This window comes from Parabacteroides sp. CAG:2, from assembly GCF_000436315.1.
Lineage (GTDB): Bacteria > Bacteroidota > Bacteroidia > Bacteroidales > Tannerellaceae > Parabacteroides > Parabacteroides distasonis.
This window is the reverse complement of record NZ_FR885302.1, coordinates 5,314-48,127: the sequence shown is the minus strand read 5'-3', so window position 1 is coordinate 48,127 and position 42,814 is coordinate 5,314. Positions and strand designations below refer to the sequence as shown.

Genomic DNA, 42,814 nt, shown 5'->3' with positions numbered 1-42,814 from the left:
GGCTGCTGAACCCCACCCTCTGTACCCGGGATGAGGCTTGCCCCTACTTCCGAGACTCCGCTCCCGTCACCTACGCGCGGGGCTTCACCGGGATGCAGAGCCGGATGTTCCCGGCGCAATACCAGCAATTCATGTCGATACTCATGTCCCATTTCGGACGTAACCCCTACTTTGAGCGGCGAAGGGGCGAATTTCCACTCTCACCTAAAGAGCAAAGGATCGTGCTAAACGCCTTGCGAAGGGTCGGAGTGACGGAAGAGCTAAGGTTCGATCATTATGAGGAGAGTGTCAATTGGTATGATTGAGGCAGTACTCCTTATAAAGTACCGCAATACTCAGCCGGACAGTACCGCAGTACTTCGTAAGGAGTACCGCAGTACTTTGCGCACAGTACTACAGTACTTCCTACGGAGTACTGGCAGATGCCTCAGCCATCTATCCAAGTCGCTATTACCGAGGCCGGGACGAGTGCCATGGCGCCTCCTCGCATCCCTCTTGGGGATCGGCGTGGCGGTGTGGTGTGTCATGTATGGCATCGTGCCCCGGCAATTATTTCCCGCCCCCTGCTCTACCTTATTATATTCGGCCGAGGGCGAGCTTTTAGGCGCACGTATCGCACCGGACGGGCAATGGCGTTTCCCGGCGGCGGATAGCTTGCCTGATAAATTCGTGGATTGCTTGCTCACGTATGAGGATAAACGGTTCTTTTACCATCCCGGTATAGACCCCGCCGCCATCTTCCGGGCGATCCGCTTGAACGGGAAAGCGGGGCGTGTGGTGAGCGGAGGAAGTACCTTGACCATGCAATTGGCACGCATAGCGAGAGGGAACCAAGACCGGACCTTCTACGAGAAAACGATCGAGATGTGCTGGGCGCTCTTTCTAGAAACCACCTATAGCAAACAAGAGATACTGAACCTCTATGCCTCGCACGCTCCCTTCGGGGGAAACGTGATCGGGCTGGAGACCGCCGCATGGCGTTATTTCGGGCGAAGCGCCTCCGAGCTATCGTGGGCCGAGAGCGCTACGCTGGCCGTCCTTCCCAACTCCCCCGCCTTGATCCACCCCGGGAGAAACCGGAAACAACTGAAGGAGAAGCGGGATCGCTTATTGGCTTCCCTTCAAAAGAAAGGTGTATTGGAAGAGACCGAATACGAGCTGGCCTGCATGGAGCCACTTCCCGAAGCCCCTCTCCCTTTACCTAATGATGCCCCTCACCTGTTAGAAAGACTAGCCGCGGAACAACCGGGACAACGCATCCAAACCTCCGTCCGCCAAGCCCTGCAACGACAGACACAGGCCCTCGTAAACCGTTATGCCCGTGAATACAGTTCCAACCATATCTATAATCTGGCGGCGATCGTAGCGGACGTGGAGACCGGGGAGGTATTGGCCTACGCCGGAAACGCTACCTATCCGGCCGACGAGCGGCGGGGGAACCAAGTGGACATCATTACCTCGCCCCGCAGCACGGGAAGCATCCTCAAGCCCTTCCTGTATGCCGGTATGCTGCACGACGGGCTGTTGCTCCCCTCCATGCTGGTATCGGACGTGCCCTTGAATATAAATGGCTTCTCCCCCCATAATTACAACAAGACATTCTACGGGGCGGTACCGGCCCATGTAGCCATAGAGCGCTCCTTGAACGTGCCCTTGGTACGTATGCTCTCCCAGTATAATACCGGACGCTTTATGTCTTTGCTGAAATCGTGGGGAATGACTACCTTACGTTTCTCCGAGGAACATTACGGGGCTTCCTTGATCTTGGGAGGGGCCGAGGGAACCTTATGGGATCTTTCCGGCATGTATGCCTCCATGTCTCGTGTGCTTAAACATTACCGTACTTACAACGGACGCTATAATCCGGCGGACATCCATCCGCTGACTCCCTTTCCGGCGGAGAGGAAGGAACCCATCCGTTCCCTTACCGATAGCCGGCTCACCGATAAGGCGCTCCTTTCCTCCGCAGCCCTGTGGTACACGTTCGAGGCGATGTCCGCCCTGAACCGTCCCGAGGAAGAGGCCGACTGGCAACAATTCGAGTCGATGAAACGGATTGCGTGGAAGACCGGGACGAGTTACGGGGGACGAGACGCTTGGGCGATCGGCACGACTCCCCGCTACGTCGTCGGCGTATGGGCCGGTAACGCTTCCGGCGAGGGCCGTCCAGGACTTACGGGTGTCGGCAACGCCGCCCCGGTCCTTTTCGATCTCTTTTCCCTATTGCCCGGTGGAGAATGGTTCGACCTGCCCTACGATGAGACGCTTCCCATGGCGATCTGCCGGAACAGCGGACATAAAGCCTCGCCCTACTGCGAGCAAACGGACACCTTATACATGCCGCTGTCCGGCAATAACACGGGGGTCTGCCCCTACCATAAGCTCGTACATCTATCGGCGGACGGACGGTACAGGGTCAATAGTTCCTGCGAGTCTGTCGACCGGATGATCAGCCGCCCGTGGTTCGTGCTTCCTCCCGCGCAGGAGTATTACTACCGCAACTATCACATCGATTATGTCCCGCTCCCTCCCGTAAAACCCGGCTGCGGACAAGACCTGAACCGCCAGATCGAACTGATCTATCCCGAGCATAACGCCATTCTCTACCTTCCGAAAGGCTTCTCCGGGAAGTCCGAGAAATTTATCTTCAAGGCCGCCCACGCCCGCCGTGACGCTACGATTTACTGGCATCTGGACGAAAGCTATCTGGGAGAGACCACCGATAATCACCAGATCAGTTGCTCCGTGAGCCAAGGAAAACATCTCCTTACCCTCATCGACAACGAGGGGAACCAGAAGAGAATACAATTCGAGGTCAAGTAAAGCATCCGTTAAGCCTTGACCCAAACAGCCAATTTGCCTCCCTTGACAAGGAAACGGCCTTTCCCTTCCTCATCAATCGTCACGGTATCTTTTACCGAGCCTGTGATCTCATGCCATACCTCGCCTTTCCGGTTCTCCCCCACAGACATTGTTTTCTCTCCATCTTCCCCGTTCGAGATAACCAACGCCAAGCCCGAATCAGCATGTCCCGAATCTCCCAAGCGTACGAAGCCGATCGTGTTCGGATGATCAAAATAATCCACCTCTTCCCCGTACGCATATTCTTTCCGGGCACGCAATAGCATATCCAATACCTTACGATGGGGAGATTTCTTTCCTTTTACGCCATAATAATCCCCATAAAAGATACACGGATACCCCTTCTTCATCAACAGGATCAAACCGTAGGCGGAAGGTTTGAACCAATCCTTCACCTGCGACTCCAAAGAACTGTTTTTCTGGGAATCATGGTTATCCACGAAGGTGACGGCTTGATCCGGGCATATCTCGACCAAGGTCCCTTTTAATAGATCGCGTAAATCATAGTCACGACCTTTCTCGGAAGCCTCATTCAAGTTATAATGTAAGGCTACGTCAAACAAATCCACGTTATATTCTACTTGCGACAGGTAAGCCTCCAACGATTCGGTATCGTTTTTCCAATATTCCCCGACAGCGTAGAAACCCTCTCCCCGATCCGCTCTCACCGCCTCCAGAAAATGCTTGATAAACTGGTCGTTCATATGCTTGATCGCATCAAGGCGCATACCGTCCAAGTTTAGTTCGTTCGATACCCAGATCCCCCAGTCCTGCATCTCACGCACGACTTCGGGGTTATCGAAATCCAGATCGGCGAACATGAGATAGTCATAATTTCCATTCTCATCATCGACTCCCTCACTCCAATGTTTTCCCTCTCCCAGAATCTGGAATATACCTTCCTTCTTGCGGGACACATCATAGTCCGTCCCGGAGAAATGAAACCAATGCCATTTAAAATTAGAATACATATTGCCACGCCCCGGGAAGTCGAAGCCAGTCCATCCCTCTATCTCATAGGGTTCGCTGGTAGCGTTTTCCCGTTGCCCAGGATCTACCTCTTGCGCCATAAACCACTCGGTATAATCGGCTCCCGCCTTATGGTTCATCACGGCATCCAGATATACGCCAATCTGGTTCCGGTGAAGTTCCTCGATCATTTCTTGAAGTTCCTGCTTAGTTCCATACTTGGTACGTATGGTCCCTTTTTGGTCAAACTCCCCCAAATCATATAGATCATAGGTTCCATACCCCTCGTCCGCTTGCTCATGGCCTTTGTAAGCGGGTGGAATCCATACGGCGCTGATCCCGATCTCATGTAAATGCGAAGCATCATCCTTCAGCCGTTTCCACAGCATTCCATCGTTCGGCAGATTCCATTCGAAATACTGCATCATTACTCCATTTTCCATATGTTTCTTCTATTTGTTGATAAAACAACACTTCTCAAGCGTCATAAGTTGCTGAAACTAACCACCACCTCCTTTTGTTATAGTAAAAAACTAAAGAATAATAAGATGGATTCAAAGCATGTTACAGAGAGTACGTCCGGTCAAGAGGACATTCAAAAGACTTGGTGGAAAGAAGCGATTATATATCAAATCTATCCCCGTAGCTTTCAAGACAGCGATGGCGACGGAATCGGTGACTTAAACGGTATTACCTCCCGCTTGGATTATATACAAAGCTTGGGTGTGGATATCATCTGGTTAAACCCGATCTTTCTCTCTCCCAACGATGATAATGGCTACGACATCAGCGACTATCGGGAAATCATGCGGGAATTCGGTACGATGGAAGATTTCGACCGCCTCCTGAAAGAGATTCATAAACGGGAGATGCGACTGGTACTGGACTTGGTAGTAAACCATACCAGCGACGAGCATCCTTGGTTCGAGGAAGCCCGTAAATCCAGACATAATCCCTATTATAATTATTACCATTGGTGGCCGGCCGAGAAAGGTGAGCCTCCCTTGCGCCTCAGCTATTTCGACGAGGAAGGCAACGCTTGGATGTATAACAAGTCAACCGACTCGTATTACCTGCATTATTTCTCCCGGAAACAACCCGACTTAAATTGGGAGAACCCGGAGGTACGCCAAGAGATTTTCGATATGATGCGCTTCTGGTTCGATAAAGGGATAGACGGTTTTCGCATGGATTCCATCTCTCTTATCGCCAAAGATCCCTCATTCCCTCTCATAGATTCCAAGAAATATCCGGATATATTTTCTTTCTATGCCAAAGAGCCTCGCCTGCACCTCTATCTTCACGAGATGAATCGGCAGGTATTAAGCATATACGATTGTATGAGTGTTGGAGAAGGTTCGGCCGTGATGGTAGATGATGTCGCTAAATTTGTCGATCCGGCCCGGGAAGAGTTGAATATGCTTTATCATTTCGACGCCGCCCGTATCCGGAATACAACCCTACCGGACAATCCGGAATCCGGTATAGACTATAGCTTGATCGCCCTAAAGAAGATGTTTACGGAATGGGATAAGGCGGTAGATAAGGGTTGGCCCTCGATCTACTTGGGTAATCATGACCAGCCCCGTATGGTCAGTCGCTTTGGTAGCGATAAGGATGAGTTCAGGGCCTTGTCCGCTAAGATGCTTATTACTTTTCTGCTTACGATGAGAGGAACGCCTTATTGGTTCGCCGGGGACGAGATAGGTATGCGTAACATTCGGTTCGACCGTATCGAGGATTATAACGATATCGATACGATCAACCGCTATAAGAAAGCGAAAGCAGAGGGTAAAGATCCGCAGGCGGTATTGGACGAACAGAAAGAGACCGGACGAGACAACGCCCGCACTCCTTTCCAATGGGATCGCTCGCCGGAAGCGGGATTTACGGCAGGAACCCCTTGGTTAAAGGTAAATCCGGATTATACTTGGATAAACGTAGCGGACGAAGAAAAAGATCCGACCTCCATACTTAATTATTTTAAGAAAGTAGTCAGTTTCCGTAAGGAGAATCCGAGTTTGATTTATGGCAGTTATCATTTGCTGGATGCGGAGAATCCCCAATGCTATATCTTCTTACGCAAGACTGGGGCCGACACTTATCTGATTATGCTCAATTTCTCCCCCAAGGCGGCAATCTCCACTCCGGGGATAGATATGAGTAACGCACACGTCCTATTGGACAATTACGGGGACCGAAGTCATATGGCGCCTCAAAAAGATATCACGCTCCGTCCTTTCGAAGCGATTGTCTTTCAATTGAACCATCCCGTCTATGAATCCTTCATCGATTCGCTAGATCTTTTGGAATGATTCGTTAAAAAGAGATACAAAGCGCAACCAAAAACTTTTCGGATGTGTTTAAATACAAAACATCAGAACTTTTAAATAAAATATAAAACTATTCGTTATGGGATTTATTTGGTCTATTATCATCGGTATCGTTGCCGGCTATCTGGCTGGTAAGATTATGCGTGGAGGAGGTTTCGGGGTCATTGTTAATTTGATCCTAGGTATTATTGGAGGTGTATTGGGTGGCTGGGTATTCAGCTTACTAGGCATATCGGCCGGTGGTATCTTAGGAAGCTTGATAACCTCTACGGTCGGAGCTATTTTGTTATTATGGATCGGCTCGCTATTCAACAAATCCAAAGAGGTTTAAGAAGGCGTGCTCAATTATCAAATCATATATTACATGGCAACAAGATCTCACGAAACTTTAGTTACGGCATAATATAATGTAAAAGGCAGTCCTTGCCGGACTGCCTTTTTATTTAGATCGTTTCCACTTTTTCTTTAGGTAAAACCCATTTCAATACCAGATAACCGCAAAGACCGGATATAAACGATCCCGTGAATACACCCAGCTTCGCCTGATTCAAGAGATCTGCACCCGCCGCCGTACTGCCGTCAAAGGAAAGATTCGCTATAAACAAAGCGACCGTGAAACCGATTCCTCCCAACATGGATACTCCAAATAAATTACGCTTGCTCATGCCTGTAGGCATGGAGGCAAATGGCGTACACGCGAACAAGTAAGAGAAAGAGAATATACCTAATGTCTTTCCTACAAATAGGCCCACGAACACTGCCAACGGTACATTAACTAATGTCTGGGGTTGGATATCCCCGAATGTCACACCGGCATTCACGAAAGCGAATAAAGGAAGTATCACATAGTTTACCAAAGGATGCAACTTATCAGCGATGGTCTGCAACGGACTGATCGTTTTATCCGCCAACGTATGGATGTTATTCAATACCTGAATTTGTGTAGGCGTAAGCACTTCCGCTTTACGGGACTGACGAACCTCGGTATAGTCCAGCATATTCAAATACCCGGTCATATCACACGTGAAATCATCTAGCTTAACAACCGGACGGGCTGGAACCGTAAAGGCGATCAACACGCCGGCGATTGTCGGATGGATTCCTGACTCCAGAAATAGCAGCCAAACGATAAAGCCACCAATATAGAAAAACAATCGGTTGTGTACCCGGAACTTTCCTCCCACATACAACAAAGCGAGGACTATCAGGGATATCAACAAAGGCTCGAAAGCGATATGCCCGCTATAAAACAGGGCGATAATTATGATACCTCCAATATCATCCACCACAGCCAAGGCGGTCAAGAAGATACGCATGCTCAACGGCACCCGCTTCCCCAACAAGCCCAATACGGCCAAGGCGAAAGCGATATCCGTAGCCATCGGAATAGCCGCCCCGTTTACCTCGGGAGGCGTATTACATACTAACATATAAAATAAGACCGGCACGATCATTCCACCACAGGCGGCGATAATAGGCAATAGCGCCTTCCGCACGGAACTCAACTCACCGATCAATACCTCTTGCTTGATCTCCAGACCGATCACGAAAAAGAAAACCGCCATAAGGGCGTCGTTCACGAAAGCCAGCATAGACATGGTCTCGCCATGATGCGCGAAGAAGTTAAACTGCCCGGCTTGCAGATCGATTGGAAAAGCTAATAACTGGTGATACCTATCTGCCCAAGGCGAATTGGCCAAGACCATAGCAACGATGGTAGCGGCAAACAATAAAAGACTAGCGTTCGGCTTCTGTATAGCGAAGCGACGCAACGGTTTAAGGATAACATTAATCGTACGGTCCATAAATAATAAGTTAGATGAAGGTCTTCAACAATTGATCGTACTATGACTATTCCCTTTCCCTCCCAAGAGGGAAACGGGATATCATCTTGAAATACCTTCAAGTGTTTTTTCTATTAATTGACAGCTTTGGCTTTTCCTGCTTGCTCCAGGTTATAAGCGCTGCGTGTGAGTTTCTCTACCCAGATGACAAAGATACCAGTTAAAATTAAATTAAACACAATAGTTAACACAGAAATTATCAACATAGGGCCACCTAATCCATATCCCAAGGCTATGAAAATAACGCCGGCTCCTACCTCTCCACGGGTAAACATACCGATAGACAGCGCCAAACGCTCCCGTTTCATCCGGTCACGGTAGAAAAACAAAGGAAATAGTTTACCTATATTGGATAAGAATGAGACGATTACGACGTGTAAAGCGATCATCGACCATGACATCATCGGCTGGGAACCTGTCACCGTAGTTACTTCCGCCACTTGCTGAGCGAAATCCACACCCATAAACACCGGCATGCTCACTCCGACAAGGAACATAAAGAGATAAGAGATAAAATCGGACACTTGGTGCTCGATCTTGGTATCAATATGCTTATGCCGCATGATCATACCTACGACAAACGCAGGTAAAAGTACCTCGATATGGATGCTAGCCTCCTCCCCGTACATATGTTTCGATACCAGATAAATCACTTGCGTGATACCAAACGTCACGACGGCATAGAACAAGATGGCTTTCCAGTCTTGACGTACATTATAATATCCCATTTTCTTCCAGCCCAGGATCAAGAGCAATACCACAACCAGAATAATGACCCCCAATTGCCAGCGCAAGCCGATCATCATGATTTGCAACGGGATCATCAACAGGATCGTATCCAAGTCGTCGAAGATCGCCAATACCTGTACTTTCTTATATACCCAAGAGGCTTTTAGCCCGGCGGCGGCCAACATCGTAAACAAGATACCCGCCGAGGTAGGCGCGGCGAACCGGCTTAGCAACAGGTTCTCCTTCCAAGCGTCCCAACTTCCCCATAAATCGCCCGGAAGCAAGACAAACATATAATATAAAGCCACGAATATCCACGGAAACGCAGCCGTAGCCATCGCTATGAAATAATCTTCGGTATAAGACTTCCACCGGGTCTTATCAATCTCGAACTCACGCCCCACATTAATCATGATAAACGCAAGGCAAATAAACAAAAATGTATTAGAGATCGTCTTTACCAGCGAATACTGTTCCCCCACCATAGCGGGAAGCATTTGCGACACGACCAAACCCAACACTAGAAAAAGAGAGAATAAAAGAACTTTTTTCATTCAGATAAAACTATATTAATATTTACACAATAAAATGCAGGGGCAGGGTTCCTCATGAGCCTTGTCTCTACAAAAAACAATTGAAAATTGAATTAGTTGATCGCTTGCTACTCTTTTAGATAAGCGGTCTCAACCTTTAACAAGCGATTCTTGAGGCGTTCAGCCTCTCCTTTACGGATACGAAGCGTCATCTCGCAATCCATCTCGAACTTCTGTGAGATGATAGCGGGGTTATCCTCTTTTACGATACGCATGATCCCGTTCAGGTATGGGTATTCGAAAACGACCGTGATGTCCTCGTCTACCGTACGTTCCTCGATCTCGGCGGCGGCGATAGCCTCGGCGGCGGCCGTGCGATAAGCGACGATCAGCCCGCTGGTTCCTAACTCGATTCCACCAAAGTAACGTACTACGACAATCAATAAATCGGTCAGCTCATTCGAGTTGATCTGTCCGAGGATCGGTTTCCCGGCCGTGGAAGAAGGCTCCCCGTCATCGTTGGCCCGGAACGTCTGCCGCTCTGGACCTAACATATACGCCCAGCATACATGGCGGGCATCATAATATTGTTTACGGTATTTCTCCAGTTGCTCCTTCACCTCTTCTACCGTACGCACGGGGATAGCATACGAGATAAAGCGGCTGCGCTTCTCGGTATAATATCCCTCGGCTACTTGCTTGATGGTCTTGTAACTGTCGTCTGCCATAAATCAATCCGGTATTTTAGTGTTAGACACTTCCTCCCGGTACGCCCGGAAATCTTTCATGATCTCTTCGATCTCCTCGATGAAATAAGGATCTTTCACCTTATTCCTCACCTCCTCATAATAGGTCTCTATGGCAGCCAACGCACATACGTCCTGCCCTCTCAGCACGAAGTAAGGTTCCTCCTTCTCCACGCACTGCTTGATCATTTGTATAGGATTCTTCATTTTTTCTTATTTGCTATATCTAACTCTTCTTTCAAGAACGGAGCCGTAAACCCGACACCACTCTTCGCTAAAGCCTCCGGAGTCCCTGTGAAAAGGACGTTACCTCCACGGCGACCGCCCTCGGGGCCCATATCGATCAAGTAATCGGCGCTTTTGATAACATCGAGGTTATGTTCGATAACGATGATCGTGTTGCCTTTATCCACCAACTTGTTCAATACCCCCAGCAAGACCCGGATATCCTCGAAGTGCAGACCGGTGGTAGGTTCATCCAATACATAAAGCGTCTTTCCCGTATCCCGCTTCGCCAGCTCGGTAGCCAGCTTGACACGTTGGCTCTCGCCACCGGATAAGGTAGTAGAGGGTTGCCCCAACTTGATATATCCCAGACCTACATCCTGCAGGACCTTGATCTTGGATAAGATAGTCGGGATATTCTCGAAGAACTCCACTGCCATATTAATCGTCATATCCAAGATATCCGCAATTGATTTCCCACGAAAACGAACCTCTAGGGTTTCCCGGTTATATCGCTTGCCGTGACAATCCTCGCAAGGCACCAGCACGTCCGGAAGGAAATTCATCTCGATCGTCTTATAGCCATTTCCCTTACAGGTCTCGCACCGTCCGCCCGATACGTTAAAAGAGAAACGTCCCGGTTTATACCCTCTCACCTTCGATTCCGGAAGTTCCACGAACAGATTCCGGATATCCGAGAATACCCCCGTATAGGTAGCTGGGTTGCTCCGGGGGGAACGACCGATCGGAGATTGATCCACATTCACGATCTTATCGACATGCTCGATTCCCTCGATGGCGTCGTATGCCAAGGGGTCTTCCAGCGAGCGATAGAAATGCTGGCTCAAGATCGGTTGCAGCGTGCGGTTTATCAAGGTAGACTTTCCGCTACCCGACACACCCGTGACGCAAATAAGAGTACCCAAGGGGAAAGACACGTCCACATGCTTCAGGTTATTGCCGCTGGCTCCCTTGATCGTAATAAACTGCCCATTGCCTTTCCGACGCTCGGCAGGAACGGCTATCTCCGTGTTTCCATTCAGATAGGAAGAGGTCAAGGTATCTACACGCAGCATCTCCTTGGGCGTTCCCTCAAAAACGACCTCACCCCCCAGACGGCCCGCTTTAGGCCCCATATCCACCACGTAATCGGCACTCAGCATCATATCCTTATCATGCTCCACGACGATCACGGAGTTTCCCGTATCACGCAATTGCTTCAAGGAGTTAATCAGACGGACGTTGTCCCGCTGGTGCAAACCGATACTCGGCTCATCCAATATATAAAGTACATTCACCAATTGGCTTCCGATCTGGGTAGCCAAACGGATACGCTGGCTCTCGCCACCGGACAAGGTAGCGGAACCCCGGTTCATGGAAAGATAATCCAATCCCACATCCAGCAAGAAGCGCAGGCGGGAGCGTATCTCCTTCAATATCTCCGTAGCGATCCGAAGCTGTTTCGGGTCCAGCTTCTCCTCGATACCCTCCAGCCACTCGTATAATTCCGAGATATCCATGGCCGACAACTCGGCGATATTCTTTCCCGCTATCCGGTAGCTCAACGCCTCCTTATTCAATCGCCAGCCGTTACATTCCGGACAAGTGGCCATCTTGATGAATTGTCCCGCCCATTTCTGCGCCGAGGCGGATGCCTCGCTCTCCTGTTGCATCAAGATATACTTGGCGACTCCCTCATACGACAAAAAATAGTTAGACGATCCTAACGAGTCATTCTTGATCTGCAACCGCTCGTCCGTACCGTTCATGATCTCGTCCATCGCCTCCTCGGGAATATCCCGTATAGGCGTCTTGATCGTCACGCCATGCTTTTGGCAAAGCGCCTCAATCTGCCAGAATATCAACGAATTCTTATATTTACCCAAAGCGACGATGCCACCGCTATATATACTTAAGGATGGATCGGGAACGATCTTGTCCATATCCAACAAATTGACCTGTCCTAAGCCTTTACATTTCGGACACGCTCCTTGAGGGGAGTTGAACGAGAAATTATGCGGAGCCGGCTCACTGTAAGACAATCCGGTCACCGGGTCCATCAAACGACGACTATAATGGCGAACCTCGTTAGTCTCGGCATCCAGTATCAGCACAAGGCCATCGCCTTGCTTCATGGCGATCTTCAAGCTCTCTTTCAAACGACGCTCGTCTGCCTCGGAGACAATCATCTTATCGATCACCACCTCGATGCTGTGCATCTTATAACGATCCAGCTTCATCCCATGGAAGATCTCTTTCAACTCGCCATCGACACGGACGTTCAGATATCCTTTTTTACGTATCTGCTCGAAAAGTTCCTTATAGTGCCCCTTACGATTACGGACCAACGGAGCCAAGAGATACGTTTTTTTCCCGTTGTACTCATCCAAGATCAGCCGTAAGACTTGATCCTCGGTATATTTCACCATCTTCTCCCCGCTCAAATAGGAATAGGCCTCTCCCGCCCTAGCGTAAAGCAAACGGAAAAAGTCATAGATCTCGGTAGTCGTACCGACGGTGGAACGAGGATTCTTATTGGTTGTCTTTTGCTCAATGGAGATAACCGGACTCAGACCCGTTATCTTATCCACATCGGGTCTCTCCATATTCCCTAAGAAATTCCGGGCGTAAGCCGAGAATGTCTCCACATACCGCCTTTGTCCCTCAGCGAAAATCGTATCGAACGCCAATGATGACTTGCCGCTACCACTCATGCCGGTAATCACCGTCAACTTATTCCTCGGAATCTCTACATCTATATTCTTCAGATTATGAACACGTGCGCCAAGTATGGATATGCGCCCGCCTTCCAATGCCTGCTTATCTTTTATCATCTTTTACCTATCTGGTTTTAGGGGCCGTAAAGATACGAAAAAAACAGAAGCCAATCAAACTTTCCAGCAAATCATAGTGTAATCTCCGCCACTTCCTCCAGCCTGTTTGTTCCCTACGGGAAGACCTCGCAGTATCCACTGTAGGAACTAGAGTTTCTATTTATCCTTCACCTCTGGCTGGGGAGAAGGAGCCTGCATGTTCTCATAAAACCTTTTTTTCTCCTCGTTACTTTTTTGGACAAGGCTTGTCACATATACCGTAAATATTGGAAACATCATCATGCCCAAAGCAGCCAATACGACCGAAAGGACTCGCCCCGTAACCGTAATAGCGGATATGTTAGAGCCAACCGTTGTCACATCCATAAACGCCCACCATAGAGCGTCCCCATAATTAGCCACCAACGGGTTCACCTTGTGCTCCAAGACAAAAAATATAAGACTTGAGAAATAAACCGTGGCCAGCAACATCGTCAAGTAAGAGACAAACAAGCCCGACGCCTTATTGTACGACAACCATCCCACCACGATCGCCAACGCATACCCACCCCGTACCAAAGGAACGAAACGTAAGAAATAACTAAGCTCGGGTGAGGTGATAATATGATAATATTCTATTATATTTTGGTAAGGGATCGCTACGAGCAAGAAAATAAAGTGCGTTCGCAAATAACGTAATTTATCTTTCGACAGGAAAAATTCCAAAACAAAATCGAAAAGAAAAAACAAACAGATCCATAATTGAATCTTCTTATAAGAAGTTTGCGTGTAAAAGGGAATATTCTTAAATGTATCGATGGAGATACTGATAACCAAGAACAGCGACAACAATAGTATAATGATATGTAACACACCATATACTCCCTTCTTTCTCAATGCGAAATCAAATACGGCCATTTTCATAAGCGTTACTATTTATTTAATTATAATCCTTTTCATTTTGGTTTATGACAACAAACCTCATATACCATTTGTTTAAACAGCGAAATGTGTTAATTAACCAAGTTTTACGTAGCAAAAACAAAACATCTTCTTTGATTCGCTGTTATAAACTCAGACTTAAACGAGAGAAGTAATTCTCATTTTTAAAACATAAATCTATGGCAAATATCAACAAGACAGTAAAGCTAGGTGTGTTTACCCTAGCAATCATGAACGTGACGGCAGTAGTATCTTTACGCGGACTGCCAGCAGAAGCCGTATACGGACTAAGTTCGGCTTTCTATTACTTATTCGCGGCAATCGTATTCTTAATCCCGACCTCTTTGGTGGCAGCGGAATTAGCGGCAATGTTCCAAGACAAACAAGGTGGTGTATTCCGTTGGGTAGGTGAGGCCTATGGAAAACGTCTAGGCTTTCTGGCTATCTGGGTTCAATGGATTGAAAGTACGATCTGGTATCCGACAGTATTAACTTTTGGAGCCGTATCCATCGCCTTCATCGGTATGGATCATCCCGAAGATATGCTGCTGGCGAATAACAAATACTACACATTAGCGATCGTGTTAATTATTTATTGGCTGGCTACATTTATCTCACTAAAGGGATTGAGTTGGGTTGGAAAAGTAGCGAAAATCGGAGGTATGGTAGGTACTATCATACCAGCGGCGTTACTCATCATTTTAGGTATCGTATACCTAGCGACTGGCGGGCATTCCAATATGGATTTCCACAGTAACTTCTTCCCCGACTTCAGTAAATTCGACAACTTAGTCTTAGCCGCAAGTATCTTCCTTTTTTACGCAGGTATGGAAATGGGCGGTATTCACGTGAAAGACGTTGACAATCCTTCTAAAAACTATCCGAAAGCTGTATTTATCGGTGCCTTGATCACCGTTGTAATCTTCGTACTAGGAACTTTTGCGTTGGGTATTATTATCCCAGAGAAAGACATCAATCTTACGCAAAGTTTATTAGTGGGATTCGACAATTACTTCAAGTACATTCATGCCTCATGGTTATCCCCAATTATCGCTATCGCTTTGGCATTTGGCGTATTAGCAGGAGTATTGACATGGGTCGCTGGTCCTTCCAAAGGTATATTCGCAGTTGGTAAAGCAGGTTATCTGCCCCCGTTCTTCCAGAAGACCAATAAGATCGGCGTACAGAAAAACATCCTTTATATCCAAGGAGCGGCTGTTACACTTCTTAGCTTATTATTCGTGGTAATGCCATCCGTACAAAGCTTTTATCAGATCTTATCACAGCTTACGGTGATCTTATATTTAATAATGTATATGTTGATGTTCTCCGGAGCGATCGCATTACGTTATAAGATGAAAAAAGCAGGTCGTCCTTTCCGTATCGGAAAAGGTGGCAATGGCTTGATGTGGTTGATCGGAGGTTTAGGATTCTGTGGTTCCTTATTAGCGTTCGTATTAAGTTTCATTCCTCCTAGCCAGATTTCTACAGGAAATAATACGGTTTGGTTCGCCGTTCTCTTCATCGGTGTAATAGTTGTCGTTGCGGCACCGTTTATTATCTATGCGTCTAAGAAAGCATCTTGGGTAGATCCGAACACTGAATTCGAACCGTTCCATTGGGAAGTAAAAAATGACGTATCCGAGACGAATACGACAAAAGCATAACACACATTCATCTCGATAATTACCTAGTCCGGGCTGCGAAAATATTGCAGCTCGGACTTTTTCGTAAAAATAGCACAGAATATTTACGTTTTATTATGTGTATTATAAAAATGTAATTATCTTTGCGATAGTATTCATAAAATAAAATATCAAAAGAACTATGGCACGTACAGTAGATTATTCAAAAAAGGCAGAGAAAATCAAAGAGCAAGTAGATGAATTAGTACAAGAATTAATGGCTGCTAAATCGGCTCCGGTAGTCTCCAAAAGAAGTTTAAAAGTAGCTGACATCAATTTCGAGAACGAGGATGTTAATACATTAATGCAAATACAAGCTCGCCTCGCTCGAGTTATCTTGGAGAAGAGCAAATAAGAAAAAACTCTGCTAAGGTTTTAATAAAAGCGCCTTTCCCGTCTTTAAGGATGTTTCGGGAAAGGCACTTTATTTTTCAGGTCTCGTGCGAACTTTCAAAGAAAAAGCTTATCTTTGAAAACCTAATCAATAACATGTATGGAACTAACACTCCCAACGAAAGTTAATGTGACACATCCCATCATGCTAGACACGAAGATATTAGTCGTGATCGGAGCGAACGGTGCGGGGAAAAGCTCTTTTGGCAGAGATTTATTGGAGAGATATGCGGGTCAAGCGAAAAGAATATCCGGTATACATGCCTTATTCATCAGCGATGACGAATCTAAATTATCGGCCTCCAATGAATTCGCACGTTTACAGTCTATGATCAAGGAACGACTGTTCATGCCACGTATTTCTGAATACGAGAAACTGATTTTGCAACTCCAGAGCGAGGAGTTCGAGGCGGCAGTCAATTTCAAGGAAGCCAGCAAAACTAATAACGAAGTAGATCCTCCGATCACCAAGATAGATATTATACAAGCGATCTGGGAAAAGATGTTTCCGCATAATCGCCTGATACGAAAGTCGGGATTTATCGAGCTTGTATCCACGGGGCGTGATTCAAATTCCTACACCGCCGGACGCATGAGCGATAGCGAGAAACTGGTGTTCTACTTGATTGGGGCCGCATTATGCGCATGCCCGAACGCCTTGCTCGTGATCGAAGAGCCGGAAACCCTTCTCCACAACTCCATAAAGAACCAGCTTTGGGACGAGATTGAGGCGATACGCCCGGACTGTACGTTTGTTTATCTCACACATGACATTGATTTCGCCACCTCCCGCTCCGACAGCAAACGGATCTGGATTCGTTCTTACGACGCAGATCATTCCGTATGGGATTACGAGTTGATCGAGAGTAATGAAAGTTTCCCGGAAGAAGTATATATGGAAATACTTGGCAGCCGGAAACCGATCTTGTTTATCGAAGGGACCGACACGAACAGTATCGACAGCAAGCTTTACCCCTTCATATTCCCCGATTATTTGGTGAAACCGATGGGTGGTTGCCAAAAAGTAATCGAGACAACCAAAGCGTTCGGCCAACTGAAAGACTTCCATACATTAGATAGCAAAGGTATCGTAGATCGTGACAGGCGTACGCAAGGAGAAATAAACTATCTACGGGAACAACATATTTATGTACCGGACGTAGCGGAAGTGGAGAACCTATTGATGATAGAGGACGTGATCAAGACGGTCGCCAAACGGTTGATGAAAGATCCGGACGATGTTTTCAAGCAAGTGAAAGAAAACGTAGTACGTCTTTTCCAAAAAGAACTGGACTCGCAAGTAATCCTTCATGCCAAACATCAAGTCCGTAAAAAACTGGAGACTACCGTTGATCGCAAGATAACGACGGTGGAGCAATTAACCGAACATGTAGAGAGTATCCGTCTGAACATCCATGCGGAAGAAATATACAAAAACATAAAAGAAGAATTTGAGTCTTATATAGAAACGGAGAACTACAAAAGCATCCTCCGTGTTTATAATCAAAAAGGGATGTTACCACAGAGCCGCCTATGCGCGATCTGCGGTATCAGTAACAAAGAGAGTTATTTAAACCTGATTCTCTCCATATTAAAGGAAAACAAGGAGGATGCGGAAGCGATACGAAAGGCTATCAAACATTCATTGGGCACATAAAAAGTTTCTAAAAATGCGGGGAAAGTCCATAAAAAATTGTTCTTTTGCAAACTGTTTTATAACATTAATGGGCCAAAGCCCTATATATTAATTGTCATATGCGTACACCTACACTTCAATATCTTTACTTGCAAAAGCCGGTAACCATGATGGTAGTAATCTGTATTATATCTGTGTTACCTTGGATTGGCCTCGGCGACTTTTCCACCAAAGGGGAACCTCGGGAAGCGGCCGTAGCGATCTCCATGCTTGAGACAGGTAATTGGGTCTTGCCACAATCTTACGCGAACGAGTTCGCTTTTAAGCCACCGATGGCGCATTGGTTAATGGCTGCTTTCTCCTATCCACAGGGATATGTTTCCGAGTTCACCTCCCGCTTGCCATCGGCTTTAGCCTTTATTACCTTGATCGGGTTCGTATTGGTCTTTTTCGGTAAACGAATCGTAAAGTTTCAGGAGGCATTCATAGCGACCCTCCTATTGGTCACCTGCGTAGAGATACATCGGGCGGCCATGACGACCCGGGTGGATATGTTGCTCACTACTTTCATCGTCATAGGGCTTTTCCAGCTATATCGATGGGAAGATAAATTAGAGCTGAAAGGACTTCCCATATTCATACCTTTATTATTAGGATGCGCCGTTCTGACCAAAGGACCGGTAGGCGTAGTATTGCCCCTATTCGTATTCGGCATTTATCTATTAATGTTAGGTCAATACAGTTATCTCACCATATTCAAGACTTTATTATATGCGGGAATTTCCTCTTTATTCCTACCGATGTTGTGGTATACCGCTGCATGGAAGCAAGGTGGAGATGAGTTCCTTAATGTCGTATTAGCGGAGAATTTCGCTCGTTTCTTACACCTAAACACTCCTGAAATTTCCTATGATCTGGGGCATGAGAATGGTGTTTGGTACAATTTCATGACGTTGGCGGCAGGCTTTATACCTTGGACTATTTTCTTTTTCTTCTCTTTATTCGGGCTGAAACTTAGCAAGCCTGAGCAACCTATTAAAGAGATCTTAAAGAATACGTGGAAACGTATCCGCTCCATGGAAAAAGTTCGTTTATTTAGTTTGGTTGCTTTAGTCGGCATCCTTTTCTTCTATTCGATCCCTTCCAGTAAACGAAGCGTATATTTAATGCCGGCTTATCCGTTCATTGCCTTGTTCTTGGCTCAGTATGCCTTATATATTACAGAATACCGTACGAAAGTAACTCGGGTATTCGCTGCCTTTTTAGCTTCCGTAGTAAGTGTCGTCATGATAGCGATCTTGCTTACGGTATTCAGTATTATTGATCCTGTTGGTATCGTCGGTCAATATACACAAAACGCATCGACCTTGGACATGGTACAAATGGTATCAAAAGTATTAGTTCACCCCAGTACGCTTACGATCTGTATTATCTTCATAAATCTATTGATATTAGGAACGGTCTATTACCAGATGTTCAAGAAAATAAATATCAAGATCCTCTACGCTACGATAGCCTTGACATTCTCGGTTAATTTATTAATTGACGGTGTCATTATGAGAGGTATTCGTGAAGGGGATTCTTGCCGTGTTTTCGCTGAACGTATCCTGAAAGAATATCCATTGAATAAAAAGAATGTATATGTCGTAAATAACCTTCGGATTTATCGGAATCTGTACGGGTTAAACTTCTATATGGGAAATATCTTCCATGACTTCGATAAAGAAACACCCGCCAAAGGTTATTTCCTGATCGGAGAAAATGAGATGGAAAAGGTACTTTCCACATACGGGGATAAATATACCTTCCGTACACTGACTAAGTCAGATCAAACGTTCAGCGAGCTAAAACAAAAAATCGTGCTTAGCGAGTTCGAGTTGAAATAGAAATGTAATATCTAATAGTATACCATGAATAGTTCCTATATTTCCCCTTTCGCCAAGCCGGTCTACATCATGTTGAAACCGGTTGGTTCTGTTTGTAATTTGGCATGCGAGTATTGTTATTACCTTGAGAAAAGTAAGTTCTATCCAGACGTGAAGAATCACATCATGACGGATCAGATACTCGAGAAGTTCATCAAGGAATACATGGAATGCCAAACCATGCAAGAAGTCTTGTTTACATGGCATGGAGGCGAGACGCTGATGCGACCTATCAGCTTCTATAAAAAAGCCTTGGAGTTGCAGCGTAAATATGCGGGAGGACGGCAAATAGACAACTGTATCCAAACCAATGGTACCCTATTGAATGATGAGTGGTGCCAATTTTTCAAGGAAAATAATTTCTTGGTGGGTGTATCTATCGATGGCCCGCAAGAGTTCCACGACGAATACCGTAGGAACCGGCAGGGACTCCCCTCTTTCTATAAGGTGATGAAGGGAATCGAGTTGCTGAAAAAACATGGGGTAGAATATAACGCCATGGCCGTCGTGAATGATTATAACGTGGATTATCCGCTGGAATTCTATAATTTCTTCAAGGAACTGGATTGCCGTTTCATCCAATTCGCCCCGATCGTGGAGCGTATCGGCCGGCACAAGGAAGGTACCAAGCTATCTTCTCCCGAGGAACAAGACGCTGCGATCGAGCTAGCTCCGTTCTCGGTAGATAGCGAGAAATGGGGGGATTTCCTTTGCGCCTTGTTCGACGAGTGGCTGAAAGAGGATGTCGGCAAGTTCTACATCCAATTATTCGATTCCACCTTGGCGAACTGGGTAGGCGAGCAACCCGGGGTCTGTTCCTTGGCCCGCCATTGCGGTCACGCCGGGGTAATGGAGTTCAATGGCGACGTATATGCTTGCGACCATTTCGTATTCCCGGAATACAAACTCGGGAATATCCAAACAAAGACATTAACGGAGATGATGTACAGTCCGGTACAACAAAAGTTTGGAACGGATAAAGAAGATAAGCTCCCTACGCAATGCAAGGAATGCGAATATCTTTTCGCTTGCCATGGGGAATGCCCGAAAAACCGGTTCCTCCATACGCCGAATGGAGAGCCGGGACTAAATTATCTATGTAAGGGATACAAGAAATTCTTCAAGCACGTAGCTCCTTACATGGATTTTATGAAAAAAGAGTTATTGAATCAACGTCCACCCGCAAACGTGATGGATTGGGCTAAACAACAACAACATGAATATTAACAGACGTGATTTCATTAAAACAGGAAGTATGGTTATGCTTGGAACATTAGCGGCTCCTTCCCTACTAGGAAGTTGCACCGGTAGTGAGAGTGATAAAGCAGCCGGTATTTCATTCGCCATGAATTATTTCAAGGTGAGTGAGGGGGATTTGAGGAAAGTATTGGCGGCAGCCTTGGAGAAAGGCGGGGATTATGCCGATTTGTTTTTTGAGCATTCATACAGGAACAACGTAGGGTTGCAGGATGGTGCCGTAAACCGTGCCTCATCTAACATCGATTTTGGGATGGGCGTACGTGTTTTGTCCGGCGACCAAACGGGATATGCCTACGTGGAGAACGTCAGCTTGGACGAGATGCTAAAGGCGGCTCGTACGGCCGCGCGTATCGCCACCGGATCAGCGAATACCGCTCCTATCAACTTAACGGAAGAAAAGCATACGAACAATTTCTATAGCGTACAAACACCTTGGGACGAGATAGCCATTAATGACAAGATGCCTTTCTTGCAGAAACTGAACGATCAGATCTTCGCCAAGGACAAGCGGGTCACCAAGGTGATGGCCTCTTTGGGAGACACGACCTCTCATATCTTATTCTGTAACTCGGAAGGGCAGATTTATTACGATTATCGCCCGATGAGTGCTTTGAGTGCCGTCTGTATTATGGAGGATAACGGGAAGATCGAGAACTCGTACGCCGCACGGGCTTTCCGCATGGGAGCGGAATTCCTAACGGACGACCTGATCGACGAGCTTGCCCAAGAGGCGGTGGATAAGACCTCTATCTTATTTCAGGCGATCAAGCCTAAAGGCGGGGAAATGCCCGTTGTCATGGGTGCCGGTGGCTCTGGCATCTTATTGCACGAGGCGATCGGCCATGCTTTCGAGGCAGATTTCAACCGTAAGAACACCTCTATTTTCTCTGATCAACTGAACAAGAAAGTTTGCAACGAGCATATCAACGTGGTGGACGACGGCACGATTCCTTTCAACCGGGGCTCAGTCAATATCGATGACGAGGGTGTGGACGGACAAAAAACCTATATCGTACGGGAGGGAGTCTTGACCAGTTATCTGCACGATCGTATCAGCGCGAAACATTACGGCATCCCCTCTACGGGCAATGGCCGCCGGGAGTCTTTCCGTCAGATGCCTATCCCCCGTATGCGTGCCACTTATATGGAAGCGGGCAACGTGACGGAAGAGGAGATCATCTCTACCGTAAAGAAAGGTATCTATGCCGCCAACTTCACGAACGGGCAGGTACAGATCGGCGCGGGCGATTTTACCTTCTTCGTGAAGGATGGTTACTTGATCGAGAACGGCAAGCTTACCCAACCTATCAAGGATATCAATATCATCGGTAACGGCCCGAAAGCGTTGGCGGATATCACGATGGTGGGTAATAATTATAAAATGGATAACGGCACATGGACCTGCGGTAAGGATGGACAGTCTTGCCCGGTAACCTGCGGTATGCCGTCGGCCTTAGTCAGCAAACTTACAGTAGGAGGAGAAAACTAATATGATAACAAACGAAAATAAGAAATTGGCTCAATGGGCCATGGAATATGCCTTGAAGAATGGTTGCCAATCTTCACGTGTCACGCTTTACAATGGTTCCAGCAGTTCGTTTGAGATACGGGATATGAAAATAGACCGTCTGCAACAGGCATCCGAGAACAGCATGGTGGTTCATTTGTTCGTGGACGGCCGTTACGGCTCCTACTCTACCAATCGCTTGGATAAGAAAGAGCTGGAGAAGTTCATCAAGGATGGTATCGCCGCCACTCGTTTCCTCGCCGAGGACAAGGCTCGCACGCTGCCGGACGCTTCCTTGTATTATAAAGGTGGGGCGGCGGACTTGCGATTGGTCGACCCGAATTTCGACTCCGTGCAACCGGACGACAAGGTAGCGTTGGCCATGAGCGTCTGTGAGGAAATCATGGGCAAGGACGACCGGATCATCTCCGCCAACGCTTCCTACAGCGACGAGAAGGACTTTAAGTACATGGTAGCCAGCAACGGTTTCGAAGGCGAGGCTTCCGGTTCCTCTTATGGTTTGGTGGGGAGTGTCAGCATCCGTGGGGAGGGCGACGCCCGTCCCGAGTCCTATTGGTACGACTCTTCCTTGTATTATGACGAGCTGGTGAAGACCGGTATCGGTACGAAAGCGCTGGAACGGGTGCTTCGAAAACTGGGACAGCGGAAAGTGGCGTCCGGTAAATATACCATGATCGTGGATAACATGAACTCCAGTCGTCTGCTTTCTCCAGTAATCGGAGCCATTTACGGTTCCTCCATCCAGCAAAAGAACTCTTTCTTGTTGGATAAGATCGACCAAAAGGTAGCGAGCGACAAGATGACCTTGATAGATGAGCCTCATTTGGTAAAGGCTTCCGGCGCACGTTATTTCGATAGCGAGGGTGTTGCCACGAAACGTCTTCCGGTATTCGAGCAGGGTATATTGAAAACGTATTATATCGATACGTATTCCGCCAACAAGATGGGCATGGAACAAACGATCGGCTCTCCCTCGATTCTTACCATGCGGAATGGTGATAAGGATCTGGACGGATTGATCGCCTCTATCGACAAAGGTATATTGGTGACCGGCTTCAACGGTGGAAACTGCAATAGCACGACCGGCGATTTCTCGTATGGTGTGGAAGGTTTCTTGATCGAGAGAGGCAAGCTATCCCAACCGATCTCCGAGATGAACGCCACGGGTAATATGCTCTCCCTATGGAGTAACCTAGCGGAAGTCGGAAACGACCCCCGCCTATCCTCCAGCTGGCGAATCCCTTCCTTGCTTTTCAATGGGGTTGATTTTAGCGGATTATAAATACGAGAAACAACATACGGAAGAACAAGAATAAAAGAAGCCGGAACCGCTAAACACAGTTCCGGCTTCTTTGTTTTTCCTTACACCAAATTATAGATCGCTATAAAATGGCAAACCGTTCCCCCGAGAACGAATAAATGCCATGCGGAATGCATATATTTATATTTATCCAGAAAGAAGAAAATCGTTCCTAAGGAATAGAACAAGCCTCCTCCGATCAGCCAATATAAGACATACATCGAATCCGTACGCTGGAAAACATCGATCAAAGGTTTGAAAGCGATAATCACCACCCAACTCATCAGCAGATAACAAACCGTTTTCAGATTATCCTTTTTCTTCATCCGACGGAAACTAAACCATACGCCGATAACCGCGGCCAGCCAAACCGTAATAAATAATCCCCAGCCCCAGAAACCCTCGTCGCGGAGAGCCACCAAGGTAAATGGCGTATAAGTACCCGCGATATGCAAATAAATAGCGCTATGATCCCAACGGCGCAACTGGCATTTTCGCTTGGGATCGGAAGCGGCGTGGTAAAAGGTAGATGTCACATACGAGGAAGTCATGCACAACGCATAAACGGCGAAACTACCGATCACCCACGGATCACCTGTACGAATCCCGGCGATCATCAAGACGATAATCGCCGTTAAGCCGAACAACATGCCCGCGCCATGCGTAAGCACATTCGCTACTTCCTCACCATGAGTCTGTCTTTGTTTTCTCATCCATCCGATCGCTACGACTACAAGGCGCTAGCCTTGAAACCGGCCTCCGATACGGCTGAAAGAATGGTCTCCGCCGGAAGATCGGTTGTTATAGTCAATGTTTTATCCGGGGATTTCAAGTCGATCGACCATGCGTCCTCTTTTACTAATTTATTCAACTTAGCGCCGATAGCCGCCACGCATCCGCCACATTTAGCGTTTGTCTTAAATTTTAATGTTGCCATATCTCTACTTATTATTTAAAGTTTACTCCATTTCAACCGTAAGCTATTTAATACCACCGACACGGAACTGAAAGCCATCGCGGCGCTCGCCAACATCGGGTTCAGTAACAGTCCGTTCACCGGGAATAAGACACCCGCCGCCAATGGGATTCCGATCAAGTTATAGATAAATGCCCAGAATAAATTCTGGTGGATCGAGCGAACCGTACGTTTCGACAAGCGGATCGCATCCGGCAATAACATCAAATCCGAAGTAATCAACGTGACCATCGCCACATCCATGGCGATATCCGTTCCCTTACCCATCGCAATGCTCACATCCGCACGGGCTAAAGCTTGCGAGTCGTTGATACCATCCCCAACCATAGCCACTTTCCTTCCGGCGGCTTGCAAGGAACGGATATACTCCTCCTTATCGCTCGGCAAGACATCCGCCTTATAATGACGGATATCCAGCATGGCCGCAACAGTCTCGGCAGTCCGTTTCCCATCGCCGGTCAATAAATGAACCTCGATACCCATTTCTTTCAAGGCCTCTACCGCCTCTCCCGACGTAGGTTTCAACCGATCCGAAATAGCCATGACCGCAAGCAATTCCGATTCCCAACCATAATAAACGATACTCTTGCCATCCTCTTCCCACCGGATGATTTCCCGCCCAGCCTCGGGCGGAACCATCGCCTTGAAGGTTTCCAAAAAGCCTTTGCTTCCTACCCAATACGTCACGCCATGTACCTGCATTTGGATACCACGCCCCGTTACGCTCTCGAAACTATCAGCGTCGATCTCCGCAGCCTCCGTTCCTTTCAACCATGAGAGGATAGCGGACGCCAAAGGATGCTCAGACTTCATCTCGGCGGTATAAAGGATATCCAGCATATCCCGGCTCGCCTCCGATATCCAGAAAGAGTCTGTCACCTCGGGCACGCCCTCGGTCAAGGTCCCGGTCTTATCCAGCACGACGGTATCCACCTTACAAAGGTTTTCCAAGGCAAAAGCGTCTTTGATCAATATATGATGCTCGGCGCCTTTACCCATCCCGACCATCAAGGCAGTTGGCGTAGCAAGTCCCAACGCGCAAGGGCAAGCGATCACCAATACCGATACCGCCGATAAGAGAGCGTACGAGAAGTACCCGCTTCCTCCTACTACCAGCCAGACGATAAAAGTAAGTATCGCCAATCCGACAACGATCGGTACAAATATACCACTTATTTTATCAACGATACGCTGCACGGGCGCCTTACTTCCTTGGGCGGCTTGTACCATCTGTACGATTTGCGATAATACGGTAGCGCTCCCCACCCCGGTCGCCTCCATCAAGAAAGCGCCCTTTTGGTTGATCGTCCCGGCCAAGACCCGGTCGCCTTGTGATTTCACGACAGGGATCGGCTCGCCACTCAACATGCTCTCATCCACGGAAGAGGAACCTTGAGACACCGTGCCGTCCACCGGGATCTTCTCACCGGGACGGACACTGACAAGATCTCCCACCCGCAAGAACGAGATAGAGACCTCTTCCTCCTGACCATCTCGCACACGACGGGCGGTTTTAGGCTGCAATCCCATCAAGCTCTTGATAGCGGAAGAAGTGCTGTTCTTCGCCCGCTCCTCCAGAAGTTTACCCAACAGAACGAACGCTATGATCACGCCGGATGCCTCATAATAAACATGCGGCTCCAATCCTTTCTCATACCAGAACCGCGGATATACGGTATTGAAGAAACTGAACAGGAAAGCGATCGAGGTACTCAACGCCACCAATGTATCCATATTGGCGCTACCGTGCAACGCATGGCGCACGCCGTTCACGTAGAACGACCGCCCGAACACGATCATAATCACCAAGGCCAGCGCCATCATGATCCAGTTACCGCCGGGCGTATGCATAAACACCATTCCCAGCAGGGCCAGCGGAATGGAAAGTACCCACGCCCCGATCGTATTCCGGCGTAGCTTCCGGTAATGCTCTCGTGCCATCTCTTCCTGTACCGCCGTCGGATCCTCTACCTCCACGACCAAATCGTATCCGGCCTCCTGCACGGCCTCTCTCATTTTCTGAGGAGTAATCAAGGATGGATGGTATTTGACGGAAAGCGTATTCGCCGCGAAATTCACCGATGCCTCCTCCACGCCGGGAAGTCCCTTCACCGTATTCTCTACGTTATTGGCACATACGGCACAACTCATCTCGAGAACCGGTAGTATAATTGTCTCCAAATCTTTCATAGATCGTATCACCTGTTTAGTTATATATAAATGAATAACAAAGATACGATAAATATGATTGCAACCAGATTGCAAACTTTACGAAACAGTATTTACGTACGTTAAGAAACCTAGGAACTTAATAGATTTATTTGAGAAATATGACTATTATTTAACAGGGAAATACCCGACATTTGTAACGATTTTCAAACCAATTACTAAAACTTAATAACAATATGATTCTAGACTCACTTGAGAACTCTAAGCGGATCGAATGTATCCATCCGCTGTTTAAGCAGGCTTTTGACTATGTTAAGTCTACTGATTTTTCAAAAATGGAAGATGGTAAATACGATATAGCGGACGCTGGTTTCACGGTTAGCATCGCCAGCCTCTTCGGAAAGGAGAAGTCGGAAGCGGCCATCGAGACCCACAAGAAATTTATCGATATCCAATTCCCCTTATTGGGCGTAGAGAAAATCGGATGGAAACCGGGAGATCAATTACTAGAGGAGTCCGTTCCATACAACGAGGAGCAAGATATCGCCTTTTATATCGACAAACCTACCGCCTATACGAAAATCTATCCCGGACAATTCGCCATTTATTTCCCGGAAGACGGGCACGCCCCGGGTATCGGCCAAGGGAATATCCGGAAGGTGGTTATCAAGATCCCGGTCCAATAGTATCGAATACCCTATTTGTTCCGCAAGAATAACCAGCTGAATACTTATATATTCTATATCGGATCTACTTCTATTCTACAAACCACGGCGTGGTCTTTGTAAACCACGCCATGATCTGTAAAGACCACGCCGTGGTTTATAGGATTCACGACGAGAATCAAGGAATAGATACAGATACGATTATCTTTATTCATAAGAAGATTTCCCTATTCAACCGTATATTCGCATATATGCGTTTGTAATACTTTATTCACCTCAAATCCACTTAAATCTCGTAAATTCTTGTTACCTTTGATGCCCGGTACAAAATAAAAGTAATACAAAGGAAGATGATTTCAGAAGAATTGAAGAACGACCTAAAGATAAAATGGGATCGGATGAGAGATGGTATGGCAAAAATGGGTATGGATGCCTGTTTGCTTACCGTAGATGTAAATCTTTATTATACGACAGGACAAATCTATAGTGGTTATTTTTATTTGCCGGTAGACGGTGAGCCGTGGTTCTTGATCAAGCGACCGAACGGGCTTTCAGGACATCAAGTGGAATACATCCGTAAGCCGGAAGACATCCCACCCTTATTTGCGGAACGAGGAATTAAGATGCCGAAAAGACTCTTATTAGAGGCAGATGAGTTAACTTATAATGAATATATCCGTTTACAAAAGGTATTCCAACCGGAGGAGGCCGGTAACGCCACCGCTTTCATGCGAAACCTTCGCCGGGTAAAAACCCCTTGGGAGATCGGGCAATTCCGTATCGCCGCCCGCAAGCACGAGGCTACTTATAGCGAGATCCCGGAATGCTTCCGTCCCGGTATGACAGACTTGGAGTTTCAGTACGAGATCGAGAAACGTATGCGCAAGAACGGCTCGATCGGTCTTTTCCGTGCTTTCGGAGCCAATATGGATATCTATATGGGTAGTATTCTCGCCGGGGAAAACGCCGAGACCCCATCCCCTTTTGATTTCGCTTTGGGCGGAGGCGGCATAGACGCTTCTTGTCCGCTAGGCGCTAACGGTACTTTATTAAAAGAAGGTACCGCTATCATGGTGGATATGGCCGGCAATTATACGGCTTATATGACGGACATGACCCGTGTCTTCTCCGTAGGCCGCCTGACGGAGGAAGCATATCGGGCGCATCAAGTGGCCCTTACGATACAACAGGAGGTGGAAAACGCTACCCGCCCGGGAACCGCTTGTTCGGATTTATATAATATAGCGGCGAATATCGCTAAGAAAGAAGGTCTTTCGGCTAACTTTATGGGAACCGAGCAACAGGCTAAATTCGTAGGACATGGCATCGGTATACAGATCAATGAGCTACCTGTGCTTACCCCTCGCTCGAAAGAGGAGCTTTTACCGAATATGGTATTCGCCTTGGAGCCCAAATTCGTGATCCCGGGTGTCGGTGCCGTGGGTATCGAGAACAGTTTCCTTGTAACGGAGACGGGCGTGGAGAAGTTGACACGGTTCAACGAGGAGATCATCCCACTTGGAAATTAAGATTTAATAGAAGAATTTGTTATACATTATTAAATTAAAGCACATGAAAAAAACATTAGCTTTTCTACTTTTGCTGGCTATTATCATTATGCCGGCCAATGCCGTGGAAAAGGAGAACGTGAAGCCTGTCAAGAACGTGATTCTCTTAATCCCGGACGGAACCTCATTGGCGACTATCTCTATCGCCCGTTGGTTACAATGGTACCAAGATCCCAGCAAACCGAAATTGAACATCGACCCGTATTTGTGCGGAACGGTGCGTACGCATTCTTCTAACGCCCCTATCGGCGACTCCGCTCCTACTACATCATGCTACATGACCGGACAGCCGAGCCGTACGGGTTATGTATCCACTTACCCGGAGAACGACGGTGATAACGATATCTACCCGACCGACCCGGCCCGTGCCTTCCAACCGCTTACCACCGTATTGGAGGCTGGAAAGATGTTGCAGGGCAAAGCCACGGGATTGGTTTTCACTTGCGAATTCCCGCACGCTACCCCGGCGGACTGCTCCGCTCATAGCTACAATCGTGGTAAATACGACTGGATCGCTCCGCAGATGGTTCATAATGATATCGATGTCGTTATCGGTGGTGGAGTTTCTATCCTTACAAAGGATATGGAAGATTATCTATTGGCGAACGGATACAATGTTTATAAAAATGACTTGAAAGGTATGCGTGCCGATAATAATCAGAAGATGTGGGCTTTATATGGCAACAAGGAAATGGCTTACGATATCGACCGCAATCCGGAAGAGCAACCTTCTATCGAGGAAATGACTCGTAAGGCGATCGACAAATTATCCAAGAACCCGAATGGTTTCTTCTTAATGGTAGAAGGCAGTAAGGTAGACTGGGCCGCTCATGGCAATGACCCGGTAGGTATGGCTACCGATTTCTTGGCATTCGATCGTGCCTGCGGTGCCGCATTGGAGTTCGCACGCAATAACGGCGAGACTGCCGTTGTCATCGTACCCGACCACGGAAACAGCGGTATCAGCTTAGGTAGAAGAGATTGTAAAGGTTACGATAAATTGACGAAAGACCAATTGTTCCACCAATTCTCCCTGTATAAATTGACCGCCGAGGGTTTCGCCAACAAGGTAAACAGCGTTCCTAACTCAGAAGTGCAAAACGTATTCCGCACCTACGCCGGCTTCGAGCTGACTCCGGAAGAGATGAACGCGTTAAACAATTGCAAGGATTATAAGAATAGCCCGATACCGGAAGACCAACGCAAACCGGAAGATAATTCCTCCATGTACAGTGGCTCGTTAACCGGATTGATGGCGCATATCATCACTTCCCGCACTTGCTTCGGTTTCACGACCGGCGGCCATACGGGCGAGGAAGTATTCCTAGCCGCTTACCATCCGCAAGGAACCTTACCCCTAGGTATGAATACGAACATCGAGCTGAATGAGTACTTATGCAATTTGTTCGGATTGACACACGAAAACTTGGAAGATCTTACAAACAAGAACTTCGCACGCCACACGGACGTATTCGAGGATTACACTTGCGAGATCGTCCCTGCCGCCGACGAGAAAGGTTCTCCAACCTTGATCGTTAAGAACAAGAAAGATAAGAAAAAACAGCTAACGATCACCCCGTTCTCCAACATCGTGAAGTCCGGGAAGAAAGGCCAAGATGAGATACGGTTAAACTCTGTCGTCGTTTATGTCGATAAAAATAACACATTCTATCTTCCGGCAAGTCTAGTTGATTTCTTAAAATAAAATATAAAGCGGAGGCCCTTCGGTCTCCGCTTTTTTTATACATTCGCGTACATAAGACAGAATATACACAACCTATGAAAAGTAAAAGTTATTGTTCAATTATTAGCTAATGCACTGCCTTTCCTCGAGGTCAAAGCACTAACATTTTATTAATAATCAAGCAATTAACCACACATATCATATTATCCTACTAATTAAATAATCCAAACACGTACATATAAAATATCTTTTTGACGTACTTTTGTGTACTATTTTTTTTACAAATGTTTTACAGTGCACGATTATGGCTACATTCAAATTTTTAGTACTCCCGCATCAACGGAAAGAGGATGGTACATATAACGTAAAAATCCGTATAACACAGAAAGGCAAGTCCAAATACATCAAGACCAGCCACAATGTGTCAGTTTCAGATATTATAAAAAAGAAAGACAACGGAAAAGAAAAAATCAAGATCAAGAATCAAGCCGTAATCGACCTAATGGAAGAGATGATATTAGGATTTAAGAAAAAATTGACATCCGCAGGTGTTGAAGCAGAGCACTGGGAGGTTGATCGAATTGTGGAGTACTTGACTACAGAGGAAGAGAATTTCAGCCTGAATTTCATTTCCTATGGACGAAAAATAGCGGATGATCTCGAGCAGGACGGAAGACTAGGTACGGCAAAGAACTATCGGATAGCCATAAATGCGCTTGTCAGGTTCATCGGAAAAGAAGAGCTCGACATAAACCTCATTACAGCATCTTTTATGAGAGCGTTTGAGAAGTTCCTAAAAAATGAACCTTCTTTTAAAGGATGCCGCGATGGTGGATCAAAACCAACTGATAAGCCTAAAGGCAAACGGGTCATATCCCTTTACACATCACAAATCAAAACATTACACAACCTCGCTAAAAATGAATATAACGACGAGGATAGAGGAATCATACGCATCCCATTTTCCCCGTTCTCAAAATACAAAATCGCACCAGTTCCCCAAAGTGAGCATCGAACATTGTCTATAGACCAAGTACAGCAAATAATAGATCTTCCGTATAAACAAAATGCTCGCAATGGAGGTCAGCCTGTTTTCAATTTAGCGAAAGACATTTTTATCCTATCATTTGCGATGATGGGCATGAATAGTGCCGATTTCTATAATGCTCCTACCGTCGAAAACGGAATTATTTCCTATCAAAGGACTAAGACACGTACTAGGCGTGAAGATAAGGCAGAAATGAAAGTCCGGATTGAACCGGAAATAAAAAAACTGTTTGAGAAATACTCCGACCCATCTGGAGAGAAAGTCTTTATTTTTCATAAGCGGTATAGAAGTTCAGAGAATTTCAATAAATCAATAAATAAAGGACTAGATGAGATAGGAGAAATAATAGGAGTTCCGGATCTGAATTATTATTATGCCCGGCATACAATGGCAACGTTAGCCGCTAATAAAGCGGGCATTGATATTGCAAGGGTAGATGAGATGCTTAACCATACCGATTCCACATTGAAGTTGGCTCGTGTGTATATCGAACGGGATTACAGTGTACTTTGGGAGGCCAACAGGAAGTTGTTATCCTTATTCAAATGGGATAGTCTAAAATAAATTAGGTCGACCTGTTAGGGTTGTCCGAAAAAGCCAAACGGATCTTCGCTTGGAAATTCTTCGCCGGAGAGTCTTTCGCCGACTGGCCGGGGCCGGAAAGCCGGAAGGAGTTGTATGAGACCTATAAAAGTGTTTTCAATGCGGTGATGGATAAGAAGGATGGGAGGTTGCTGTTGTAAAAAGAACAACCTCTAACTTTCCCTAAAAAGCAAAATGCGAGTAAACCATGGAAGAGGGTTTTCAGCCCCGGCCATACGATTTGCTCGCATGTTTGCGTTAGTAGGAAGGTTAGAGATTTTACTTAACGGCTGGGGGCTTCTTCCCCCTCTCTTTTATAGTTATTTTCTTATGTCATTTTTTAGGTGGTAAAAATTCTGTTTTGCAGCCAAACACATAGCATAGCGTTCTTTATGATATAGCATTTCACAAATGATCCAATCTGAACCATTTGGAATATCATCTACAATTCTATATACACCTTCATTATCACATCTTAAAGTAGAAAGTCTATATTGAAAAATATCTTGATGTCCAGAGACAGCCCAAGGAATATTCGCAATCTCAAATTGCTCATGAAAAACCTTTACCCAATACAGCAACTTAGAATCCTTTTCATCACCATCCGCAATTACTTGAATTTCATAATCTTTAGATAATGGGCTTTTATACTTATTATAAAAAAGTCCTTTAAAATGTTTCTTATGAATTTCAGCTAAACTATCAAGGTTAAACTCTATACCTAATCCTCCATCCGAAGGTATTAGTCTTTTCCAAAAGTCTTTTACCCTAGTAATGTTCCTTACAGCTTTAGCTGTCAATTCTAATTGTGCTTCATCATTATCATTTGTTATACCAATAAAATCTCTTAATTCTTGATCGATCTTTGCATATTCATGGTTACATTTATAACATCCAGGAACCGTTATTCGATTAATTTTATATTCTGGAGAATACCCAGCATACAACGCTTGCATTGGTATATGTTCTACTGTTTCCTTATTATCATCAGTAAACTCACAACCACAATTATAACACCTCTTTGAAGATTTTATCTGTTCTGCCATAATTAGTATAGTTTAATATTAATACCCAAATGTAATCATTATTTTAATCCTAACAAAATCTCTCCATTTTTACAGACAGAACGACTGAAAACCTAAAACACTAAACCAATATCAAACTACGATCTTCTCTTTTGTAACAACCATCTTACTACATAGCCGATACCAATCACGGCCAGTCCGGATAACAAGCCTATCGCCCACCCTCCTACCTCGATCTTTATTTTCTCCCAACGGGATAGCTCTTTTTCCACAAGGACTGGAACCTCCACTTTACGATCCACGTAGATCTCTTTCGAAGGCAGAAATAATGTATCCCTAGGAACTCTCATGTTGGCAATCACGTTACCGAGACTATCCAAGGCGAACATGAGCTCTACGTTCTTAGTGTTGGCCATGTCCAGCCAACGAAGGACTACCTTACCGTTCTCATCGCATTCCATCAACGCACGGATGGAGGCGCTATCGGCTGGCATTGGGTAAGGTACCAACTTATCTATGTAGATCGAGTCTATACGATTCTCGATAGCGACAGGTTGAATCTTGGTTCGACACCCAAACAGGGAGAGGATACCTACCATTATTAATACAATGCATCTAGGTTTCATTATTATAAAAATTTGATTGTACCCGTATTTGGATGCCGCCCGGATACGAAAAAGGCGACTAAACCATGATGATGGGATAGCCGCCAAACTCTCCAATAAAATGTAAAGTTATATGCTATTTAGGAGGGTTCTTTTTTCTTAGACTCCTTAAATCCTTATCCAATTCTTTTATACTATTCAAATATTCTTGCTCCTTTTGAGCCTCTTTATATAAAGCATACTCGTTCTTTGCCTTTTTCTTAGCCAGTTCTTTTGATATTTTACCTAAATCAGTCAAGATGCTCTTACGGTTCATCGTTAAGATAATATTAAGGTTGTCTTCCCAATCTTTCATCCTCATCGGTATATGGTTGATAGCTTGGGCCTCTGCGAAAGATAGGTATTGCTCGACTATTAATTTCAAGTTGTCAAGCTCATCTTTCGTTAAGTAGTTCTTACCGATATTAATATCTGAAGACTTAACAATACCTTCTTTCTCCGTAGAGGTAAGTCCCATCATCGGTAACTTTGCGTTCGCCCTATAATAAATCAATTCCGCTGCTGTTTTTCCACTTACCGCCCAAAGAAGCTTGTTTTGTACGGACGCAAAGAAATCAAGTGTTGTCTGGTCATTTTTATCGTAGTCTATACTTAACATATAGATATCCTTGATTTGCTGGTAAAACACTCTTTCGGATATACGTATCGACCGAATTCGATCTAACAGTTCCTTGAAATAAGTCAACGACTGGCCTTTTATGAATCTATTATCATCAAGAACATAACCTTTTACCAAATATTCACGAAGTGTTTTTGTAGCCCAAATACGAAACTGGGTCGCACGTTTACTGTTAACTCTGTAACCGACGGCTATGACCATATCAAGATTGTAGAACGTCACTTCCTTCGTTTGAGTTTTCCCGTCAATAGCTCCATGCTCAGTGGTTATTGCATTTTTTGCAACAACCACTTTTTCTTCAAGCTCACCATCTTCAAAGATATTTTTAATATGCCTGCTTATTGTCGATACACTAACATCAAACAATTCGGACATTCCTTTTTGAGTCATCCAAATAGTTTCGTTAATGGCATCTATTTGCACTTTCACATCACCACTATCTGTATTAAAGATGACTATTTCACCTAAGTTTTTATTTTCTTCCATAACATATAACTTTCACATCACAAATGTAAAAATTATTTGTTATTGGCTATCCCATCCTGTCAAAGAACCCATTGTTAAAACCCTAATTCATCGGATATCATAACAAGCTCCACCCCGTTATCACATCCGACATATCAGCCTCTCTCCCATTCTCCACCTTGCTCATCCCGGCCACAATCCGGATCATTTGCTCACGATCGTTGATGTTGATCGGATCATCGGCAGGGATACCGGCATAATCAGATACGGCCTTAATGTAAGCGTTCGTATTATTCTCGTTTTCCGGGGCCCAGCGGCTGATCATCTTACGGATCGTATCCAGCTTATAGTTCCGGTAATAGTTAGACAGGATCTTGAAGATCGCCCTATACCCGTATGCCATCGATTTAAATTGCTTGAACTCTTTGTCTGAGCTTGTCTTCTCTCCTTGGAAGACATCGCTGTTCCTTCTGATGTTCCCGGGGTTGTTATTACGTAATCCCCGGGGTAAATTGTTATTTCTCATTCCTTATCCTCCCTCATTAATAACCGTTCTGCGGCTCACGATCGCCGCATTTCTTTTTCTCACACCTCTTTAAAGCCAGTTCTATCTTCACGTCCGAGTAGCTCTCTTTCAACGTGAAAAGCTCGTCCTGCACCTGCCGGAGCCGTCCGGTCTGCTCAACAAACCGTTCCTCCTTCTCAGACAACTGCTTTTGCAAGAACTCGTTATACTCACGCAGGGCCTTGAACTCCTCCACGTCAGCTTGAGCGTCCGCTATACGGGCGTTCGTCTTACGGTTCGCCCACGCACGGATGCCCCATTTTATCCCCTCGATCCCGCCCATCGCACCGATTATCGCCAATATCGTATTCAAATCAACTCCCATAACTCGTTTTCTTTTAATATATACGGGGGCTTTTATTTGCCCGCCCCCGATAAAGGCTTATATCCCGTTAAGCGATAGGATCTATTCCCTTTAGCTCATTCCATCTATCTTGGTATTCCTCCCCGGAAAAAGGCTGGTCGAGTATCTTGGAATAAGAATCGATCGTCTCGGCGGAGAACATCCCCTGCCGATCAAGGTAATCCACCCGCTGTTTCAGGTACCATAACTCATCGTCCGTGAAATCAAAGGACTTGACCCCTGTCATGGCGTCCACGGTCTTGAACGAGATCTCGTATTCCCCGTTACCAACAGGGGTCATAACCACTTCCTTCCGCTCCGAATCCAATAGCTGGACCTTGCCGGAGATAGATATTTTCAAGCCGATATTTTTGCGATTGTCGTACATCGGCAGCACGTTATTGAGTATTAATACCCTGTCTTTCAATGTCAATTTCATATCTGTTATTTTTTTTATTAGTATTTCATACATAAATAACCTGTTTTGTTATCATAGTAAACAGGATATAGCTCGGGCGAAGAGCTTAACGCCCCCAATTGCACGTGTGTCATCATGGAGCCGACATTAATGACAGTTCTCTCCATGGCACCATCGTCATTAAAATACCGGGACTCGACCCGGAAAGCGGAACCCCAACCAGCCTTATGCACGCAATTAATCCATATCCTCGGATAATTGGTATAAGCGGAACGCCCACACCTCAATGTCAAGATAGGCGGGACACTCATCGCCGTAGCGGAGTCTAATATATCGGTCAGATCAAGTACCGAGTTCACGTAATTCGGATACGTCTGCATTATGACATTACGCAGGTGGTTACCACCATTATCAGTATCTACCGATCTTAGCGTGACTTGTCCGTCGTTGTGGATGGCCAACGCCCCGTTATACATATAATGTCGCTTGGAGAGCATCAACCCGCTAGCGGCCACCAAACCGCTTAGCCCGACCCGGAAAGGGGCTTCATCCCTTCGCTCGTAAGTGCTGCCGACCCATATACGGACAGATCCCGGATCAAGGTTCGAGATATCGCCACCGCTATTACCGTCACTGGCGAAACCGCATGAGACCTCGTAATTACGGTTCATGCACATGATGGAGTTGCTGCCATATACCTTGCCGTCACTGAGCACCTTGAATGTCGGGGAAGCGGGAGGCTCCCCGTTCGCCCCGGAGTTCCCTCCGGACCATATCCTTACGGTACCGCTAGCGGCCATGCCCCCGGTATTACCGAACGCTATCGCCCCCGTGGACACGAGGCCGCCATTGATCTCGGTAATCGTGCAGTCGTACTCGGAGGCGAAAACCCACCCTTCACCATCATAGCGATAGATATTCACGCCGTCTACCCAAAGATCGTTCTTCCGCATTCCCGATCTCGGGGCCGTGGATTGGTAGAACACCTTCGCCTTGTCATTGGCCATGCTCTGGGCATCGTTAGCCGATCCTTGGGCGTTATTGGCAGCGTTACTGGCATTTTCCGCCTCGCTAAGAGCGTCCTGTGCCTTTTTCATGGCTGTATCTGAATACCCTTTCAGCGTATCTTGAATAGCCTTGTTTGCGGCCTCTACGGCTGTGTTAAAAGAGGACATGGCGGTATTGAAGGCCGTGAACTTGGCGTCAACGTCTTTTTTCTCGGCCTCTGTCGCCTTGCCGTCAACGATAGCGGTATTGATGGAGGACAATAGGTTGTCAATCGCCCCGAACAATGTCACCTTCGCGTTCAAAAGCCCGGTCTTGGCCGGGCCGGAGAGATAGGTATTCTCATATAATTTTTTATAAGTGGCCTCGACCTCGGCCTTGGAAACATTGACCGTATTCAGGTATTTCTCGATCGCTACGGCCTCCGTCTCCGTGACTATACCATCCTTGAACGCCCCGTCCACGTAATAGTTCAGGTCCTCCACGGATTTCTTGGCCTCCTTGATAGACTGATCCAATTCCGGCCACTCATCAAGGTTTTTCAGCCCCGAACCGGCGGTAAAGACCATACGCCCATGAAACTCGCCAGAGCCATCCCCCTTATTCAGTATGAAATAGGTATTACCATCCGTCGAGACAATCCTATCCACCGTCACCCGGCCGGGGAGTATCTCCGTGAAACCGTACACGGTAACGAAGGAACGGGCCCCGTCAAACTGGCTGCCCAATAAACCGGTCAAGAAATAATAGTACCCATCCTCCTCGAACTTATGAGGGCTCCCGGACATCTCGAACGTCCCCTTCCCACCGCTCTTGCCGCACTTCGCATAGAGATAGAGTTTCCCGTAATCCCCCAAGTAGGGACTCGTATACGCCCCCATATCCCAATACTGGTATTCGGAAGGCTTATGGGACTCCTTGATATCACTGATGCCCAGCGTCATGTGCTGCAAGATCAAAGCCGGGGCGGTAAACACCCCGGTGTTGTCATCATACCTGAAATCGGGCATGACGGTCACAGGAGCGGTCTTGCTGTTGACGAAACGGAATTGCAGGGACTCATCACCCACCAAGAGCGACATGGTACGTACCCATATCGGGTCTATGCCCTTGGAGTAATTATCGAAGGCCACTTCCAGCATCTCTTGCGCCTCGATAGCGTCACGGTAACGGCGCTTGGTAAACTGTAACGCCTCCTTATACCTCTTGTCATTAACGACCTCCTCGCTCTCCAGCTTGCCCAACTCATCGGACAGGAAACCGCCTACCGACGTATTGGATAGCTCAAGCTCCGGGCTGTGGGGCCTGTTGATGTAATCCCTCACCCCGGTGATCCGGATCAGGATGCCGTCCGGCTGGAATTGCGGGTCGCTGAAATCGACATAACCGCCGGGTACCAGCTTGGCGCCGATCGCCAACCAATTCTTCTTGGCCCATATGCCGTCCAGCTCTCCGATGAACGTGAATTGCCGCTCCTCACGCTCGTAAAGGCAGCGTACCGCCTCCCGGAACATGTCCCAGCTCGCCCCGGTCTTGGTGGCGTTGTCGCACACGTAGGCGGCGGGAAGGGATATGTTGAAAATGGCGTACTTGTCGCCGACCTCCGGATACAGGGAGGCGTTCGGCAGCGTCATGCCATCCTGCTCGGACGAGATGATCTCGAACTTACGGCCGTCATGTATGTACTTTACGTCGAACTCACGGCCCGCCAGACGGCCTGTCTGGAAAATAACCGTCATGGTCTGACCGGCGATCAGGCAATCCTCGAAATTGAGGTTGGCGGGAACCGATGAGTCATAGAAGTTGTAGAACGTGACATCGTTCCCGTCCGTGTCCTCGCCCGACTCCGTGTCGGTCTCGCTCACCGTGCCGACCCGGGATGGATATATATCGCTGGCGTCGTAGCTGTCCTCATTATAAGAGGAAAGGGGCCTGTCCGCGCGAGTGACATACATCCCGTCCTTGTCGGTCTTGTAGCGTCTGCCTTGATAGGAAAGCTCCTGCGACTTGGGGAGCAGCAAGGTCTGGCTGCCATAGGCCGAGTAATCGATATTCCGCTCACCGCCTTGCACGTACAATATCTCCACGGGGAGGTTGTCGCCTTGGTTCGCACGACCTACACCCGGAAGGAAACCGTTTCCCTTGCCATAGCTGAGAGCGACCGGGGCATCCTTGAAGTACTCCACCTTGCGCAAGTGAACTGTCTTTCCGACGATCTCGAACTCCGTGTCGAACTCCTCGGCCAAACGCCCCAATACAGCCCAGCATTTCTCATGGTTGAACGACAACAGTTTCTCCGGGGCCTCGATCACCGTGCCGACCGTCCAGCCGGAATCATAGAGATTGAGGTTGTCCACCAGCAGCTCCACGAACATCCTCGGCGTGGCCGTCATGACGAACTTGAGCTTGTACGGCTTGTCGGACAACAGCTTGTACTTATATTTTTTCAGGATCTCCTCGTTGCCGCCGAAGGTGACGGTATAGTCGAATACCCTCGTGCCCTCCTTCTTGAAATCCGAAGGGTACCACAGCGTGTACCTTTCCCCCTGGTACTCGATATACGTCCCGGTGGGCAGCTCCACGTGATCCACTAGGGAGTAACGCAGCTCCACCTTCTTCGCTTGCGCTATCGCCCGGTAACGATAGCTGTCATCGTCCACCGGGATGTCAAGCAATACCTCGCCCGTCTTATCATAGATACGCATCTCGAACGGTATTTAAAGGGTGTTCGAGACGCTTTCGGGCATACCCAGCAAGGCACGTACCCTCGCCTTGCAGTCGTTACGGTAACGTTCCAGACAGGCGAACTCGGCCTCAAACTCGGCCTTTCTCTCATTATCCGAGCTCAATTTATTCAGCGTTATCGCCTCTACCCGATCGGCGGAATACTCTCTCCGGATCAATCCGGACACGAGACTGTCATAACTTGCGGAAGTAGCCTCGACCAGCGTGCCGCCATCCTCGCACGTGCCGGTATAGGCGTAAGCTGTGCAAGGCTCCGGTTCCGGTTCGCCCCCGTGGCCCTCCGGAACGTGGTTCTCCAAGACCTCCTCGTTCAGGTATAGCAGGTAATGGTTGTCATCGTATTTTACGAATGTCTTTCTCTCCGTGTAAATCGCTCTTGTCTCCATATATTTAAATGTTTTTTAGCCGACCCGGAAGGATCGGCCAAGAGCGATCCCAACGGGTCAAGTGAACCTGAAAAATTTCTTACCGAACTTGTTGGTGAGCACCTTTATCACGGTATCCACCGGCAAGTCCTCGTGAGAGAAGTCCGTGAGCGCCTGATCAATCAAGACGGCGGAACCGGTGAAAGCGTAACGCTCCTCGCCTTTCCATCGGAAACGTATGGCGAGGCACTTCTTTGGCGTGCCGTCCTCGTTTTTCTCGATCTTGCTATCCTCGATTTTATAATCAATCAACTCTATGAGTTTATCATCCTCCAGCCCTCGTTTATCCTCCGGTATCCGGGTATCATAAAGTATATCCTCGAATCTCATTTTCCGGTCGGCCGGGAGATCCTCCCACGGACTTTTTTTATTCCTTATCACCTGTCCCAGTCTTTTCCTTGGTGTTTCCATTCCTAATTTATTTAATAGATTACTCGTATCAGCGTGTTGGATGAAGCCTATACGGGAAGAGGCCCTCTTCCTTATCTCCTCGTCCGGCAAACCCTTCTTTCTCAATCTAGCTATCTGGCGGCAGAGAGCCACCTTGTTACGTTTCCGGACACGGACGTGATCCGGGAAATGCACGTATCCCCCCGTATCGACACCGTCCGTCACGTGCCCGATCTTCCATCTCGGGTTAAGACCGATCCTAAGCTCGTTAGCGTAATAAAGACCGATCCACTCGATGACAAGGTGCAAAAATACGGTGTCCTCATGCAGTATCAAGACATCATCGGCGAGACGGTAACAGAAGTCCAGACGGTTCAGATATCCCTTGAACCTGTCCGAGAGATATTGAATCCCTTTGGATAACTCCTCATAATCATGTTCTGTTTTGGCCGTTGCGATACTTTCCTCGATATACCTTTTCGTGTAGTACTCAACCAAAGCCGGGCATTCCCCGACATGGAAGCACCGCTTCAAATCGTGATCGAAAAGATAAAGATAGACAAGCGAGAAGAACTGCGCCAGCTTCGTGCCGGGAAACATACCAGTATCCCCCTCGACGCTGTCAATGATCTCATCAAACCTTTGCAATAAATGATTATCCTTGATACGTGTTCTGAGCTGGCTTTTCAGTACCGGGTGATTGACAGTCGGATAGAAGTGGTGGATATCGCACAGGAGATAGTCGGTGGTACGTTCCGGATATTTTCTCAAGACCTTCCGGATCATCCTCATGTAGGCGTGGGGACCGCGTCCTTTCACCCCTCCGTAGGTATACGCGGAGAAGGATCTCGTAAAATAATCCTCCACCTCATTGAGCATCGCCCAGTGCTGGACATGATCCGGAAAAGGGAGCATCCCGATAAGACGTTTTTTCGGCTCATGGACGGTCATGAAACGATACGGGGAGGTTACGAACGTCCCGTTTTCAAAAGAGTATAGGAGATCGGAAAGGTTCTTTTCCAAGTCCGCCTCGAACTTTGTTATGGCCTTTTTGCCATGCTTGTTCTTGCTGGCATGATCAAAAGCCTTGTAATAGTTTTCTTTCCGGGCTATATCCCCGGAAAAGTCACCTTTTCTCCTCATGGTGTCCCAAGTGTCTTTTAGTGTCCAGTGTCTGCAATCGCCATCAGGTCATGAGCCGTCGGTTTATCAACCTACCGGGACTATACCCTTAGCCTTGATTTTTTGTCCAGTGACAGGGTCTCTCCTCCACTTTTTCTTACTGAATAAATCAGCGGCGTATCCTAGGGGCGACGACCAGTTCACGTTAGCGTTCGAGACCGCATTGTTACCATTGAGGTACGCTAAGCCGGCATTAGCACCGTTGTTCGCATTACCACGACGGAACGGACAGCGAAGGCCGGAACTGGACGTCAGAGAAGACAACCCGCCCAATCAATAGGCGGCACAAATGTAATATTTAATTTTTCAAGTGCGACCGCCTTACGGCGGGAAAAATAAAACAGGAACGGAAACAACATGTCAAAGAACTAAGATGCGGCACTTACGTGCCTTGGGTGCTCGGGCGCTTCGCACCCTAATGGACACGATGGACACCCGAACACAATGAACGCTAGTACTGCACGGGCACGGGGCTTACGTCCTCTGCAAAATAGCAGAGGGGCGACGACCAGTACACGTTAGCGCTCGAGACCGCATTGTTACCACGGAGGC

General features: G+C 47.0%; 37 protein-coding genes. 16 read left to right on the top strand and 21 right to left on the bottom strand.

Translation table 11 applies throughout. The annotated features are described in order from the left end of the window. A partial coding sequence (locus QVP94_RS10935; protein ID WP_502685442.1) for a DUF6078 family protein occupies positions 1 to 305 on the top strand: 305 nt, incomplete at its 5' end. Beyond that, positions 277 to 2,823 carry a penicillin-binding protein 1C gene (gene pbpC / locus QVP94_RS10930; RefSeq protein WP_022192599.1) on the top strand — a complete coding sequence of 849 codons (2,547 nt, stop codon included), beginning with the start codon at positions 277 to 279 and terminating at the stop codon, positions 2,821 to 2,823. The genes QVP94_RS10935 and pbpC, both read left to right, overlap by 29 nt. Before the next feature lie 8 nt (positions 2,824 to 2,831). On the opposite strand, the gene QVP94_RS10925 is transcribed toward pbpC, so the two are convergent. Then, the gene (locus QVP94_RS10925) at positions 2,832 to 4,274 is read right to left on the bottom strand and encodes an alpha-amylase (RefSeq protein ID WP_022192598.1); all 1,443 of its coding nucleotides are present in this window, start codon (positions 4,272 to 4,274) and stop codon (positions 2,832 to 2,834) included. Between the two features lie 105 nt (positions 4,275 to 4,379). Here QVP94_RS10925 and QVP94_RS10920 point away from each other — a divergent pair, with 105 nt between their 5' ends. Both QVP94_RS10920 and QVP94_RS10915 read left to right on the top strand, forming a co-directional pair. Next, positions 4,380 to 6,146, top strand: coding sequence for a glycoside hydrolase family 13 protein (locus QVP94_RS10920; protein WP_022192597.1), 1,767 nt, complete (start codon positions 4,380 to 4,382; stop codon positions 6,144 to 6,146). Positions 6,147 to 6,243: 97 nt separating this feature from the next. Next, on the top strand, positions 6,244 to 6,495 hold the full coding sequence (locus tag QVP94_RS10915; RefSeq protein WP_005857281.1) for a GlsB/YeaQ/YmgE family stress response membrane protein: 252 nt from the start codon (positions 6,244 to 6,246) through the stop codon (positions 6,493 to 6,495). A 112-nt stretch (positions 6,496 to 6,607) separates the two neighbouring features. Here the strand turns inward: QVP94_RS10915 and nhaA are convergent, their stop codons facing one another. The 6 genes from nhaA to QVP94_RS10885 all read right to left on the bottom strand — a co-directional run bounded on the left by nhaA (position 6,608) and on the right by QVP94_RS10885 (position 13,978). After that, on the bottom strand, positions 6,608 to 7,969 hold the full coding sequence (gene nhaA, locus QVP94_RS10910) for a Na+/H+ antiporter NhaA (RefSeq protein WP_005857282.1): 1,362 nt from the start codon (positions 7,967 to 7,969) through the stop codon (positions 6,608 to 6,610). A gap of 113 nt (positions 7,970 to 8,082) precedes the next feature. Continuing rightward, entirely contained in the window at positions 8,083 to 9,291 is a 1,209-nt protein-coding gene (locus tag QVP94_RS10905) for a cation:proton antiporter family protein (RefSeq protein WP_022192596.1), read from the bottom strand. 107 nt (positions 9,292 to 9,398) lie between these two features. Next, complete coding sequence (locus QVP94_RS10900) at positions 9,399 to 9,998, bottom strand: IMPACT family protein (RefSeq protein ID WP_005857285.1); 600 nt, start codon at positions 9,996 to 9,998, stop codon at positions 9,399 to 9,401. Positions 9,999 to 10,001: 3 nt separating this feature from the next. Continuing rightward, positions 10,002 to 10,223: a hypothetical protein gene (locus QVP94_RS10895; protein ID WP_005857287.1), complete on the bottom strand. Its 222-nt coding sequence runs from the start codon at positions 10,221 to 10,223 to the stop codon at positions 10,002 to 10,004. After that, positions 10,220 to 13,075 (bottom strand): excinuclease ABC subunit UvrA, encoded by a 2,856-nt coding sequence (gene uvrA / locus QVP94_RS10890; protein ID WP_005862688.1) that lies wholly within the window; start codon positions 13,073 to 13,075, stop codon positions 10,220 to 10,222. Before uvrA ends, QVP94_RS10895 begins: the two co-directional genes overlap by 4 nt. A gap of 156 nt (positions 13,076 to 13,231) precedes the next feature. After that, entirely contained in the window at positions 13,232 to 13,978 is a 747-nt protein-coding gene (locus QVP94_RS10885; RefSeq protein ID WP_005857292.1) for a potassium channel family protein, read from the bottom strand. Between the two features lie 197 nt (positions 13,979 to 14,175). Here QVP94_RS10885 and gadC point away from each other — a divergent pair, with 197 nt between their 5' ends. The 7 genes from gadC (at position 14,176) to QVP94_RS10850 (ending at position 23,705) form a co-directional block, all read left to right on the top strand. Next, entirely contained in the window at positions 14,176 to 15,663 is a 1,488-nt protein-coding gene (gene gadC, locus QVP94_RS10880) for a glutamine/gamma-aminobutyrate antiporter GadC (protein WP_005857294.1), read from the top strand. Between the two features lie 160 nt (positions 15,664 to 15,823). Continuing rightward, the gene (locus tag QVP94_RS10875; RefSeq protein ID WP_005857296.1) at positions 15,824 to 16,036 is read left to right on the top strand and encodes a hypothetical protein; all 213 of its coding nucleotides are present in this window, start codon (positions 15,824 to 15,826) and stop codon (positions 16,034 to 16,036) included. Between the two features lie 138 nt (positions 16,037 to 16,174). Continuing rightward, complete coding sequence (locus QVP94_RS10870) at positions 16,175 to 17,731, top strand: DUF4435 domain-containing protein (RefSeq protein ID WP_022192595.1); 1,557 nt, start codon at positions 16,175 to 16,177, stop codon at positions 17,729 to 17,731. A gap of 98 nt (positions 17,732 to 17,829) precedes the next feature. Beyond that, a complete protein-coding gene (locus QVP94_RS10865) occupies positions 17,830 to 19,596 on the top strand; it encodes an ArnT family glycosyltransferase (protein ID WP_005862695.1) in 1,767 nt (588 codons plus the stop codon). A 24-nt stretch (positions 19,597 to 19,620) separates the two neighbouring features. Then, positions 19,621 to 20,862: an anaerobic sulfatase-maturation protein gene (locus QVP94_RS10860; RefSeq protein WP_005862697.1), complete on the top strand. Its 1,242-nt coding sequence runs from the start codon at positions 19,621 to 19,623 to the stop codon at positions 20,860 to 20,862. Further along, on the top strand, positions 20,852 to 22,384 hold the full coding sequence (locus tag QVP94_RS10855) for a TldD/PmbA family protein (RefSeq protein ID WP_008772291.1): 1,533 nt from the start codon (positions 20,852 to 20,854) through the stop codon (positions 22,382 to 22,384). Before QVP94_RS10860 ends, QVP94_RS10855 begins: the two co-directional genes overlap by 11 nt. Before the next feature lies 1 nt (position 22,385). Next, entirely contained in the window at positions 22,386 to 23,705 is a 1,320-nt protein-coding gene (locus QVP94_RS10850) for a TldD/PmbA family protein (RefSeq protein WP_005862700.1), read from the top strand. A gap of 80 nt (positions 23,706 to 23,785) precedes the next feature. Here the strand turns inward: QVP94_RS10850 and trhA are convergent, their stop codons facing one another. Genes trhA through QVP94_RS10835 form a run of 3 tightly spaced genes read right to left on the bottom strand, consistent with a single transcriptional unit; the run spans position 23,786 to position 26,889 of the window. Continuing rightward, on the bottom strand, positions 23,786 to 24,436 hold the full coding sequence (gene trhA / locus QVP94_RS10845) for a PAQR family membrane homeostasis protein TrhA (RefSeq protein WP_009275107.1): 651 nt from the start codon (positions 24,434 to 24,436) through the stop codon (positions 23,786 to 23,788). Positions 24,437 to 24,453: 17 nt separating this feature from the next. After that, on the bottom strand, positions 24,454 to 24,660 hold the full coding sequence (locus QVP94_RS10840; RefSeq protein ID WP_005857310.1) for a heavy-metal-associated domain-containing protein: 207 nt from the start codon (positions 24,658 to 24,660) through the stop codon (positions 24,454 to 24,456). A 15-nt stretch (positions 24,661 to 24,675) separates the two neighbouring features. Further along, positions 24,676 to 26,889, bottom strand: coding sequence for a heavy metal translocating P-type ATPase (locus QVP94_RS10835; RefSeq protein ID WP_005857312.1), 2,214 nt, complete (start codon positions 26,887 to 26,889; stop codon positions 24,676 to 24,678). 215 nt (positions 26,890 to 27,104) lie between these two features. Between QVP94_RS10835 and QVP94_RS10830 the strand changes: the two genes are divergently transcribed. Next, complete coding sequence (locus QVP94_RS10830; RefSeq protein ID WP_005857314.1) at positions 27,105 to 27,554, top strand: NanQ anomerase/TabA/YiaL family protein; 450 nt, start codon at positions 27,105 to 27,107, stop codon at positions 27,552 to 27,554. Between the two features lie 53 nt (positions 27,555 to 27,607). Here the strand turns inward: QVP94_RS10830 and QVP94_RS10825 are convergent, their stop codons facing one another. Next, on the bottom strand, positions 27,608 to 27,748 hold the full coding sequence (locus QVP94_RS10825) for a hypothetical protein (RefSeq protein WP_005857316.1): 141 nt from the start codon (positions 27,746 to 27,748) through the stop codon (positions 27,608 to 27,610). 135 nt (positions 27,749 to 27,883) lie between these two features. Here QVP94_RS10825 and QVP94_RS10820 point away from each other — a divergent pair, with 135 nt between their 5' ends. From QVP94_RS10820 to QVP94_RS10805, 4 genes are all read left to right on the top strand, one after another. Further along, positions 27,884 to 29,062, top strand: coding sequence for a M24 family metallopeptidase (locus QVP94_RS10820; RefSeq protein ID WP_009017302.1), 1,179 nt, complete (start codon positions 27,884 to 27,886; stop codon positions 29,060 to 29,062). A gap of 43 nt (positions 29,063 to 29,105) precedes the next feature. Beyond that, positions 29,106 to 30,806, top strand: coding sequence for an alkaline phosphatase (locus QVP94_RS10815; protein ID WP_022192594.1), 1,701 nt, complete (start codon positions 29,106 to 29,108; stop codon positions 30,804 to 30,806). A 283-nt stretch (positions 30,807 to 31,089) separates the two neighbouring features. Continuing rightward, positions 31,090 to 32,397 (top strand): tyrosine-type recombinase/integrase, encoded by a 1,308-nt coding sequence (locus tag QVP94_RS10810; RefSeq protein ID WP_011966243.1) that lies wholly within the window; start codon positions 31,090 to 31,092, stop codon positions 32,395 to 32,397. Between the two features lie 20 nt (positions 32,398 to 32,417). Further along, positions 32,418 to 32,576 (top strand): hypothetical protein, encoded by a 159-nt coding sequence (locus tag QVP94_RS10805; protein ID WP_172606885.1) that lies wholly within the window; start codon positions 32,418 to 32,420, stop codon positions 32,574 to 32,576. Between the two features lie 159 nt (positions 32,577 to 32,735). Here QVP94_RS10805 and QVP94_RS10800 read toward each other — a convergent pair whose 3' ends face one another. From QVP94_RS10800 to QVP94_RS10755, 10 genes are all read right to left on the bottom strand, one after another. Then, positions 32,736 to 33,461 carry a hypothetical protein gene (locus QVP94_RS10800; RefSeq protein WP_022192593.1) on the bottom strand — a complete coding sequence of 242 codons (726 nt, stop codon included), beginning with the start codon at positions 33,459 to 33,461 and terminating at the stop codon, positions 32,736 to 32,738. Between the two features lie 116 nt (positions 33,462 to 33,577). After that, on the bottom strand, positions 33,578 to 34,066 hold the full coding sequence (locus QVP94_RS10795; RefSeq protein WP_022192592.1) for a hypothetical protein: 489 nt from the start codon (positions 34,064 to 34,066) through the stop codon (positions 33,578 to 33,580). Positions 34,067 to 34,181: 115 nt separating this feature from the next. Continuing rightward, entirely contained in the window at positions 34,182 to 35,210 is a 1,029-nt protein-coding gene (rhuM, locus tag QVP94_RS10790) for a RhuM family protein (RefSeq protein WP_022192591.1), read from the bottom strand. Between the two features lie 97 nt (positions 35,211 to 35,307). Beyond that, a complete protein-coding gene (locus QVP94_RS10785; RefSeq protein WP_022192590.1) occupies positions 35,308 to 35,715 on the bottom strand; it encodes a hypothetical protein in 408 nt (135 codons plus the stop codon). A 16-nt stretch (positions 35,716 to 35,731) separates the two neighbouring features. After that, on the bottom strand, positions 35,732 to 36,079 hold the full coding sequence (locus QVP94_RS10780) for a hypothetical protein (protein WP_011966235.1): 348 nt from the start codon (positions 36,077 to 36,079) through the stop codon (positions 35,732 to 35,734). A gap of 67 nt (positions 36,080 to 36,146) precedes the next feature. Beyond that, positions 36,147 to 36,536, bottom strand: a complete 390-nt coding sequence (locus tag QVP94_RS10775; RefSeq protein ID WP_011966234.1) for a hypothetical protein — start codon at positions 36,534 to 36,536, stop codon at positions 36,147 to 36,149. 17 nt (positions 36,537 to 36,553) lie between these two features. Next, positions 36,554 to 40,225, bottom strand: coding sequence for a hypothetical protein (locus tag QVP94_RS10770; protein ID WP_022192589.1), 3,672 nt, complete (start codon positions 40,223 to 40,225; stop codon positions 36,554 to 36,556). A gap of 12 nt (positions 40,226 to 40,237) precedes the next feature. Further along, entirely contained in the window at positions 40,238 to 40,651 is a 414-nt protein-coding gene (locus tag QVP94_RS10765; RefSeq protein ID WP_022192588.1) for a hypothetical protein, read from the bottom strand. A 57-nt stretch (positions 40,652 to 40,708) separates the two neighbouring features. Further along, a complete protein-coding gene (locus tag QVP94_RS10760) occupies positions 40,709 to 42,223 on the bottom strand; it encodes a DUF8468 domain-containing protein (RefSeq protein ID WP_022192587.1) in 1,515 nt (504 codons plus the stop codon). Positions 42,224 to 42,289: 66 nt separating this feature from the next. After that, positions 42,290 to 42,526, bottom strand: a complete 237-nt coding sequence (locus tag QVP94_RS10755) for a hypothetical protein (protein ID WP_130882156.1) — start codon at positions 42,524 to 42,526, stop codon at positions 42,290 to 42,292. Positions 42,527 to 42,814: the final 288 nt, after the last annotated feature.

Bases quoted from the DNA above. Each gene is read 5' to 3' on its own strand.
- pbpC (WP_022192599.1), top strand. From the start codon at position 277: ATGAGGAGAGTGTCAATTGGTATGATTGAGGCAGTACTCCTTATAAAG.
- QVP94_RS10925 (WP_022192598.1), bottom strand. From the start codon at position 4,274: ATGGAAAATGGAGTAATGATGCAGTATTTCGAATGGAATCTGCCGAAC.
- QVP94_RS10920 (WP_022192597.1), top strand. From the start codon at position 4,380: ATGGATTCAAAGCATGTTACAGAGAGTACGTCCGGTCAAGAGGACATT.
- QVP94_RS10915 (WP_005857281.1), top strand. From the start codon at position 6,244: ATGGGATTTATTTGGTCTATTATCATCGGTATCGTTGCCGGCTATCTG.
- nhaA (WP_005857282.1), bottom strand. From the start codon at position 7,969: ATGGACCGTACGATTAATGTTATCCTTAAACCGTTGCGTCGCTTCGCT.
- QVP94_RS10905 (WP_022192596.1), bottom strand. From the start codon at position 9,291: ATGAAAAAAGTTCTTTTATTCTCTCTTTTTCTAGTGTTGGGTTTGGTC.
- QVP94_RS10900 (WP_005857285.1), bottom strand. From the start codon at position 9,998: ATGGCAGACGACAGTTACAAGACCATCAAGCAAGTAGCCGAGGGATAT.
- QVP94_RS10895 (WP_005857287.1), bottom strand. From the start codon at position 10,223: ATGAAGAATCCTATACAAATGATCAAGCAGTGCGTGGAGAAGGAGGAA.
- uvrA (WP_005862688.1), bottom strand. From the start codon at position 13,075: ATGATAAAAGATAAGCAGGCATTGGAAGGCGGGCGCATATCCATACTT.
- QVP94_RS10885 (WP_005857292.1), bottom strand. From the start codon at position 13,978: ATGAAAATGGCCGTATTTGATTTCGCATTGAGAAAGAAGGGAGTATAT.
- gadC (WP_005857294.1), top strand. From the start codon at position 14,176: ATGGCAAATATCAACAAGACAGTAAAGCTAGGTGTGTTTACCCTAGCA.
- QVP94_RS10875 (WP_005857296.1), top strand. From the start codon at position 15,824: ATGGCACGTACAGTAGATTATTCAAAAAAGGCAGAGAAAATCAAAGAG.
- QVP94_RS10870 (WP_022192595.1), top strand. From the start codon at position 16,175: ATGGAACTAACACTCCCAACGAAAGTTAATGTGACACATCCCATCATG.
- QVP94_RS10865 (WP_005862695.1), top strand. From the start codon at position 17,830: ATGCGTACACCTACACTTCAATATCTTTACTTGCAAAAGCCGGTAACC.
- QVP94_RS10860 (WP_005862697.1), top strand. From the start codon at position 19,621: ATGAATAGTTCCTATATTTCCCCTTTCGCCAAGCCGGTCTACATCATG.
- QVP94_RS10855 (WP_008772291.1), top strand. From the start codon at position 20,852: ATGAATATTAACAGACGTGATTTCATTAAAACAGGAAGTATGGTTATG.
- QVP94_RS10850 (WP_005862700.1), top strand. From the start codon at position 22,386: ATGATAACAAACGAAAATAAGAAATTGGCTCAATGGGCCATGGAATAT.
- trhA (WP_009275107.1), bottom strand. From the start codon at position 24,436: ATGAGAAAACAAAGACAGACTCATGGTGAGGAAGTAGCGAATGTGCTT.
- QVP94_RS10840 (WP_005857310.1), bottom strand. From the start codon at position 24,660: ATGGCAACATTAAAATTTAAGACAAACGCTAAATGTGGCGGATGCGTG.
- QVP94_RS10835 (WP_005857312.1), bottom strand. From the start codon at position 26,889: ATGAAAGATTTGGAGACAATTATACTACCGGTTCTCGAGATGAGTTGT.
- QVP94_RS10830 (WP_005857314.1), top strand. From the start codon at position 27,105: ATGATTCTAGACTCACTTGAGAACTCTAAGCGGATCGAATGTATCCAT.
- QVP94_RS10825 (WP_005857316.1), bottom strand. From the start codon at position 27,748: ATGAATAAAGATAATCGTATCTGTATCTATTCCTTGATTCTCGTCGTG.
- QVP94_RS10820 (WP_009017302.1), top strand. From the start codon at position 27,884: ATGATTTCAGAAGAATTGAAGAACGACCTAAAGATAAAATGGGATCGG.
- QVP94_RS10815 (WP_022192594.1), top strand. From the start codon at position 29,106: ATGAAAAAAACATTAGCTTTTCTACTTTTGCTGGCTATTATCATTATG.
- QVP94_RS10810 (WP_011966243.1), top strand. From the start codon at position 31,090: ATGGCTACATTCAAATTTTTAGTACTCCCGCATCAACGGAAAGAGGAT.
- QVP94_RS10800 (WP_022192593.1), bottom strand. From the start codon at position 33,461: ATGGCAGAACAGATAAAATCTTCAAAGAGGTGTTATAATTGTGGTTGT.
- QVP94_RS10795 (WP_022192592.1), bottom strand. From the start codon at position 34,066: ATGAAACCTAGATGCATTGTATTAATAATGGTAGGTATCCTCTCCCTG.
- rhuM (WP_022192591.1), bottom strand. From the start codon at position 35,210: ATGGAAGAAAATAAAAACTTAGGTGAAATAGTCATCTTTAATACAGAT.
- QVP94_RS10785 (WP_022192590.1), bottom strand. From the start codon at position 35,715: ATGAGAAATAACAATTTACCCCGGGGATTACGTAATAACAACCCCGGG.
- QVP94_RS10780 (WP_011966235.1), bottom strand. From the start codon at position 36,079: ATGGGAGTTGATTTGAATACGATATTGGCGATAATCGGTGCGATGGGC.
- QVP94_RS10775 (WP_011966234.1), bottom strand. From the start codon at position 36,536: ATGAAATTGACATTGAAAGACAGGGTATTAATACTCAATAACGTGCTG.
- QVP94_RS10770 (WP_022192589.1), bottom strand. From the start codon at position 40,225: ATGCGTATCTATGATAAGACGGGCGAGGTATTGCTTGACATCCCGGTG.
- QVP94_RS10765 (WP_022192588.1), bottom strand. From the start codon at position 40,651: ATGGAGACAAGAGCGATTTACACGGAGAGAAAGACATTCGTAAAATAC.
- QVP94_RS10760 (WP_022192587.1), bottom strand. From the start codon at position 42,223: ATGAGGAGAAAAGGTGACTTTTCCGGGGATATAGCCCGGAAAGAAAAC.